This window comes from Lysinibacillus sp. RC79, from assembly GCF_041262405.1.
In the GTDB taxonomy this organism is placed as follows: Bacteria; Bacillota; Bacilli; order Bacillales_A; family Planococcaceae; genus Lysinibacillus.
In genome coordinates, this window is record NZ_JBGCCD010000019.1 from 1 (window position 1) to 57,671 (window position 57,671).

55 protein-coding genes and 1 riboswitch (1 of these 56 running past the window's edge) are annotated in these 57,671 nt (G+C 36.7%); of the genes, 39 read left to right on the plus strand and 16 right to left on the minus strand.

All coding sequences use genetic code 11. The annotated features are described in order from the left end of the window. Positions 1-111 precede the first annotated feature (111 nt). Both ABH968_RS17130 and ABH968_RS17135 read right to left on the minus strand, forming a co-directional pair. Positions 112-525, minus strand: coding sequence for a DUF3888 domain-containing protein (locus ABH968_RS17130; RefSeq protein ID WP_370045852.1), 414 nt, complete (start codon positions 523-525; stop codon positions 112-114). Positions 526-766: 241 nt separating this feature from the next. Further along, positions 767-1,177: a hypothetical protein gene (locus ABH968_RS17135; protein ID WP_370045853.1), complete on the minus strand. Its 411-nt coding sequence runs from the start codon at positions 1,175-1,177 to the stop codon at positions 767-769. Between the two features lie 238 nt (positions 1,178-1,415). Between ABH968_RS17135 and ABH968_RS17140 the strand changes: the two genes are divergently transcribed. Continuing rightward, complete coding sequence (locus tag ABH968_RS17140) at positions 1,416-1,736, plus strand: type II toxin-antitoxin system HicB family antitoxin (protein WP_370045855.1); 321 nt, start codon at positions 1,416-1,418, stop codon at positions 1,734-1,736. Between the two features lie 1,151 nt (positions 1,737-2,887). On the opposite strand, the gene ABH968_RS17145 is transcribed toward ABH968_RS17140, so the two are convergent. Next, complete coding sequence (locus tag ABH968_RS17145; RefSeq protein ID WP_370045857.1) at positions 2,888-4,627, minus strand: B12-binding domain-containing radical SAM protein; 1,740 nt, start codon at positions 4,625-4,627, stop codon at positions 2,888-2,890. A gap of 315 nt (positions 4,628-4,942) precedes the next feature. Here ABH968_RS17145 and ABH968_RS17150 point away from each other — a divergent pair, with 315 nt between their 5' ends. Beyond that, a complete protein-coding gene (locus ABH968_RS17150; protein WP_370046000.1) occupies positions 4,943-6,304 on the plus strand; it encodes an ATP-binding protein in 1,362 nt (453 codons plus the stop codon). A 122-nt stretch (positions 6,305-6,426) separates the two neighbouring features. Next, positions 6,427-6,873: a MarR family winged helix-turn-helix transcriptional regulator gene (locus ABH968_RS17155; protein WP_100544210.1), complete on the plus strand. Its 447-nt coding sequence runs from the start codon at positions 6,427-6,429 to the stop codon at positions 6,871-6,873. Positions 6,874-7,234: 361 nt separating this feature from the next. Here ABH968_RS17155 and ABH968_RS17160 read toward each other — a convergent pair whose 3' ends face one another. The 3 genes from ABH968_RS17160 to ABH968_RS17170 form a co-directional block, all read right to left on the minus strand. Beyond that, positions 7,235-7,930, minus strand: a complete 696-nt coding sequence (locus ABH968_RS17160) for a hypothetical protein (RefSeq protein ID WP_370045859.1) — start codon at positions 7,928-7,930, stop codon at positions 7,235-7,237. 64 nt (positions 7,931-7,994) lie between these two features. Next, on the minus strand, positions 7,995-8,609 hold the full coding sequence (locus ABH968_RS17165) for a CPBP family intramembrane glutamic endopeptidase (RefSeq protein WP_370045861.1): 615 nt from the start codon (positions 8,607-8,609) through the stop codon (positions 7,995-7,997). An 81-nt stretch (positions 8,610-8,690) separates the two neighbouring features. Next, complete coding sequence (locus ABH968_RS17170; protein ID WP_053483503.1) at positions 8,691-8,879, minus strand: YkvS family protein; 189 nt, start codon at positions 8,877-8,879, stop codon at positions 8,691-8,693. A 124-nt stretch (positions 8,880-9,003) separates the two neighbouring features. On the opposite strand from ABH968_RS17170, the gene ABH968_RS17175 reads away from it, so the two are divergent. From ABH968_RS17175 to ABH968_RS17185, 3 genes are all read left to right on the plus strand, one after another. Beyond that, positions 9,004-9,192 carry a hypothetical protein gene (locus ABH968_RS17175; RefSeq protein ID WP_370045862.1) on the plus strand — a complete coding sequence of 63 codons (189 nt, stop codon included), beginning with the start codon at positions 9,004-9,006 and terminating at the stop codon, positions 9,190-9,192. Between the two features lie 91 nt (positions 9,193-9,283). Then, positions 9,284-9,460, plus strand: coding sequence for a Spo0E family sporulation regulatory protein-aspartic acid phosphatase (locus tag ABH968_RS17180; protein WP_370045864.1), 177 nt, complete (start codon positions 9,284-9,286; stop codon positions 9,458-9,460). Between the two features lie 326 nt (positions 9,461-9,786). After that, a complete protein-coding gene (locus ABH968_RS17185; RefSeq protein WP_370045866.1) occupies positions 9,787-10,653 on the plus strand; it encodes an NAD(P)-dependent oxidoreductase in 867 nt (288 codons plus the stop codon). A 135-nt stretch (positions 10,654-10,788) separates the two neighbouring features. Here ABH968_RS17185 and ABH968_RS17190 read toward each other — a convergent pair whose 3' ends face one another. Next, positions 10,789-11,181, minus strand: a complete 393-nt coding sequence (locus tag ABH968_RS17190) for a DoxX family protein (protein ID WP_370045867.1) — start codon at positions 11,179-11,181, stop codon at positions 10,789-10,791. A gap of 158 nt (positions 11,182-11,339) precedes the next feature. Between ABH968_RS17190 and ABH968_RS17195 the strand changes: the two genes are divergently transcribed. The 7 genes from ABH968_RS17195 (at position 11,340) to ABH968_RS17225 (ending at position 21,118) form a co-directional block, all read left to right on the plus strand. Beyond that, positions 11,340-11,657: a winged helix-turn-helix transcriptional regulator gene (locus ABH968_RS17195; RefSeq protein ID WP_370045869.1), complete on the plus strand. Its 318-nt coding sequence runs from the start codon at positions 11,340-11,342 to the stop codon at positions 11,655-11,657. A gap of 222 nt (positions 11,658-11,879) precedes the next feature. Beyond that, positions 11,880-13,208, plus strand: a complete 1,329-nt coding sequence (locus tag ABH968_RS17200; RefSeq protein WP_370045871.1) for an MFS transporter — start codon at positions 11,880-11,882, stop codon at positions 13,206-13,208. Positions 13,209-13,540: 332 nt separating this feature from the next. Then, positions 13,541-14,443 carry a chemotaxis protein gene (locus ABH968_RS17205; protein WP_370045873.1) on the plus strand — a complete coding sequence of 301 codons (903 nt, stop codon included), beginning with the start codon at positions 13,541-13,543 and terminating at the stop codon, positions 14,441-14,443. A 392-nt stretch (positions 14,444-14,835) separates the two neighbouring features. After that, on the plus strand, positions 14,836-16,389 hold the full coding sequence (locus ABH968_RS17210; RefSeq protein ID WP_370045874.1) for a Ppx/GppA phosphatase family protein: 1,554 nt from the start codon (positions 14,836-14,838) through the stop codon (positions 16,387-16,389). Next, complete coding sequence (locus tag ABH968_RS17215; RefSeq protein WP_370045876.1) at positions 16,379-18,535, plus strand: RNA degradosome polyphosphate kinase; 2,157 nt, start codon at positions 16,379-16,381, stop codon at positions 18,533-18,535. The genes ABH968_RS17210 and ABH968_RS17215 overlap by 11 nt, the downstream gene beginning before the upstream one ends. A 29-nt stretch (positions 18,536-18,564) precedes the next feature. After that, positions 18,565-20,568 carry an EAL domain-containing protein gene (locus ABH968_RS17220; protein WP_370045877.1) on the plus strand — a complete coding sequence of 668 codons (2,004 nt, stop codon included), beginning with the start codon at positions 18,565-18,567 and terminating at the stop codon, positions 20,566-20,568. Positions 20,569-20,800: 232 nt separating this feature from the next. Then, entirely contained in the window at positions 20,801-21,118 is a 318-nt protein-coding gene (locus ABH968_RS17225) for a hypothetical protein (RefSeq protein ID WP_370045878.1), read from the plus strand. Positions 21,119-21,445: 327 nt separating this feature from the next. Here the strand turns inward: ABH968_RS17225 and ABH968_RS17230 are convergent, their stop codons facing one another. Continuing rightward, complete coding sequence (locus tag ABH968_RS17230; RefSeq protein WP_370045880.1) at positions 21,446-22,060, minus strand: TetR/AcrR family transcriptional regulator; 615 nt, start codon at positions 22,058-22,060, stop codon at positions 21,446-21,448. A gap of 225 nt (positions 22,061-22,285) precedes the next feature. On the opposite strand from ABH968_RS17230, the gene ABH968_RS17235 reads away from it, so the two are divergent. The 21 genes from ABH968_RS17235 (at position 22,286) to ABH968_RS17335 (ending at position 45,524) form a co-directional block, all read left to right on the plus strand. Then, on the plus strand, positions 22,286-23,179 hold the full coding sequence (locus ABH968_RS17235; RefSeq protein ID WP_370045881.1) for an NAD(P)-dependent oxidoreductase: 894 nt from the start codon (positions 22,286-22,288) through the stop codon (positions 23,177-23,179). 15 nt (positions 23,180-23,194) lie between these two features. Further along, positions 23,195-24,715, plus strand: coding sequence for a CoA-acylating methylmalonate-semialdehyde dehydrogenase (locus ABH968_RS17240; RefSeq protein ID WP_370045883.1), 1,521 nt, complete (start codon positions 23,195-23,197; stop codon positions 24,713-24,715). Between the two features lie 76 nt (positions 24,716-24,791). Further along, positions 24,792-25,553 carry a 3-hydroxybutyrate dehydrogenase gene (locus ABH968_RS17245; RefSeq protein WP_370045884.1) on the plus strand — a complete coding sequence of 254 codons (762 nt, stop codon included), beginning with the start codon at positions 24,792-24,794 and terminating at the stop codon, positions 25,551-25,553. Positions 25,554-25,569: 16 nt separating this feature from the next. Beyond that, positions 25,570-26,754 (plus strand): iron-containing alcohol dehydrogenase, encoded by a 1,185-nt coding sequence (locus tag ABH968_RS17250; RefSeq protein WP_370045886.1) that lies wholly within the window; start codon positions 25,570-25,572, stop codon positions 26,752-26,754. A 142-nt stretch (positions 26,755-26,896) separates the two neighbouring features. After that, entirely contained in the window at positions 26,897-27,349 is a 453-nt protein-coding gene (locus tag ABH968_RS17255; protein ID WP_370045888.1) for an HIT family protein, read from the plus strand. After that, positions 27,342-28,166, plus strand: coding sequence for a PP2C family serine/threonine-protein phosphatase (locus ABH968_RS17260; RefSeq protein ID WP_370045890.1), 825 nt, complete (start codon positions 27,342-27,344; stop codon positions 28,164-28,166). Before ABH968_RS17255 ends, ABH968_RS17260 begins: the two co-directional genes overlap by 8 nt. A gap of 380 nt (positions 28,167-28,546) precedes the next feature. Then, positions 28,547-29,314 (plus strand): 2,4-dienoyl-CoA reductase, encoded by a 768-nt coding sequence (fadH, locus tag ABH968_RS17265; protein ID WP_370045891.1) that lies wholly within the window; start codon positions 28,547-28,549, stop codon positions 29,312-29,314. 68 nt (positions 29,315-29,382) lie between these two features. Continuing rightward, a complete protein-coding gene (locus ABH968_RS17270; protein WP_049668244.1) occupies positions 29,383-29,622 on the plus strand; it encodes a hypothetical protein in 240 nt (79 codons plus the stop codon). 251 nt (positions 29,623-29,873) lie between these two features. After that, positions 29,874-30,314 carry a cyclic-di-AMP-binding protein CbpB gene (cbpB, locus tag ABH968_RS17275; RefSeq protein WP_370045893.1) on the plus strand — a complete coding sequence of 147 codons (441 nt, stop codon included), beginning with the start codon at positions 29,874-29,876 and terminating at the stop codon, positions 30,312-30,314. 68 nt (positions 30,315-30,382) lie between these two features. After that, positions 30,383-31,270 carry a transcriptional regulator CcpC gene (locus ABH968_RS17280; RefSeq protein ID WP_370046002.1) on the plus strand — a complete coding sequence of 296 codons (888 nt, stop codon included), beginning with the start codon at positions 30,383-30,385 and terminating at the stop codon, positions 31,268-31,270. 949 nt (positions 31,271-32,219) lie between these two features. Beyond that, positions 32,220-34,604 carry a DUF7408 domain-containing protein gene (locus ABH968_RS17285; RefSeq protein WP_370045895.1) on the plus strand — a complete coding sequence of 795 codons (2,385 nt, stop codon included), beginning with the start codon at positions 32,220-32,222 and terminating at the stop codon, positions 34,602-34,604. After that, positions 34,604-35,539 carry an ABC transporter ATP-binding protein gene (locus ABH968_RS17290; RefSeq protein ID WP_370045897.1) on the plus strand — a complete coding sequence of 312 codons (936 nt, stop codon included), beginning with the start codon at positions 34,604-34,606 and terminating at the stop codon, positions 35,537-35,539. The genes ABH968_RS17285 and ABH968_RS17290 overlap by 1 nt, the downstream gene beginning before the upstream one ends. After that, entirely contained in the window at positions 35,536-36,381 is an 846-nt protein-coding gene (locus ABH968_RS17295) for an ABC transporter permease (RefSeq protein WP_370045899.1), read from the plus strand. The genes ABH968_RS17290 and ABH968_RS17295 overlap by 4 nt, the downstream gene beginning before the upstream one ends. 12 nt (positions 36,382-36,393) lie before the next feature. Beyond that, a complete protein-coding gene (locus tag ABH968_RS17300; RefSeq protein ID WP_370045901.1) occupies positions 36,394-37,863 on the plus strand; it encodes a hypothetical protein in 1,470 nt (489 codons plus the stop codon). Between the two features lie 11 nt (positions 37,864-37,874). Then, entirely contained in the window at positions 37,875-38,870 is a 996-nt protein-coding gene (locus ABH968_RS17305; RefSeq protein ID WP_370045903.1) for an AAA family ATPase, read from the plus strand. Next, positions 38,867-39,742 (plus strand): DUF58 domain-containing protein, encoded by an 876-nt coding sequence (locus ABH968_RS17310; RefSeq protein ID WP_370045905.1) that lies wholly within the window; start codon positions 38,867-38,869, stop codon positions 39,740-39,742. The genes ABH968_RS17305 and ABH968_RS17310 overlap by 4 nt, the downstream gene beginning before the upstream one ends. An 11-nt stretch (positions 39,743-39,753) precedes the next feature. Further along, on the plus strand, positions 39,754-41,502 hold the full coding sequence (locus ABH968_RS17315; protein WP_370045906.1) for a vWA domain-containing protein: 1,749 nt from the start codon (positions 39,754-39,756) through the stop codon (positions 41,500-41,502). After that, positions 41,486-44,083, plus strand: a complete 2,598-nt coding sequence (locus ABH968_RS17320) for a VWA domain-containing protein (protein ID WP_370045908.1) — start codon at positions 41,486-41,488, stop codon at positions 44,081-44,083. The genes ABH968_RS17315 and ABH968_RS17320 overlap by 17 nt, the downstream gene beginning before the upstream one ends. A gap of 202 nt (positions 44,084-44,285) precedes the next feature. Then, a complete protein-coding gene (locus ABH968_RS17325; protein WP_370045910.1) occupies positions 44,286-44,696 on the plus strand; it encodes a MarR family winged helix-turn-helix transcriptional regulator in 411 nt (136 codons plus the stop codon). 41 nt (positions 44,697-44,737) lie between these two features. Beyond that, entirely contained in the window at positions 44,738-45,061 is a 324-nt protein-coding gene (locus tag ABH968_RS17330; protein WP_370045912.1) for a hypothetical protein, read from the plus strand. 16 nt (positions 45,062-45,077) lie between these two features. After that, entirely contained in the window at positions 45,078-45,524 is a 447-nt protein-coding gene (locus ABH968_RS17335; RefSeq protein ID WP_370045914.1) for an EVE domain-containing protein, read from the plus strand. A 75-nt stretch (positions 45,525-45,599) separates the two neighbouring features. On the opposite strand, the gene thiW is transcribed toward ABH968_RS17335, so the two are convergent. The 7 genes from thiW to ABH968_RS17370 form a co-directional block, all read right to left on the minus strand. Beyond that, entirely contained in the window at positions 45,600-46,100 is a 501-nt protein-coding gene (gene thiW / locus ABH968_RS17340; protein WP_370045916.1) for an energy coupling factor transporter S component ThiW, read from the minus strand. Between the two features lie 169 nt (positions 46,101-46,269). Further along, a riboswitch (TPP riboswitch) is annotated at positions 46,270-46,377 on the minus strand. A gap of 68 nt (positions 46,378-46,445) precedes the next feature. Continuing rightward, positions 46,446-47,642, minus strand: coding sequence for an MFS transporter (locus ABH968_RS17345; RefSeq protein ID WP_370045918.1), 1,197 nt, complete (start codon positions 47,640-47,642; stop codon positions 46,446-46,448). Positions 47,643-47,864: 222 nt separating this feature from the next. Next, positions 47,865-48,938 carry an ABC transporter substrate-binding protein gene (locus ABH968_RS17350; protein WP_370045920.1) on the minus strand — a complete coding sequence of 358 codons (1,074 nt, stop codon included), beginning with the start codon at positions 48,936-48,938 and terminating at the stop codon, positions 47,865-47,867. Continuing rightward, positions 48,935-49,732 carry an ABC transporter permease gene (locus ABH968_RS17355; protein ID WP_370045922.1) on the minus strand — a complete coding sequence of 266 codons (798 nt, stop codon included), beginning with the start codon at positions 49,730-49,732 and terminating at the stop codon, positions 48,935-48,937. Before ABH968_RS17355 ends, ABH968_RS17350 begins: the two co-directional genes overlap by 4 nt. Continuing rightward, the gene (locus tag ABH968_RS17360) at positions 49,729-50,541 is read right to left on the minus strand and encodes an ABC transporter permease (protein ID WP_370045923.1); all 813 of its coding nucleotides are present in this window, start codon (positions 50,539-50,541) and stop codon (positions 49,729-49,731) included. The genes ABH968_RS17355 and ABH968_RS17360 overlap by 4 nt, the downstream gene beginning before the upstream one ends. After that, positions 50,531-51,637 carry an ABC transporter ATP-binding protein gene (locus ABH968_RS17365; protein ID WP_370045925.1) on the minus strand — a complete coding sequence of 369 codons (1,107 nt, stop codon included), beginning with the start codon at positions 51,635-51,637 and terminating at the stop codon, positions 50,531-50,533. Before ABH968_RS17365 ends, ABH968_RS17360 begins: the two co-directional genes overlap by 11 nt. A 17-nt stretch (positions 51,638-51,654) precedes the next feature. Then, positions 51,655-52,197: a helix-turn-helix domain-containing protein gene (locus tag ABH968_RS17370; protein WP_370045927.1), complete on the minus strand. Its 543-nt coding sequence runs from the start codon at positions 52,195-52,197 to the stop codon at positions 51,655-51,657. 406 nt (positions 52,198-52,603) lie between these two features. Between ABH968_RS17370 and ABH968_RS17375 the strand changes: the two genes are divergently transcribed. From ABH968_RS17375 to ABH968_RS17390, 4 genes are all read left to right on the plus strand, one after another. Continuing rightward, complete coding sequence (locus tag ABH968_RS17375; protein WP_370045929.1) at positions 52,604-53,146, plus strand: peroxiredoxin; 543 nt, start codon at positions 52,604-52,606, stop codon at positions 53,144-53,146. Positions 53,147-53,285: 139 nt separating this feature from the next. Next, entirely contained in the window at positions 53,286-53,738 is a 453-nt protein-coding gene (locus tag ABH968_RS17380; RefSeq protein WP_370045930.1) for a TlpA family protein disulfide reductase, read from the plus strand. A 461-nt stretch (positions 53,739-54,199) separates the two neighbouring features. Continuing rightward, a complete protein-coding gene (locus tag ABH968_RS17385) occupies positions 54,200-54,862 on the plus strand; it encodes a potassium channel family protein (protein WP_370046004.1) in 663 nt (220 codons plus the stop codon). Positions 54,863-54,867: 5 nt separating this feature from the next. Then, positions 54,868-55,347: a hypothetical protein gene (locus ABH968_RS17390; protein WP_370045932.1), complete on the plus strand. Its 480-nt coding sequence runs from the start codon at positions 54,868-54,870 to the stop codon at positions 55,345-55,347. A 98-nt stretch (positions 55,348-55,445) separates the two neighbouring features. Here ABH968_RS17390 and ABH968_RS17395 read toward each other — a convergent pair whose 3' ends face one another. After that, positions 55,446-56,708: a dicarboxylate/amino acid:cation symporter gene (locus ABH968_RS17395; RefSeq protein WP_370045934.1), complete on the minus strand. Its 1,263-nt coding sequence runs from the start codon at positions 56,706-56,708 to the stop codon at positions 55,446-55,448. Between the two features lie 436 nt (positions 56,709-57,144). On the opposite strand from ABH968_RS17395, the gene ABH968_RS17400 reads away from it, so the two are divergent. Next, positions 57,145-57,671, plus strand: partial view of an ATP-binding protein gene (locus ABH968_RS17400; protein ID WP_370045936.1) — the beginning only. 1,075 nt of this gene lie beyond the right edge of the window; only the first 527 of its 1,602 coding nucleotides appear in the window; it begins with the start codon at positions 57,145-57,147; its stop codon lies off the right edge, out of view.

A 57,671-nucleotide genomic window follows, 5' to 3' on the forward strand; every position in this document is an offset into this window, starting at 1 on the left:
TTAGTTGGAACGCCGTATGCGGTGAAAGTCGCACGTACGGTGTGGACAGGGGGAAAAGCTGGCGATAATTTCAAAGGCTTACCTATCTGTATGAACAAAGTCAGTATAAAATTATTCTGGTGGATATTTATATGTTTTTAGGTGCGTGTGATTTATTAATTTAACCTCTGGTCCAGAGGAAATTTCATAAGTCATTCGATCCTTCCCAACTGGAATCCACTGTCCTCCATCCTTAGGTTCAATTTCAAATGTAATTTGCAATATAAAACCACGGAAACCATTTACTCTACTCGTTTCAACCACTTCAATTTTCCAGGGTGTAACAGCAGGTGAAAAATCCCTTAAAATCTTTGGATAATAATAGCTATTCAATTCTTTTTCAATATAAGGAGTAAGCATTAACATTAGCATATCCTGTAATCTAAGCTCATCAGAATCCTGAGGTGGTTCAGCTGATGAAGCTGTTGTTTGAAATGAAGTAACAAGTACAAGGGGGAGTATAAAAAAGAGTAACATCTTTTTCATTTTCTTCAATACACCTCTTTACGGTCTTTACCTAATTAATTGTATTGTTACCTTTATTGAATAAAGTATGTATTATTGAAGTAACGGGGTGCTTTAGATAAATTTTCGATTCACGAAATATCAAAAAAAGACAGAATTTATTCTACACGTTTTGTAGGTTAAATCTGCCCTTTTGTTTTAGAGAAAACAGCCTTTGATAAAAATAGGCTTATACACATCAGTCTGATTTACAAGAGAAAGATTATTTTTTGTATACAGGATTCCTGTCTATAAAATCATCTATTTCTTCCTTCAAGAAATAAACCTGAGTGAAGTAAAGATGACCTACCAATATACCCTTAGATTTCCATTTCTCCATTTCGTTATAATGGAATGTTACAAAATATTCATATAATTCTTCCCTTGTAATTCCTTGTTTTTCAGCCATCTCTGCAATAGAAAGGCCTTTTTTCCAATATACGTCATACTCTTTAGCCGTTAACCCCAATAGTTTATAAATTTCATCATATTTATATTGAAATTGGTAAACCACTTTACCTTCACTTGTAGCTATTTCATCTAAATGATTATCTTTTGCTTGAGCAATTTGGGGGAATTTTAAACAAATAGAAATTAAAAACAAGAATAAAACTGTTTTTATAAGGAACTTCAAAATAACACCTCCTTCATTTTTGATTTTAACCTATGTTTTATTTTGTGGGGATTTCAAAATTTTATGCCGTTCACTAAATCTTATAAAAAGAATATATATGAGTGACTCTGCTGTATTAATAAAATAGGCTGTTTTCGAAAAGAATTGTTACTATTCAACTAACGGCGCAGGATAGTTGAACAAGATTACATTTGGATTTCAAAATTTCACTAATATTTAAAGGATAGGTGTAGTTGATATGGCATTTGAGAATGTAGTTTATCCAGCATTTATAAAGCAAGAAGAAGAAAATTTCGGTATTCATTTCCCAACACTACTTCCAGAAAACGGGTGGGATTTTTGCTTAACCTCGGGCCCAACAAAAAAAGAAGCAATTCAAAATGCAAAGAAGGCCTTAGCTTATTTGTTAGCTGGTGAGCTATATGATAATGAAGAGTTACCAAGTCAGGCGCCCATTCCTGCTAATCTTGTAAAGGAAGAGATGGAACTTATTTTTATTAAAACATCTTATAGCGATTATGCGAAGGGAGTTGAGGAGCATTTACCTGGACGTCATTAGCATATTTATTTTAACAGAGATTGGGAAAGTGATTTTCAAGCTGTTGCATATAAGAATAAGCAAGGGTTTTGGGATGTAAAGGTAGATGGTGATTTACCAATTGAAATGGAACAAGAGAAGTTGTTACAACTTTGTCCTACATATCCTGTAATTAGTACTGTACGACGTCGAGTTGAGGCGGAAGAAGCGTTCGATAGTTTTGTACTCAGAGTGAAAGAGATATAAAAGCAATTGTAAATATTAATCATATTGCTTCAAAACAGAAATGTAACAATTAGAGAAGAAAATATGGAGAAAACAAATAGCATTTTGTAATTTAATGAGTAGCCTTGTTTCATTAACTTGCCCCGTTAGCCATCCATGAAGCGCAAAAATCTGCTCTTCACCACAGAAAATGAAAGATGATTAAGTTCTTTCATGGGAGTTGAATAGCCACAATCTTTTAGAAAACAACCTATATCTTTTATTGCTTAGAAGTTTAAGAAATAGGCTTTAATGTACAATTAATAATTGATTGATATAAGCTCCTTTTAAATTACTGCAACATTAGATTGATTTAATTGTTGTAGTAAATAGAGTCATCTGTGGTAAAAAAGAGGATAGATAGAGCGAATTCGTTTTAGCTCTTCTATCCTTTTAATTTTTCTATACATATAATGTGTGACATTAAATAAGAATTCACTATTTAAAATAGTTTCAGCTTATACCTTGATTTTTAATAAAATAATGTAGCTCTTTTTTTATTTCCTTAATATTTTCCGGTTAAAAATGATGAATTTAGAGATTACTTTGGTAAAAAATCTATCCATAAAAACGTTTCTAGATTGTTTAATTGGCTAAAAAATTGGTGTTGCCACAAAATTGTCGAAAAATTTTAAATTGTTTTTCCTGGTTAACATGACTGTTTGGTGGGTAATATTTACAAGTATAGGGTATTGGTGGGTTGAGAATTTCGTACTAAATTTTTTTAGGATAATTGTAATGCCTCTAAGAACATCTGTTAAGCATAATAAAGATATGGTTTTTATTTACAATGGATTCAATTAAAAACGTAATTGTTTGGTTTTATTTTAAGTTATAGGAAATTTAAGAATTCTTTATGAATGAAAAAAACGCTAGTCCTATATTTATTAATGGACTAGCGTTTCTTATTATATAGAGTTGATTGTTGCAAAATATGGTGCTTGACCGTGACGGAAGTAAGTTAATAGATAGCCGTTTTTTTGTACAATTTTGCCTTTTGAGAAATTCTGGAAATCTATGTGGTGTGGAATAATGAGCGTATGTTTAAACAACTCTTTTTCAGATAGATTGAAGCTGGCGAATGCTTCACCTGCAATTGCAGGGTTTTCACGTAAAGTATTATAAAGTGCTTTTTGTTGTTCCTCTGTAGGGCGCTCCTTCCACCATAATTTACGTGGCTGGAACTGTTGAATCATTAAATAATCTAGTTGCATTAGGCTTTGAATGATAGTTAAATCAGCACCCTCTACAGTTTCTAAAAACATTAATAAACGAAGGAATAAATCCTCGAGCTGATGACCAATACGCGACCAACCTTTAGTTTCCCAATAAGTACCGAAGTTTTGGAAGAAATCAAATGGTGTTTCAAAGACTTCCGTTACTAAATATTCAATCGTATGATCCATACGGTGATCGTTCCAGTATTTCTCAAGTACATCCTCAGCATGTTTAATGCGTACAATATCATCAAATGTTAAGACATTGTTTGAGAAGATCTCGTAAGGAGATTGGTCCACATACGTATAGCCGAATTTTTCCGCTTCTAGGCGAAGGCCTGTACCACGCAGAAGCTTAAGGAATCCAAGCTGTAATTCTTCTGGTCGCATTGCGAAAACATCATTAAAGGTTTGACGGAAGCTTGCATAATCCTCCTCTGGTAAACCAGCGATTAAATCTAAATGCTGATCAATCTTTCCACCTTCTTTGACCATCGTCACTGTACGCGTTAGCTTTTCAAAGTTTTGACGGCGCTTCACAAGTGTATTTGTTAAATCATTCGTTGATTGAACACCAATTTCAAAACGGAAAAGACCTTTTGGTGCGTTATCATTTAAAAACTGGATAACCTCAGGACGCATAATATCTGCGGTAATTTCAAATTGGAATACAACCCCTGGCTTATGTTCATCGATTAAAAACTGGAACATTTCCATGGCATAGCTGCGGCTTATATTAAATGTACGATCAACAAATTTGATAGTACGTGCACCGTTGTCCATCAAAAATCGAATATCTTCTTTTATTTTTTCTCGGTTAAAATAACGAACCCCTACTTCAATAGAAGATAAACAAAATTGACAGCTAAATGGACAGCCTCGACTTGTTTCAATATATTGAATTCGTTTGCTTAGATGAGAGAGGTCCTCTTCAAAACGAAATGGACTTGGCAATTCACGTAAATCTATTTTTGGTGCTTGTGCGTGAATTCGTACTTTACCATCCTCTAAGTAGCAAATCCCTGGAACATCGTCTAATGCAATTTCTCCATGCAAATAGCGTAGTAACTGTTTAAAGGAAGTTTCTCCTTCACCCATAACTATGAAATCTACCTCTTCAATTCTACGTAACCAATGGTGGGCATCGTAAGAAACTTCAGGTCCCCCGAGCAAAATTTTAACATTTGGACAAACAGTTTTTAACATCTTGATGACGTGAATAGTTTCTTCAATATTCCAAATATAGCAACTAAATCCTACGATATCAGGTTTTTTTTGAAACAAATCTGATACAATATTAAAAGCAGGATCTTTAATTGTATATTCTGCAATAATTGGATTAAATTCTGGTAAAGCTGCACCTTTTAAATAACGCAATGCTAAATTTGTGTGAATATACTTTGCGTTTAATGTAGTTAAAATAGTATTCATTCAATAATCTTCCTTTCAATTTCTAATTGTAACAGTCAAGTAGCTGTCATACAATATAATCCTTTTTACCTATTTATTTTGTGAACAGTTCGTGAAATAATTTTTATACTTAAATTTACTAAATTTTGTAATAATAGAATCGTGCAGTCATAAAGTATAGTAAAGGCTCAAAATTCGATTAAGAGGTTTTTTACTCTTTTGAAAGGTTCGGTGAGAAAGTTGAAGCAAAATGATATTAATCAATGTTTTGAAAATCTTATGACAAGTACTTCGTCACCAACACTTATTCTTAATAAAGCAGGAAAAATTTTGAACGTGAATGAGGCCGCTATTAAACTTTTTAACCTCCATTCAACGTATATTGGTTATTTAACTATGGACGAGCCATCTAATTTAAATTGGGCGAAGTTCGTCAAACAATTAGAAAGTGATTTGAGATCAGAAGAAATCTTCAATATTCAAACGGCTGGAAATGAGTTTGAAATGATGTCTTTCAAATGTTTTTATGATCCAAACACAGAAGAAATTGTTGCGCAAATTTCAACGTTAAATAATGATATAGCTCATGAATTATATGTTAGTCAAGAGCAGGAGAGATCACAATCTTTCAATGCTTATGATCACTTACCGTACGCCGTTATTGTAAGTGACGCTAGCGGGATAATTCTTGGGCTAAATAAGTATGCTGAAATGTATTTAAAAATAGAAAAATCGCAGCTTCTTCATAAGGCACATCAGCATATATTTGATGCATTTACGTTGAAGAAAGGTCAAATTACTGCATATCTTTCTAAACTGATGGGTGAAAAGCATGCAAGTATTCATGTAGTTGATGAAACTCAAGTTTCTAGCACTTGCTATTATGAAATTTCAAGTATCTTTGACGAATATAACAATATTATTGTCACAGTCATTAATGATGAAACAGAAAAGAAACAACTTCAACATAAAGTTGAACATCAGCAAGCTTTAAATGTTGTCGGTCAAATGGCCGCAAGTATCGCCCATGAAATTCGTAATCCATTAACTTCTTTAAAGGGCTTTACCGAATTGCTAAAGCTAAATGCTGATGAAGAGTCACGCATGTATTTATCTGTCATCGATAGTGAACTCCAACGGATGGAACAGATTTTATCCGAGCTTTTAGTATTGTCCAAGCCAACAAGTATGAAAGTGGAATTATTAGAGTTAGATAACATTGTGAAGCAAGTGATTGAGTTTATGCTTCCAGATGCGCTTATGAAAAATATTATGATTCAATACATTTCTACTTCTACACAAGTATACATTGGTGGCAATGAAAATCGCTTAAAGCAAGTATTCATGAATCTTATTAAAAATGCGATGGAATCCATGAATAACGGTGGAACGATCACGGTCGAAATAAATGTTATTGACTGTGCGATTGTAGAATTACTGATTAAAGACGAAGGTGCCGGCATGGACAGTGCTACCCTTCAAAACTTATTCCAACCTTTTTACACGACGAAATCAACAGGGACAGGACTAGGCCTTGCTTTCGTGAAAAAGGTGATTGAAGAGCATGAAGGTGTAATAGGTGTGAATAGCGAATTACAGAAGGGGACATGCTTCCACTTACAATTCCCGATTTACACATTTAATCAGATGGATACAATGGATGTATCCACGAAAGATTCTGCTTATTTAGTAACATAAGAAGAGTCGAAATGGTAACATAAACCACCGTAAAAGGCTTAAAATCAAATAATGCTTTTGACAATGCTTTTCTAATCTCGCTATAATGGCATGTATAAATAGCGAATTGAGAGGAAAAGGATATGACGTCAGAAGATATAAAGCAATCTTTAAAATTATATATTGTATTATCACGTGCACATAAAGCGATTAATGAGACGACCCATCAATTTTTTCAAGAGAATGGATTAAACCCTACTGAATTTGCTGTATTAGAGCTTCTTTATCATAAAGGAAGACAGCCATTACAGCAAATTGGCAATAAAATTTTGCTAGCTAGTGGGTCTATTACGTACGTCATTGACAAACTTGAAAAAAGAGGGTATTTATTACGTGTCTCTTGTCCATCAGATCGCCGTGTTACCTATGCAGAAATTACGGATAAAGGTGAAGCCTTTATGGGAGAACTATTTCCAAAACATGAACAGCATTTACATGAATTGATGAGTGTGCTATCTGTTGAAGAAAAAGACCAAGCTATCACGTTATTAAAAAAATTAGGACTGTCTATTAAGGATTTGTCTTATTAAAAAAAGTTGTCTCAATGAATTTGAGGCAACTTTTTTTATTTTAGACAAATTATCTCTAAAAAGTGCTTTACAAAGGTTGGGGTGAGGGCAAGGCGAATCTTAAATTGTACTCCAATAAATAATTCTAGAATGCCCCCTTGGAGATTAGTGTCATAGATAAGGGCAGGAACGAGCGTTAGGTATCCTGTCCTGTGTTAGCGCCCTTGTGACCGCTCCTAGCCGCTCATCGGACAAATCGGCCAGTCAGAACGGAAATCAACCTCACGTTATGGTATAAACCCTATTTAACTTCTGCTGAAAGAAGTTAAAATAATAAAAAGACTGTAGGCAAACAAGTTTGTCTACAGTCTTTTTTGTATAATTATTTTTTAGAAATAGTTGCTGCCATTTTAAACATAGCATCTGTTAAATCCAGTTCGTTGTTATCGTGAATTGTTAGTTTTGTAATTAAACCGTCTTTTTCAAAAACAACACCGATTACTTTTTCTGTATCAAAATTTACAACATAACCCTCTATGTTTTTAATATCCTTAAATGCAGCTAGATCTTCAGAAGTTAAAGATGATGTATCACCAACAGCATTCATATAATCTTGCATAGATGTTTTTGCATCTGCGTAGCTTGATTGTGATGCATCAATTGCTTCGATACGCATAAATACTTCAGCATTGTCATTAGAAACTAACATGTCTTTACCTGGTTCTTCTTGAGAAAGTGTAAATCCAGGTAGTTGTTGCATTTTGTAGTCTTGAGTAACGCTTTTTGATTCCTTTGCTTTCTCAGTTTTGTCTACACCTTTTTGTACATAGTTAACTTCTTGTTCTTTTTTAGTTGCATTGTCTGTATTGTCTTTATTTGTTGCATTTGATGTAGGCGTTTCTTGCGATTCATCTACAGTTTTATCCTTAGATGATGGTTGTTGTTGTTGTTCAGTCGATGTATTTGATGGCTCATTTTTTTGAGCGTCAGAATCCTCAGTTTTATCAGAAGTATTACATCCTACGACTAAAACGGCTGTTAATAATAAAGCAGGTACTGAAAGTAATTTTTTTTGCATGAAAAGCCCTCCTTTTCTTAATTAAACGTTGGTAAAGATAAAATGTTTCCAAATTTTAATGTTATCATGTTAAAGGTAACACTAAAAATAATAGTAGTACAAAAACTACATGGGCTACAATAACAAGTGGCATACTTTTACGCCATTCATATAACAAGCCCCAAATAAGGCCGGTTACAAATGCGGCGATCATACCAAGCATAAAACCGCTTAGTGCAATGGAGATTGCGCATAAAATCGCAGTTACAATAACTGCAAAAGTAGGACGCATAAAGCGTTTCAGCTGTTGTTGAACATAGCCACGCCAAAAGATCTCTTCACCGATTGCAACAATGAATACGAGTAAAATATAGTGCCAAATATTTTGTGGTCCATAATTTGCTAAAAATTTTTGTACTGATTGTACTAATGAATTATTAATGTATGGTGCAAGCCAATAGCCAAAGCGAATAATACCGTATGTTATTGTACCGTATCCAATACCGAAAAGTAAAAATTTCCAGGTAGGTAACTGATCTTCAATTTTACCAGCCAAAATAGCAATGGCAATACATACAAGTAAAGTAAATGCATATAGGTACCAAAATACAGCTTGGTTAGCAAAGGTAAAAGCAAGCATGCCATAAACGAATAATAAAGAAAGGATCAATATTATTGTTTGTTTCGAATTTGTAAGCATCATTCGACCTCCATGCTTTTAATATTATCAAAAAAAAAGTCCCTTATCATCTATAAAGACAAATAGGGACTATTCAGAATATTAAGCTTCATTTGTATATAAAATTTTGTAACGTTTATGGTTGACGACCGTTTTTTCTTCAATTTCAAGGGAATCGAAATTTTCCATGTATGTTAAATCAACGATCACCGAATTTTCATTTACTTTTTCAACTATACCTTGTAGGCCATCTTTAAACTCGATAATATTTCCAACTTCGGCTATTTTCACAGACAGTCAGCTCCTTCATCGACTAATAATATACAGTTTGCATGAAAAAATGGGAAACGTAAAGCCTTTTTTGAATAATTCATACTTTATTAAACAAAATGTTAAAAAGAGAGGAATAAAATTAATGGAAAAATACGAAAATATGCTTAAACAATTACAAAATGGGGAATTAAAATGTATAGAGATAGAAAAGGAACAATTTTATGAGTTTCGAGAAGTACTTGTAAAACATCCTTTATTTAAACATTTTAGAGGTGAGGCCAAACAAAATGGACGCCTAATCTATACTTATCAGGAAGTTCCTAGAAGTTAATTTGTCGAACATTGTCGTAAGTTAATGCTGTAAGAAATGAAATATAAATGTATAATAATGGTATGATTATTTGTGTGTGGAGGTTGTATGAATGGTCAATCTACTCTTGAAACAAATGGAACAAACTCGTGAGATGATGATTCGCTCAGGTGTAGAGAACGGGTTGCAAAATGCGAAAACCATTCAACTGAGTCGCAGATTAGATCAGTTAATGAATACTTATTATAGACAGACAGCATTTGAAGAAGAAGAAGATCAAGTTGATTGAAAGAATGTTCCAGTATTCAGAATATAAACTTTTTAAATAATATGTTTAAAAAGCATTTGGTGGGGAATACTTTATTATGAACACAGCAACATTCTCATTTCCCCCTTTAGAGCAGTGATACCCCATCAACTGCTCTCTTTTTTTTGCCCAGGTGAAATTGATTTACTCGTATATATGCAGCACATAATGCTTTTAGTACAAGCTAACAAGAAAAGTTTGAATTATCACACTTATTCAACTACACTGAAAGAGGAAAATAAGTGATAGTGGTCGGTTAATATTGTGAATAATTGATCGATAGCCTTGATACAAAGGAGTATGTACATATGGGAAAAGAAAGTATTGCATTTATCGGCACAGGTGTTATGGGTGCTAGTATTATCAAGCATTTATTAAAAAATGGTCATGAGGTAACAGTTTATACACGCACAAAGGAGAAAGCGGAGCCGCTTTTGGCGTTAGGTGCAACTTGGGCAAGTACACCAGCAGAAGCATTTAAAAATAAGGAAATTGCCTTTACAATGGTTGGATACCCTGCAGATGTAGAGGAAGTTTATTTTGGAGATAACGGATTATTTCATACAGCCGAATCCGGCAATATCGTTATTGATATGACCACTTCCGAGCCAACATTGGCTAAGAAAATTTTTGAGCACGCACAAAAGCTTGGAGTAGAAGCATTAGATGCACCAGTTTCAGGAGGAGATATCGGTGCTCAAAACGGGACATTATCAATTATGGTTGGAGGTAGCCAAGCTACATTCAATATAATTTTATCAGTCATGAAACATTTTGGTGAAAATATTGTTTATCAAGGTGAAGCTGGTGCAGGACAGCATGCTAAAATGTGTAATCAGATCGTTATTGCTTCTGGCATGATTGGTGTGTGTGAATCACTGGCTTACGGTTTAAAGGCTGGACTGGATTTACCAACAGTATTGCAATCTATCTCGTCTGGTGCAGCAGGATCTTGGTCGTTAAGTAATTTAGCACCCCGTATGATAAAAGAAGATTACGCACCAGGTTTTTATATCAAGCATTTTGTAAAGGATATGAAAATTGCATTAGACGAATCTAAAAAAATGGGGATTACTTTACCAGGTCTAGCACTTGCTTATGATATGTATGAAAAGCTAATGGAAGAGGGTTATGGTGAAAACGGTACGCAGGCACTTTTAAAGGCTTATCAATAAAGGTTAAAATAACACAAACTATAGAAAAAATTTTAGGAAGCCCGAAGTATCATCTTATAAAATGATACTTCGGGTTTATTTTTATCTTCATTCAGTTTAATTAACACACTTGAGAAAATAGTAAACTTGGAAGCATCACTCTTTATCAAAAAGTTTTGCGTCTAAAGAAAGACTAGATGCTCCTGCAAGTGCAAAGTATAAAGCCATTGCAGCTAAAGCTAAATCTAATTCATATCCAGCTAAGCCGTTTTCACCGATAAAGCCAACGCTAAGCTTCGCTGTGAAAATGGCAACAATCATTGTCACTGTCAATAAAGCGCCGAAAAGTCTTGTGCCTAAGCCTAAAATAATTGCTACACCACCGACTAGTTCTATAATGGCAACAATATAAGCCATAAAGCCTGGAATACCAATGGCATCAAAATAATCAGCTGTGAAGCCTATACCACCCTGAAACTTTTGAAATCCGTGAGCTGCAAAAATAAAGCCAAGCACCACGCGTAAAATAGTTGAACCGATATTTTGCATAGTTTAATAAACTCCTTTTGTTTTTAACTTACATTTCGTAACTTAGTTTATTTTTAAAAACAACTTTTGTCAAGTAACTAAATTTTATTTTTGAAACTGATTTTTGACAAAAATGATATACTCTTATATAAGAATAAAATCCTTAGGAGGAAGGTAAATTGGATCAAAAAAAAATTTGTCCACGATTTGAAAAGGCGCTAAAAATATTAAATCATAGCTGGAACACCCTGCTTATTTATCAGTTATTAGAAGGTCCACAACGATACTCAACAATTAAAAATCAGGTGGGTATTAGTAGTCGTGTGTTAACGGAGAGATTAAAAGAGTTAGAGATTGAGAACATTGTGAAACGCACAGTTATTCCATCAACACCAGTAGTGATTGAATATGAGCTGACAGAAAAAGGACATGCACTTGCACCGGTCCTTAAAGCAATGGAACAATGGTCTTCTACGTGGGTGAATATAGAAGAATAGTACAAAGGATATCCAAGCGAGGGGGCTTGGATATCTTTTTTTATTATGAAGATGTAATCTTCAGTATTCCTCAGATAAGGCGAAGATTCGTTCATTTAAGATTGTTTGTTAAACTAAAAAGAATGTATATTGTAAATAGTATTAATTTTCTCTAAATAAAGGGTATTTTTTATTACATGAGTGAATTTATTTAATAATATAGAGAATGGAGAGGAGGGTTTTATGAAGCGGAATTCAGTAGTAGACGCACAGCATCGGAGTCAGTTAGCTCTTTATTTATCACTGCCAATTTTATCGTGGGCATTTTATGATTTTGCGAACACAATATTTTCTTCAAATATTAATACTATATTTTTCCCGTTTTATATGGATGAGGTTTTAGGAACGAATGAGGTAATGCAGCAGGTGGCAAGCACGTTTATTTCTTATGCGAATGCCATTGCTAGCTTTTTCCTCGTTGTTTTTTCACCACTTTTTGGTGTATGGATTGATAATACGGGCTATAAAAAGAGATTTATAGTGTGGTTTGCATCTATCTCCATCTTCTTCACCTTTATGATGGGTGTTCTTGCGAATCTACAAACGTCAACAAATTATGCAGGTGTGCCACTTAGTTTATTTTTAGTTGTAGCTAGTTTTATCATCGCAAAATTTTTCTTTAATTCGAGTCTAGTATTCTATGATTCAATGATGGGTGATTTAGGGACAAAAGAGGAAATGCCCCTTATTTCTGGCTATGGGGTAGCGATTGGTTATCTTGGTACAATTTTGGGGCTGCTTGTTTATTTGTATGTAGGAAACAGCGATTTCCATCGAGCATTTATACCAACTGCCATTTTATATTTATTATTTTCTTTACCATTATTTTTTATTAATAAAGATACACCGATTCCAATGTCTCAGCGCAAGCCTATTAAATTTCTAGATGGCTATAAGGAAATTGTTCAAACCTTTAAGGACATGAAGCAATATAAAGCTATTTTCACCTTTATGATTGCTTATTTCTTTTTAAATGATGCCATTGCAACAACCATTGCAATGATGGCTGTATATGCAACAACGATTGTAGGCTTCACTTCGGGTCAATTTATCGTGCTTTATTTAGTGTCTACTGTTTCAACTATTATTGGCTCTTTTGCATTTGGTTATATTACAAAAGCAATTGGAGCCAAACGTGCGATAACTGTGGTGGCGATATTAATGATTGTTGCTTTAGCATTTGCTGTCTTTGCGACAGAGCAATGGATGTTCTGGCTTGCAGGTAGTATGTTTGGTGTATCACTAGGATCGATGTGGGTGACATCTAGAACATATATTATTGAATTGTCTCCAGAAGAAAAACGAGGTCAGTTTTTTGGCTTATTTGCATTTTCGGGTAAAGTATCCTCAATAATTGGGCCAGCAGTTTATGGAACGGTCACATTATGGATGAAAGATTATGGAACGCTAGCAAGTCGTGTTGCATTATCGACATTAATTGTGATGACGATAATTGGCCTATTGGTGCATCTAAAAATCAATGGCTCAAAAGTTGGAGATGACATTCGATAAAATGTATGTAATAAATTTCTAAACACCTACTGAATCAAGATAAAGCATCTGGACGCAATTATGCCAAGGCGAAATTGATTAGAGTTGATTGGAGTGGAGACTGGGCGACTCCTTGGGGATTAGCGTCACAGATGTGACCCTGGAGCGAGCAACGCGAGTGAAGCGGCTCATCGGACGCCCCCAGGAAAGCGCCCAGTCGGAACGGAAATCAACAACACGTTATGGTAGAGCCAAGTTCATGATAAATTTGGAAAAAGCAAGTAGGAGAAATGTATTGCCTATGATACAATTGAATTATTAATAGAAGTTGAATAGAAAGGAGCGGGGTTGCTTTGGAACATAAAGGTATATTATTAGAAAGTGGCACAAATGAGCTAGAAATTGTTGAATTTGAAGTAGCTAACAATAAATTTGGTATTAACGTTATTAAAGTAAAGGAAATTATTCAACCGTTTCCAGTAACATTTATTCCACACGCGCACCCGCATGTAGAAGGGATTATTCAATTACGAGGTGAGGTTTTACCTGTAGTTGATATGCTCCGAGTATTAGGTATTCAAAATGCAGAGCGTAGTCCTCAGCAAAAATATATTGTAGCTGAGTTTAATAAGCAGCGCGTAGTATTCCATGTAGATAATGTAACACAGATTCATCGTATTTCATGGAATCAAATCGAGAAACCTTCTGATATGTATCAGGGAGGAACATCACAAGTAATTGGTGTTATTAAGCAAAATGAGCAAATGATTTTATTGCTTGATTTCGAAAGAATTATGGTAGATATAAATCCAGATTCTGGTATTAGTGTAGAATCTGTTAAAAAGCTTGGTAAACGTGATCGCTCGGAAAAACGAATTTTAATTGCTGAAGATTCACCATTACTACGTAAGCTCTTATTCGATACTATGAATGAAGCAGGTTATGAGAATGTTGAATTCTTTGAAAATGGCCGTGATGCTTATGAATACCTCGAATCCGTCGTCAAAGGTGGTAGCGATGTATCCGAGCATATTCAATTAGTTGTGACGGACATTGAAATGCCACAAATGGATGGGCATCATTTAACGCGTAAAATAAAGGAGCATCCAGACCTCCAAAAGCTTCCTGTCATTATTTTCTCAAGCTTAATTACAGATGATCTTCGTCATAAAGGTGACCAAGTAGGTGCAGAGGATCAAATTAGTAAGCCAGAAATTGCGGAGCTTATTTTACGAATAGACCAACTTATTTTATAAAATAAAGTTTTGAACAATAGAGATAAAGTTGAAAAAGGTACTTCACAATATTAATAATGGGTATCCTGTAAGTATATTAATAAGTTAAAGAAAGTCGGATGCCTCTTTTAGGCTCCGGCTTTTTTGTATAGATAAATGATGCTAGGAACAAAATAATAAGGTTGAGTTATCTATACAATTTTGACATGAAGGTGAGTATCCTAATACTTCTACCCGATAACCTGGCAAGCTAAGGGCTCATAGGTTTGTCTCTAAATCGATGAGGTTAAGCAGTCGGTGACGAAAAGTGAGGGGAATAACCGGAATGTTTGAGTATCTACACATTGTGCCTCACCTCACATTTGATGTAGAACCAATAATAATATGCATGTACGCGCTAAGGAAGTGATTATTTGAATGAATTAAAAACCGCCATCATCGATATTGGCTCAAATACCATTCGATTAGTATTGTATCAATACGATAAAGCAGAGGGACTTCGTGAGATTGGAAATATTAAAACGGTTGCACGTTTACGTACATATATACAGCCCTCTGGTGAAATGTCTGAAGAAGGTATACAAGTATTAACAGAAACATTATTGACTTTTAAAGCAATGCTCGATGATTTTGAAGTGACTGATGTTAAAGCTGCTGCAACAGCTGCAATCCGTCAGGCAACAAATAGAGCAAAAATTATTACCTTAATGAAAGAACAGACAGGCATTCATATAGAGCTTTTATCTGAAGAAGAAGAGGCCTATTATGGCTTTGTTGCTGTAGCGCATTCAATAGGCACGAAGTCCGCTGTAACTATCGATATTGGTGGTGGTAGTACAGAAATAACGCTTTTTGAAAATAAAGAACTACAGAAATCTTATAGTTTTCCTTTTGGTACAGTTTCTTTAAAGCAACGTTTTGTAAAGGGCGAGATTATGAACAGTAGTGAAAAAAAGGAACTCATTGCATTTGTTAAAGAACAGTTCAAATCACTTCCTTGGATGCAGAATATCGGGTTACCGATTATCGCCATTGGTGGTAGTGCTCGAAATATTGCCCAAATTCATCAGCAAAAATATGCATATCCAATTGCAAGTGTACATGGCTACGAAATGACTAAGGAAAATTTAGATGAGCTCAGTATGTTTTTAGGTAATTTAAGTTTTAATGAATTGAAACAGTTAGATGGGCTTTCGGCAGATCGTGCGGACATCATCGCCCCTGCATTAGAGGTTTTCAATGTGTTAATGGAGGTTGTCGGCAGTAAATTGTTCCAGATAACAAAGAAGGGTTTGCGAGAAGGAATCATTATACAGCGTATTTTGCAAACAGATAAAAGTGCGTTTGATAAGTACAATGTGTTTGAAGGAAACGCTAAAAGATTGGTTCGCCAGTATGGTCGTACTGAAGAAGAAGTGGACTATTTGATGCGTTTAACGGATCAATTGTACCGTGAATGTTGCCACTTTGGTTATTTACAACATCATCCAAAAGATTTGCAATTATTGGCGAAAGCGGCGAGGGTTTTTAATATAGGGGAGTATATTGAGTTAAGTTCTGCTAGCCAGCATACCTTTTATTTAATTGCGAACCAATCTATCGATGGGTTAAATCATAAGGAACGTGTAAAATTAGCACTTTTAGCCTCGTATAAAAATAAAGATTATTATCAGCGACTCGCTGCTCCGTTTACAGAATGGATGAGTCGTGAGGAGTATCGTAAAATACGAGACTTTGGTGCTCTTTTAAAATTTGTCTATGCGTTAAATGTGTCTAAAAGAAAAATTGTCAAAGCCATTAAGATGCAAACAAAAGAGGATTATGTACAGCTTACCATCTATGTAAAACACAATGCGGCCGCTGAGAAATACCAAGCAAACCGACAAAAAAAACATCTAGAACGCGCACTAAAGATACCGATAAAAATAAACTTTATGGAAGAAGGGTTGAACCATTATGACAACTGAAGTGACGAAAAATCAGTTAAGTGAAGAGGATTTAACAGAAGCACAAGGCCGTTTACTAGAGGAAATCGCTAAACCGCAATACTATAATAATCGTGAATTAAGCTGGTTAGCCTTTAATGAACGAGTTTTAGAGGAAGCAGAGGATGTCGATAATCCTCTGCTAGAACGATTGAAATTTTTAGCAATATTTAGTTCGAATTTAGATGAATTTTTCATGGTGCGTGTTGCAGGTCTACAGGATCAGGTACGTGCAGGTTTCCATAAGCCCGAAAATAAGTCAGGCTTAACACCAAAAGAGCAATTAGCGAAAATTGCAGAGCGAACTCAGGCATTAGTGCGCCGACAAACCGAAGTTTACAGACACTTAATATATGATTTATTACCACAACATAATGTACATATCGCAGACATGAAAGACTTAAATAGTACTCAGAAAGCATTTGTCAATGAAATGTTTGCAGAAACCATCTTCCCTGTTTTAACACCCGTAGCTGTTGATGCGTATCGTCCTTTCCCAATTTTGCTTGGTAAAACATTAAATTTACTTGTTTTATTAGAGCAAAATGAAGCAGACTTTGAGAATCGTGAAAAGGTAGCCATTGTACAAGTTCCATCTGTCTTAGATCGTTATATTAAAGTACCATCAGCAGACGGAGAGACAGTTATTGTCTTATTAGAAGACGTGATTGTAGCGCATATAGAAAAGCTCTTTTATGGTTACAGTGTCAAATCAGCTCAGGCTTTCCGTTTGACACGTAATGCTGATTTAACAATTCATGAAGAAGGTGCAAGAGATTTACTTGTAGAAATCGAAAAAGAGCTGAAAAAACGTAAATGGGGTGTAGGCAGTCGTCTCGAAGTTCGTGAGGGCGAGATGAGCGCGGAAGTTCTTACATACTTACTAGATGAATTTGAAATTGAAGAAACGGATGTTTTTCATATAGATGGACCACTAGATTTAACATTTATGTTCTCTTTTGTAAAAGGCATATCTGTTGGTCGAGAACATTTAGAATATGAAAGCTTTATCCCACAGCCACCATTAGATTTGCAATCGGATGAAAATATTTTTGAAAAAGCTCTGCAACAAGACATTTTTTTCCATCACCCGTTTGAATCGTTTGCGCCAATTGTAGATTTTATTGCAGAAGCGGCTGTTAATCCGAACGTTTTAGCAATCAAACAAACATTATATCGTGTAAGTGGTAATTCACCCATTATACAAGCCTTAAAGCTTGCGGCAGAAAATGGTAAACAGGTAACAGTTTTAGTTGAATTGAAAGCACGTTTTGATGAAGAAAATAATGTACTTTGGGCAAAGCAACTTGAGCAAGCTGGCTGCCTTGTTATTTACGGTATGAATAACTTAAAAACACACTCGAAAATAACGCTTGTTGTGAGTCGTCGTAATGGAAAAATTGAGCGTTTTGTACATCTTGGAACAGGAAATTATAATGATGCAACTGCAAAAATTTATACAGACATGGGTATAATAACGACAGATAAGGAATTTGGCATTGATGCCACTAACTTCTTTAACTATTTAAGTGGTTATACAGAGAAACCAACTTTTAATCATTTAGTTGTAGCCCCGTTTGATATTCGAGATGAATTTATCCGCTTAATGGATGAGGAAATTGCCTGTCATAAGAAGCATGGTAATGGTTTTATTCGAGCTAAAATGAATTCACTAACGGACAAAGACTTAATGATGAAGCTATATGAGGCGTCTATTGCAGGTGTCAAAGTAGAGCTGATCATTCGTGGTATTTGTTGCATTAGACCAGGCATCCCTGGAATTAGTGAAAACATAACAGTAACGAGTATTGTTGGTCGTTTCCTTGAGCATTCTCGTATTTATTGGTTCCATCATAATGGGGAAAATAAAGTATATTTATCTTCTGCAGATATGATGACTCGTAATATGATTAAACGTGTAGAAATTTTATTCCCTGTATATGCAAGCGAAGCAAAAGCTCGTATTATTAACATCATGAATACACAACTTGAGGATACGGCAAAAGCTCGTATTCAAGACTCCAATGGAAAATATCATTACAAAGAATTTGATCGTGGTGAAGATCCAATTAATAGTCAGGAAATTTTCCTAAAGGATGCACTAAAACCTACGCTAGACGAAGAATAAAGCAAACACGCTACTTAGTGAGGGATATAATGAAAAAATATAAAGAGAGTGTAGCGCAATTTGCAGACTATCATCAATTCATACAACTTAATCCATTTGATGCAGTTGTATGTTTGAGAAAAGTGGATACAAAAGCGTTTGAGGTCGTTCATTTTAACGATAAACTACCGTCATTTATGAAGCTACAAGATGTGAAAGCCACCAACGCAGAACAATTTTTTACAGAGCAATGTTGGCTGCAATTATCGAATATATTACAACAAGAATTGAATATAGACCAAAGTCTAGAGGTACGTACGGAGCACAAAGTAAAAACATTTGTTGTTCGTGTACAGCCCTTAGAAAATTCAGTTGTAGCAGTTATTCTACGTGAGAAACAGAATGAAGTAGAACCGTATTTGCAATTTGTGGAACAGCACGTAAGTCCGGTATTAACAACTGATTTACAAGGTCGCATTATTCATCAAAACGTTGTTGCCACTTCTCTATTGTCAAAAGAACATCAAAGCTTGATAGGACAAAATATTTTTTCATTATTAGAGAATAAGTATATCAACGAATTTAAATTACTATTTGCTAAAACTATTGAGGGCTCAGCATTTGGTATGCCCAAATGCTTGTTTAAACGCCAATTGCTAAGTAAAGAACCATTTTATTTAAGAACGCATCCAACGTACTTTAATGGTGAAATTGTAGGTGTCCATTTATTTGTGAAAGACGCCACTTCATTTATGAATGATCATGAGGCCTTTTATTACCTAGCATTAATGGATGAATTAACGGGTATTTGGAATCGCAAGGCTTTTAAGGAGCATTGGCTTCAGCATTTAAATAATAAAAAGCGTAATAAGCAAGCGGCTATTATTTTAGTGGATATTGATCGCTTTAAAAAGTTCAATGAATCCCTTGGTGAAAGTAAGGGTGATGAACTTATGCGAATGTTTAGTCATAGACTTCGTGAGCTCTGTTACTCCAAATGCTCGCTTTATCGTTATAATAGCGATGAATTTATTTTTGTTCTAAAAGATGCAACCGTCAACAAAATTGAACAGACGGCTAACGCGATTTTAGATGCATTAAAACAGCCATTCATGATTGATGGGCAGGAATATTTTATTAGCGTGTCGATTGGTATCTCACTTAGTCCAGGGGATGGCAAAGATTTAGAAACACTTGTACGTAAAGCAGATAAAGCATTATTTTCTGTAAAAGAGCATGGTCGTTCACACTACCGTTACTATCGTGAAGATACGACAACTATTTTTCCAAATGAAGCGCTAATGGAGGCGCATTTACGTCGTGCTATCGAATTTAATGAACTAAGTATTCATTTACAGCCGCAAATAGATTTAACGAATAACAGTATTAATAGCTTTGAGGCGTTATTACGATGGAATAACCGAAAATTTGGCTTTGTGTCTCCTGCACAGTTTATACCTATTGCAGAGGCATCAGGCTTAATCATTGAAATCGGTGATTGGATTATTGACGAGGTGTGTCGCTATCAACAAGAGTGGCAGATGAATGGTTACCGACCAGTACGAATTGCCATCAATATATCACCAAAACAATTTAGAAAAGAAAACTTTGCTCGGAAAATTAAAACTGCCTTGAAAAAGTATAATGTGCCACCAGAATTATTAGAGGTGGAAATTACCGAAAGCTCCATGACTAATGTCCATGAAACATTTTCAATTTTAACTGAATTGAAGCAGCTAGGGGTTTTTGTTTCAGTTGATGATTTTGGAACAGGCTATTCATCTTTAAGCTATTTAAAGCGCTATCCAATAGATATCATAAAAATTGATCAATCATTTATAGCTGATATTACAAAAGATGATAAAAATGAGGCAATTATTAAGGCCATTATTTCAATGTCCCACAATTTAGGATTAGAGGTCATTGCTGAAGGAATCGAGGAACCATCACAAGTTGATTTTCTAAAGCACCATCGATGCCAAAAAGGCCAAGGCTATTTATATAACAAGCCATTACCTGTAGAAACCATTGTTAATAAATATTTTGTTAGCTAATGAAAACAAATCAAGTAGCACTTCATCATGAATTGGATGAAGTGCTACTTTTTTTTGAGTTTGGGGAAGGGAGGGTATCTAAGCTCAACTCGATCAAAAGAGGGCCTAACCGGATTACTTCTTTCGTCAACTTTAATAATTCTAAATACAGATATGGTAAAATTAAGTAAAATAAAATGTGATTGGTGATGGTGGTTATTGGTAAAATTAAACATTAACTAGGAGGGGCTATATGAAAGGTTTAAAAATAATAAGTGTTTTATTTATTGTCGGATTTGTCTGGATTCTCATGTTACTTAATGCTGGTCCACCTAAACTAATTGTATTGTCAGAAGGTAAAAAGATAACGGTATTACAAGGTTCTTATTGCTGGAACAAATTTACAGATTCGGAATGTGTCGATAAAATCTCTCCATCAGAAATTATTGATGATAATAACATTGTTCCATTTCCTGTATCCCCTCAAAGTGAAATAAAAATCAATTTTAAGAAAAAAACCATTGATGAGATAGAAGTAGAAATGGAAAATCGGGGTGAGAGTAAAAAATAAAAGTAGAAGGTAATGTTTTTTCTGCACCAACAGAAAAAGGCACATATATATATATTGTTTTTAGTAGATGGGACAAAGGAAGTTCTTCTTACATTTTCACTATAGAAGTTAAATAAGCGCTCAAATTTAAAGCCAAAACCTAATCACTTTTCCGGTCAATCCGATCAAAAAGGGAAACCTGATCATATCTCAGGGTAACCCGATCGTATAGTGGCTTTGCCCTGGCAGTTCTCCTGGCAGCTTGAGTGAACGGAGATACAACCGGATCAGAAAAGGGCTATACCCAAACACAAGCAGTTTCACCTGAGCAAACCCTTCTAAATTTAGCTATTTATTTTCTACTTTCAATCCATCTAACACAATAGCTGTAAATTGCGCCATTTCCGCTGATAAATCGAAGTCTTCATTATGAATTAACCAATCATAGACATTTGCACGCATACAACGTTGAATAATTGCTTGAATTTGATTAACCTCTATATCGTGACGAAACTCCCCAAGTTGAATACCTTCTTCGATATAACTGTTCATAATTTGGAAAATCATTCTTTGTGGATTTATTAAATAATGATCTTGTTCCACTTGATTTGTCATCGCAGCAGTATACACAGTTCGTAACAAATCTTTTCCAACTACATTTGTTAAATACTTCATTTGTTCTTGATACAGCAATAAAATTTTTTCACTTGCCGGCAATGTGCGATCAATATTTTTTTCCACAGAGCCATAAAAACTATCTAGCTCTTTAAATTTTTCTAAAATAACATCGTACTTGGATGGGAAATGTGTGTAAAATGTTCCCTTCGATACATTACAGGCTTTAGTAATTTGCTCAACAGATACATGCTCGAATCCATGTTTATTAAATAAATCTAATGATACTTTGAGTAATTTTCTCCGTGTTTCTAATGCCTTTTTTTGACGGCTCGTCAATGAATTCATACTGGACAATCCCTTCGAATTAAAGTATTCTAACATATTTTTTATGAAAAATATTCTGAAAATATAAAATGTTTTGATTGACGTAATGGATTTGATTTGATTATCATTTAATTGACCGTAGTCAATGACTTTGGTCAATTAATAAAACACGTTATTAATGTTACGATAAAAGAGTAGGGTTTGGCTAGTGTTCATTGGATTTTCAAGGAACGGGGGAGGTCAATAATGACGGAGAAATTAGGTTTTATCGGCTTAGGTAATATGGGGTTACCGATGTCAGTAAATTTATTAAAGGCTGGCTATAAGGTTTATGGCTTCGATACTAATTCACAAGCAATGGAGCAATTTAAAAAAGAAGGTGGAGTTGGACTTGCAACAGCAAAGGAAGTTGCTGAGCAAAGTGATATTATCATGACGAGCTTGCCGACACCACAAGTAGTGGAACAAGTATATAGATCTGAACAGGGTATAATGCATCATGCTAAGAAAGGAAGTTTATTAATAGACTTTAGTACGGTAAATCCCGAAATGAATGATTCCTTACATAAGGAAGCACAATCATTGGGATTACGATATCTTGGGGCACCTGTTAGTGGAGGTGTTGTAGGTGCTATTCATGCAACACTGACGATAATGGTTGGTGGTGAAGAGGATGATTATCAAAGTGGCTCTGAAATATTCCGAATAGTAGGGGAAAATATTTATCATCTTGGTACGTCTTCAAGTGTAGGTACACGTATAAAATTACTCAATAATTTAATGATTGGATTTTATACAGAGGCAGTCGCTGAAACAATTGTGCTTGGTGAAAAGATGGGTATCCATGCAGATATGCTATATGAGGTATTAAGTAATAGCTATGGTCAAAGTCGTATTTATGAACGTAATTACTTAGAATACATGAAAAACGACAACTATCAGCCAGGTTTTTCTACAAATCTATTATTAAAAGATTTGAAGCTAGCGAAAAATATGGCAGAAGAAGCAGGGGTACCACTTCGAATCGGGAATAAATTAGTGGATCTTTATAGTGATATTTCACAGCAAGGCTATGGAGAAAATGATATGTCTGCTGCTTATTTAAGTTTAAAAGAAACATGTAAAATTGAACAATTTTAAAGGAGGACTAAAAATATGACAACAGCACAAGAGGTTAAAACTTTAACGCACTTTATTGGTGGGGAACTAATAGAAGGGAAAAGCGGACGTTTTGGTTCGGTATTTAACCCAACGACTGGTGAGGTTATTGCCAAGGTTCCACTTGCAACTGCAGAAGAAACTCGAGAGGCAATCGATAAGGCACAGGCAGCTTTTCCACAATGGAGAGATACATCAGTAGCTAAACGTGCTGAGATTGTATTAAAGTTCCGTAATCTTATTACTGAAAATATGGAGGAGCTTTTACAAATTATTTGTAAAGAAAGCGGTAAAACCATTGAGGATGCGAAAGGTGAAATTACACGTGGTTTGGAGTCTGTTGACTTAGCTATCGGTGCACCTCATTTAATGAAGGGGGAGTATTCAGTTAATGTGGGCGGTCAGATTAATGCCTACTCTGCAAAATATCCATTAGGTGTTGTAGCGGCTATTTCGCCATTTAACTTCCCAATCATGGTACCTTTAGCACAAACAAGTATGGCAGTTGCTGTCGGCAATGCCGTTATTTTAAAAGCTTCCGAGCGTGTTCCTATGACTGCCTTATATGTGAGTGAGCTTTGGAAAAAGGCTGGGTTACCAGATGGTATTTGGACGGTAGTAAATGGGGATAAGGATGCAGTTAATGAACTATTAGAAAACTCGATTGTGGAAGCAATTTCATTTGTAGGATCGACACCAGTTGCCAAATATATTTATGAAACGGGCTCGAAATTTGGTAAACGTGTCACAGCACTTGGTGGAGGGAAAAACAATATGGTTGTGATGCCTGATGCAGATCTTGATCAGGTAGCAAATGCATTTATCGGTGCAGCTTATGGCGCTGCCTCTCAACGTTGTATGGCCATTTCTACGATTATGCCTGTTGGAAAGGATACAGCAGATCGTCTTGTTGAAATCTTAAAGGAAAAAATTGCTAATTTGAAGGTAGGTTCATATACAAATCCAGAGACAGATTTTGGCCCTGTCATTTCACAGCAATCGAAGGAAGCGATTATTGCTGCAATCAATCGAGGCGAGTCTGAAGGCGCAACAGTTGTTTGTGATGGTCGTGAACTTGATATTGTCAAAGAGTCAAAAGGATTCTTTGTAGGGCCAACATTGCTAGATAACGTAAAACCAGGCATGGAAATTTATGAACAAGAAATATTCGGTCCAGCTCGAAATGTTGTACGTGTTGATTCATTGGACGAAGCCATCCAACTTATTAATAAGCATGAGCTTGGAAATGGGGTAACAATCTTTACGAATGACGGTTTTGCAGCTCGTAAATTTACAACAGAAATCGATGTTGGAATGGTTGGCGTAAATGTCCCTATTCCTATCCCAGTAGGCTACCATAACTTTGCTGGATTTAAAGGTTCTCGTTTTGGAGAAGGGCATATGTTTGGTCCCGATCAAGCACGCTTTTTCACAAAAACAAAAACAATATCAGAGCGTTGGATGACAGGTCAAGCATCGACAGCATCTACGTTTGCATTCCCAAGTAATAACGACTAATACAAATGAAGAGCTGTATTCTTTTACAGCTCTTTTTAAATCACTTGCAAACATAATATTCTCAGGAGGGCATTGCGTGAAAGGAAAAACAGTTTTTATTACTGGAGCAGCCCGTGGTATCGGGTTATCCATGGCACTAGCGTTTGCTGAGCAGGGAGCGAATGTCGTTATAACAGATATTAATGAACAGCTTTTAGCGGAGGCTATTCAACACAATCCGCAATTAACTGCATACACATGTGATGTTACGAATGAACAGGCAATATGTGATGCGATTGACTTTACTATTAAAAAGTTTAAGACAATAGATATTTTAATTAACAACGCAGGGTTTCAGCATGTTTCTCTTATAGAGGATTTCGCGACAGAAATCTTCGAATCCATGCAAAAAGTGATGCTTGTTGCACCTTTTATAGCAATGAAATATGTCTTACCATATATGAAGAAAAATAAGTTTGGACGCATTATTAATATGGCATCTATTAATGGCGTTATTGGGTTTGCAGGAAAAGCTGGATACAACGCTGCCAAACATGGACTTGTCGGTTTAACGAAAGTGGCGGCACTAGAGGTTGCAACTGAGGGGATAACCGTGAATGCGATATGTCCAGGGTATGTCGATACAGAATTAGTGCGTAATCAATTTACGGATTTGGCAAAGACAAGGGGAATTCAAGTAGAGGAAGTGCTAGAGCAGGTGCTTTATCCACTCGTTCCTCAAAAACGTTTACTAGATGTCTCAGAAATTACAGGGCTTGCGCTTTATTTAGCTAGTGATATGGCAAAGGGTTTAACAGGTCAAGCAATACTTTTGGATGGCGGTTATACAGCACAATAGCTTAGGAGGGTGAAATATGATTCAAACAAAAACAATCTATACGGTTCATTCGCCAGGAACGATCGTTTATGGACGAGATTCTTTTCAAGAAGTAGGCGAATATGCAAAAAAATTGGGGACTAAAGCTCTTATCATTAGTGATCCGATAATGGATAGCTTAGGCTTTGTTAATCGATGTAGTACTTTATTAAGAGCTAGTGGTTTGGAAGCGGTTTCATATTTAGGCGTAACAACGGAACCAGTAGATACGTATGTAGCAGAGGGGCTTCATATTTTACAATCTGAGGGCTGCGATATTATTATTTCCGTCGGTGGCGGGAGCTGTATCGATACAGGAAAAGCAATTGCAGTAGTTGCAACGAATGATGGCTACATTGGGGATTATATGAAAATGGCAAAAATAGCTGAGCAAGCACCGATCCCACATATTGCGATACCGACAACGGCTGGGACTGGTTCAGAAGCCACGGATGCAACAGTCATTACGAATACGAAAAATGAAGTGAAAATGATGATTAAGCAATCTGCATTTATGCCAAACATAGCAATCGTAGATCCGATTTTAACGGTTACATCTCCACCCTCCATCACTGCGGCGACTGGTATCGATGCATTAAGTCATGCTATAGAAAGTTATTTATCTCGTTTAGCACATCCTTATTCAAATGTACTTGCACTATCAGCCATGGAGTTAATCGTAAATAATATTTTAAAAGTTTATGAGCAAGGTAATGATATTGAAGCTCGGGAAGCAATGTCGCTAGGCTCAATGCAAGCAGGTCTTTCATTCTCAAATGCTTCTGTCGCTTTAGTACATGGCATGTCTCGTCCAATTGGAGCGTTATTCCATGTGCCCCATGGTATTTCAAATGCCATGCTTTTGCCAGCAGTATTAGAATTTTCAAAGGATGCTTGTGTCGATCGGCTGGCGGATTTAGGTAAATTTTTCAATAAAGATAATGAGCAATTATCTCAAGAGGAGCTTGCCGATTTAGCTATTGTTTCGATTAAGGAAATGTGCAAGAAGATGGATATAGGGAATTTGAAACAATGGGGAATTGATGAACAAGCCTTTTACACAGCTATTCCAAAAATGGCAGCCGATGCAATTACCAGCGGTAGCCCTGGAAATAATCCTAAGGTTCCAACACAGGAAGAGCTAATGGAGCTTTATAAGATTGCTTATCATTATGAGTTTTAGGATTATGAAAAGAAACTGTCTAAAATAGAGTTACAAATCATATTTAATTTGTAACTCTATTTTTTATCGAATAGGAAAATTATTCTAATTTATTAATAGCCATGTTATAATTTTAAAAATTTAAACAAGGGAGTGGGGATTAATGGAACAATGTTTTATTTGCAATAAACATGCTGGCAACATTCAAGCTTCAGAGTTAAGGATTTATGAAGACGAATATGTTTATGTTGGACATATAGATCGTGATGGAGCACCCAATTATTTAGGTCATATTATGATTGATTTAAAAAGACATGTTCCTACTCTCGGAGATATGACTATAGAAGAGGCACAAGCATTTGGTGTTATTATGGCTAGAGTTAGTAAGGCAATAATGGAATGTGAAAAGGCAGAGCATATTTATTCATTAGTTTCCGGAAATTCAGTGCCACATTTGCATATGCATTTAGTTCCTCGATATCAGAATACCCCTAAACAGTATTGGGGACCAAATGATGTGTATGATTGGGAAGATGCCCCTATTGGTGACAATATAGAAGTTGTTAAACTTTGTACTCGAATAAAAACATATCTTGAGAATAATGCATATGAGTGAATCTATAGAAGATTTTAGTTGGATAGGTAGCCAAGACAACTTCATAGATCATCCAAATCTTTATCAAATTAAACATGTTATTGTTGGACGATATGGAGGTAACTTCGATGCAGGACAATATAAAAACGAAGATGGTTGTTTAGTATGGCTAGATGAAAAGCAAGATTGGGAGTTTTCTATTTTACTGGATGCTCATAATACATCTGAGAGTGCTCAAATAATTATCGAACAATTTTTTTATCATAAACATGAAATGAAGCATTTATTATCTTTACCGACAAACCATCAAACCTTTAAAAGGATTGAAGAGAAGATTTTAACGATATTTCAATCGGAAGAGTTCTTATCTGTTTGCAGGAATATTACTGGAGAAACTGCGTGTTTAATTGTCGTAAGAAAAGATAAATATGTATGGTGGTTTTCAGTTGGAGACTGTGTTCTTTTTTTATTTCATCAAGAATTGGCTGCATTAGGTCAGTTTCAATTAAATCAAAGGCAATTTTACGAATGGGTAGGACAAGTCAATACTTTTGAACAGGACGTCCCTTGCTACAGCGTTGGAATTAAAGAATTAAGAAAAGGAGAAAATCGTCTTTTTCTAACCACTGATGGCTTACTTGAATGTCCCCATGAACCATACTCTAACCCTATTAACATATATAATTCCTTCTTCAACGCTGAGGATCCAGAGAACATTTGGTCAATGTTAAAGAATATCAAAAAAAATGGTGTCAGAGATAGCACCACCATCGTTTTTTGGAAAGTTAATATTGCAAAGGAAGCCACTAGAGCAAGTAATCAAGAAGCGAGTCCGTAATGGATTCTACCCGCGAAAGAAGAGGAAATACCCGCGCACGGCAGGGAAATACCCGCGAAAGAAGAGGAAATACCCGCGCACGGCAGGGAATACCCGCGAAAGAGAAGAGAATACCCGCGCACGGCAGGGAAACACCCGCGGAAGAGAAGCGGATACCCGCGCGCCAGGAAAATACCCGCGAAAGAGAAGAGAATACCCGCGCACGGCAGGAAAATACCTGCGAAAACGAAGCGAATACCTCACAACTTAAGAATCTTTGCTAGCAGGACCCTTCAAACTGCACCCTTTTCATCGTTTTGCAGAATTAATATGACATATGCGAGAAAATATAGTAATATTTTATATGAATCACCATTCATTTTTGCAGAGGGGGAAATCGTATGTTGCAGGGGAAAACAATTATTATTACTGGTGGATCAAGTGGAATGGGGCTTTACATGGCAAAGCAATTCGTTGCGGAAGGGGCAAATGTTGTCATTACAGGTCGTAACGAGGAGCGATTGGCAGAGGCGAAAGCTTTTATTTTGGAGACTGGAAAAACGATTGAAACGTTCCAAATGGATGTTCGTGTTCCTGAGCATGCGGAGGCAATGCTAGCGTTTGCTGTTGAAAAGTTTGGACAGGTCGATGGGCTTGTGAATAATGCGGCTGGCAATTTTATAGTGCGTGCAGAGGATTTATCACCAAATGGTTGGAAGGCTGTTGTTGATATTGTTTTAAATGGGACATTCTTTTGTTCTTCTGCAGTCGGTAAGTACTGGATTCAAAATAATATTAAAGGATCTATTCTCAATATGGTTGCAACTTACGCATGGAATGCAGGTGCTGGTGTTATTCATTCTGCAGCGGCTAAAGCAGGTGTATTGTCAATAACTCGAACGTTAGCTGTTGAATGGGGAAAACAATATGGAATTCGAGTAAATGCAATTGCTCCAGGTCCAATTGAGCGTACAGGTGGTGCAGAAAAGCTCTGGGAATCAGAGGCTGCAGCTGCTCGTACGCTTGACTCTGTTCCGTTAGGTCGTACAGGTACTCCTGAAGAAATTGCTGATTTAGCTACATTTATAATGTCTAATAAAGCAAGTTATATGAACGGTGAATGTGTGACACTTGATGGCGGGCAATGGCTCAATCAGTATCCGTTCTAAAACAATAATCTTTGCATAATAAAGAGCTGGGTTGACGCATACTAAGGGTAAAGAAAGGAGTTTTGCCTATGGGTATGTGGTTAATACCGGCTCTTATTGCCATTACGATTATTTCTGCCATTTCGCTTGTGTCAACGTTGAAAATTGCCAAAATGACGTCCCAACGGAAATCAGAAAATGATACGCCGATTTCAGAAACTGTTGAAGAGTATGCGACTATGCTCAACCCAGTTGTTTGGGTATATATCATTTTTTTGCTTTTTTTGGGGATCATGATTTTTTATTACTGGAGTAAGGCAGGATATTAAGTAAATAATATCTTCATTCAGTTCATATTTTATAAATATGGCTGAATGAAGATATTTCTCCATTGCCCTCAGGTAAAACCCTCGCTATATATACACTTTCGATACTTAGTTTTGTTCAAAATGCTAAAATAATTCGTTGCTTATAAAAAACTCTTCTCGGCCTTGTCGTGGTCATAAAAGGAATAGTTATGATATGATAAAAGGGAAGCATCCTGTTCTGCAAAACGAGGACAGAAAAGGAGAAGAAGTTCATGATTTCAACTAACAGCAAGGACTTTTTAGCAATGCCAATTAGTGATTTTATTATTTCATCTGAAAAAGTTGCGCATGTACAAAGTGGAAATAGTGCAGAACATGCACTCCTAGTACTTACACGTACAGGGTATTCATCGATACCTGTTTTAGATTTGAAATATCGACTTCAAGGTTTACTAAGCATGAAAATGATTACAGAATCCATTCTTGGACTAGAACATATTGAATATGAAAAGTTACCCGATATTAAAGTGAATACAATAATGGATAAAGAAATCGCTGTATTAAAGTTAACGGATACTTTTCAGCGAGCTCTCGACTTAGTGATTAATCACGCCTTTTTATGTGTTGTGGACGAAGAAGGAACATTTGCGGGAATTTTAACGAGACGTGTAATATTAAAGCAATTGAAAAAATATATTTATCAAAAAGAGTAGTAGTTTAAGAGGGGACTCAGATGAAAATCATAAGGCCCTCTTTGCTTGTATCGGAGGTTTACTGATTGATGGCAACGGAGGCTGAAATTTTAAAAGTACTAGCAGAGGAACGTAATATGCGTAAAGCAGCAGAACGTTTATTTTTATCTCAACCAGCACTTTCTCAACGGCTGCAAACTATTGAAAAGGACTGGGGCGCGCAGTTATTTATTCGTTCACAAAAAGGACTTACGGCGACACCTGCTGGAGAGCTTATTATTGACTATGCAACTGAAATGCTCAGCAAAAAAGAAGAGATTTTTGAAACAATCCAATCATTAACGACGAAAGTAAACGGGACATTGAAAATCGCCTGTGCATCGATTGTCGGCCAAAACTGGCTTCCGATAATATTAAAGGATTTTGTAACGAAATATCCTGAGGCAAAAATCTCTCTTATGACTGGCTGGAGCTCTGAAATTGTAAAAGCGCTTTATGAGGGTGAGGCTCATATAGGGATTGTGCGTGGGCAGGTTGATTGGAAAGGGGAAAAAATTCACCTTTTTCGTGACACCCTTTATTTAGTTGATAAAGAGCTAAATACTATAGAAGATATCCTGACGACAGACCGACCTTTTATTCAATTTAAAAGTGATTCCAATTACTATCAGGAAATTCAACAATGGTGGCAGCAGCATTTCGCTTCAAATCCAAGAAAACAAATTTTAGTTGATCAGATTGAAATTTGTAAGCAAATGGCATTGAACGGCATTGGTTACGCTATTTTACCTTCAATTACTTTAAGTGACCATGATGGTATTAATAAAATAGCATTAACGAATAATGAAAAAGAATTTGGTTTAACACGTGATACTTGGTTAATTGGCTATGAATCCTCATTTGAGTTACGACAAGTAGAGGCTTTTGTAGAGGTAGTGCAAGACCATGCACGATGTTTGTTTGATTATACGAAATAAGAATAATATCAAGGCAGTCTCAAGTGATTCACTCGAGACTGCCTTTTTTTACCAATTCTTAATCGCACCATAGCGTGGGGTTGATTTCCGTTCCGACTGGGGGCGTCGGGGCAACAGGTGTTTTAATGTGCGAAAGCGTAGCGACAGCAACAACAGGGTGTTGGTCTCGAGGCGTTATCACAGGACGTGCTGCTTTTAGCCTTCGTTCCTCTATCGCTGATCCTCAAGGAGTTGCACATAGTCGATAAAAACTGAAATTGTTCCGATAAAAGCTAAAATTGTTCCGATAAAATGAGATTTTGTTCCGATAAATCTTCAAAGTAATAAAGTGGAATGATGGAATGATTTCCTGGGGGCGGCCGATGAGCCGCTTCACTCACGTGGCTCGCTCCAATCAACCTATCCACGTGACATACGTTTTAACATAATGTCATCCAACTTTTAAATTTTATCGATAAATTTTCACGTTTTATCGCCCAACTTTTAACTTCTTTCAGCGGGTGTCCAAACATCCGCTGAAAGAAGTTAAAGCCTCCGGCGGATGTCACGGAATCGGAAAGGAGTTCTTAGGGGATGTTAGCCTAAAACCATCGCATCCATGCGATAACGGCTAACTGACCTGCATCGTGCAGGCCTAAGCACAAAGCCGATTCCGGACGCAATTATGCCGAAGCATAATTGATTTTTTATCGACATCCACCTTTCAAAGAGCAAAAAAGGGTTCATACACAAAACTGTGTATGAATCCTTTTATTTTATTATGTCGCCCAGTCTCTACTCCAATCAACTTATAAATGCATATTTTAACAAGTTTCATCCCTAACTTTGGAAATTAGCTAATTCTTAAGAGTTTATGAATATTCATGAAGATGTCATAAGAAATGGAACAAAGTGCAATTTAAAACGTATAATTATGTAATCAACAATTTACATAAAAGGGGTTGAGTTTTTGAAGAAAAAGAATATAACGGCACTCATACTACTATTCATGCTTGTTATTAGCCTTATTCTACCTATGGAGCAGGCAAAAGCGGCTGCTACGTTAGATGTACAGGCTAAGGTAGGGATTGCGGGTAAAGCTAAATATCAAACAGTTGTGCCACTGAAAGTAACAGTAAAAAATAATGGTGCAGATTTTTCTGGGGATATGGTCATTAATGCATCTAGTTCCTATGAAGCTACATCAGCACAAGTGTTTCCGATAGATATAGCGGCAGGAGAAGAAAAAACATTTGATATTTATATAGATGGTAATTATTCGAATGCCGATGCGTTTGCGTTTTTTGAAGGAAGCATAGAAAAAGGAAAAAAGGTTGCTTATGAAGGAACAAAGCAGCTACAAGCTAACTTTTTAGATCCGTCATCAGTTTTTATTTACACATTAACGGATAAAAGTGATCGTTTATCAGCATTTTTACGTCTATCCCAATTAGCTCCTCAAAATAATGTTGAAGTGTTCAATTTAAATCAGATCAAGGATTATACACTGCCAGAGGATCCACAAGGATTTGCAATGGCGAATGTTATCGTCATCGATGAAATTGCTATTGCTGATTTATCGCAAAAGCAACAAGAATCTTTACTAAAATGGGTACAGAATGGCGGCACTTTATTAGTAGGAGCTGCTAATCAAGTAAATACAACAGCAGGTATTTTTAAGGATTATTTACCACTTGCATTATCCGAGCAAATGACATCCGTTTCTGCAGATAGCCTATCAAAATTATCAGGCGGCGAAACTTTTACACAACCTATTTCTATTTATGGAGCGACTGAAAAGCAAGGAAGTATTCCTGTATTAACAGAAAACAATAAGATTTTAGCTTCTAAGAAAAAAGTGGGCAGTGGGGAAGTTATTCAAACAGCCTTTTCTTTAGGGGATCAACCACTTTCGTCTATGGATGGTTATCCAGCATTAGTGGCAAATTTGCTTAATATTCAAAAGATGTCACAACAAGGGATGGTGGTTCATGGACAGTCACCGGTGGATCAAGTTTCATATGAACTGCGTAATGTAAATGAATTATTCCCATCGTTTGAAGTATCTGTTAGCTATATGCTAATTGTTATTATTTTATATATTTTAATTATCGGACCTATTTTATATTTTATTCTAAAGAAAATAGACAAGCGTGAGCATGCATGGTGGATCATTCCTACGATATCAATTGTGTTATCTATTGCTCTATTTATTTTTGGTGCAAAAGATCGAATTGGGCAACCGCAAATTCAACAATCAGCATTTTTTAAAGTAAATGAAGATAGTAGTTTAAATGGTTACTATGTAGAGTCCATTTTAACAAATCGTAGCGGTGATTTTGTTGTTAATGCAGATAAGGATACAAGTGCATTAGCGCTGCGAAATTCCAATAATTTCGCGGGGACAAGGGAAGATTTACATGAAATATCCTATATTAAGGAAAATGCCAATGGTTCAACGTTAACACTACGTGATTTAAGTTATTGGTCTGTTCAGTCGTTTGCAGGAAAGACGGCAGCACAAAATATTGGCAAGATGGACATCGATATTACGTTAAAAAATGAAAAGTTAACTGGGACAATTAAGAACAATTTCCCGTTTGCTCTAAAGGATATTACTTTAATCTCGGGCATTAAAGAAGTTAAACTTGGCGACATTGAAGAGAACGGTACACTTAAAGTCGACAAGGAGCTAAAATCAACGGTTCTTCAAAAACCATCGGATTTAACTAGTTACAATTATAATAATTTTCCAACGAAGAAGGAGGAAGTGAATCCTTTACGAATCGAGCGTATGAAAGCTTTGGCAATACCACTTGTAGAAAATGATAAAAAACCTGTCATTACAGCATGGGCAGACCAAGCAATTGCTGGTGTTGAGCTAGAAACAAGTGCCAATATGTCTCCGATTTCCTATTTTGTTCAGCCATTTGATGGCAAAGTAGAGCTATCAGGTCCATTTACAATGAAACGTAACAACTTTACGTATTCAGTAAACCCACTTTCTCCTAATTCGTATGCTGAAAAAATGGATGAACAGTTAAATAATTGGCGCTTGTCGGATGGTTTATATGAAGTATCCATTGCCATGCCAGATAATTTTATGAATTCAGTTCAAACATTAAACGAACTGACCGTTTCAAATAAGGATATTGATCGTATGCAGCTATCGATTTGGAATAACGAGACGAAAAATTATGAGCCAATGGTAGATACGAAACAGGTATTTACAGGTAACATAAAAAAATACTTCAATGATAATGATGAATTGCTGATTGAGGTTAAATTCGGGCCAGATCAAACGGGTGAGGAAACAAAATTACCAGATGTAGAGCTGAAAGGAGTGGCGAAATAATGATTGAAATTCGTGATTTAACGAAAAGATACGGCTCCTTTACAGCACTAGATCATTTGAATCTATCTTTGGAGGAAGGGGTTGTCTTTGGTTTTGTAGGTGCCAATGGGGCAGGTAAATCGACTACATTCTCGATTTTAGCAACCTTGCTATCTCCAACTTCAGGTGATGCCATTATTAATGGGAAAAGCGTTATTAAGGAACCAAAGGAAGTTCGAAAACAAATTGGTTATATGCCAGATTTCTTTGGCGTCTATGATCAACTAAAAGTAGACGAATACTTAGACTTTTACGGTGCCAGCTACGGCATTGGGGCAGCTGAACGAAAAGTACTTATTCCACAGCTGCTAGAGCTCGTAAATTTAACGAATAAACGTCATGAATATGTTGATTTACTGTCACGTGGGATGAAGCAGCGTCTATGTTTAGCACGTGCTCTTATCCACGATCCTAAAGTATTAATTTTAGATGAACCTGCATCAGGCTTGGATCCACGTGCACGAGTAGAAATGCGTGATATTTTACGGAATTTGAAATCTATGGGAAAAACGATTTTAATCTCCTCACATATTTTGCCTGAGCTTGCAGAAATGTGCGATGAAATCGGTGTGATTGATAATGGTAAGCTTATCGCTCATGGTAATGTGGCCTCCATTCAAGCACAGTTACAGGGAGAGAAGCGCATCGTAGTAAAAGTAACGGATTGTTTAAACGAGGTACGTGCATTTTTGGAGGAGGATCCACTGATCTCTTCTATTGATGTAATGGATAATCGCTTAGAAATAGCCTTTAATTACCGTGGAACAGATGCTGATCAGGGAGCACTATTGAAAAAAGCAATACTTGCAAATTTACCTATTTATGCATTAAGTGAAGAGGAAAAAGATTTAGAAGATGTCTTTATGGCTATTACGAAGGGAGCGGACAATCAATGATGGAACGATTTTATAATCCGGTGTTCGTAAAAGAATTGAAGTTACGCTTCCGTTCTTTTAAAAGCTTTTCAGGTTTAATGTTTTATTTAGCGGTTATTTGTATTTTTATCGCAGGTTTTTTGCTACTAACAACTGAATTCACAGGCAAAGGATTCTTTAGACCAGATACAAGCTTTATGATGTTTGCGGTCTTAACAATCTTACAAATGGCTCTTGTACTTTTCATTACACCAAGCTTAACTGCCGGTGCAATTAGTAGCGAAAGGGAAAAGCAAACATTAAATATTTTACTAACAACGACACAAAGTTCTACTCAAATCGTCATTGGAAAATTACTTTCCTCGGTAGCATTTTTAGTTTTAATGCTCATCGCAGGGTTACCATTATATAGTTTAGTATTTTTATTTGGTGGCGTATCACCGTCTCAATTAATCTCGATATTTTTATTTTATTTATTAACAGTCGTAGCAATTGGTAGTATTGGTGTTATGTTTTCAACTATTACGAAGCGAACAATTGTTGCGATGATTTCTACGTACGGTTCGATTATCTTTTTAGGTGGCATTACAGCGTTTTTCTTCTTTTTAACAATGTCCTTCCATCATATGGGTAATTCCGTTGGTACTAGTACTTCCTACATGACTTACTTCTGGGCTTCTATTAACCCAGGTGCATTAATGCTTACGCTTATTTCGCCATCTATGGGCGATGCTTTAGTGCAAGTTTCAGGAGTGAAATTACCTGTATGGATTAGTTATTTAGTAGCTTATTCATTGATCATTGTTATTTGTTTAACAATTGCGATTAAAAAATTACGTGCCAATATGAAAAGTAATCGGTAAGGAGGACATCTTATGGAGCGTCGTAAGCAATTACGAAAATATATTCAACGTGCAAAGACGAGTTTAACAGTAGAAAGAAGCATTCCAATTGCACAGTACGGCTTGTTTTTGGCATTGCTTTCGAGTGCTTCCCTCTTTCTCGTTTCAAGGCTCTTTGTTTGGCCGTATTATCGCCAAACAGCTCTTACTACCTTTATTGTTGTCATACTAGCAACAGTGCTGTTTATGTGGGTGAAGCGTGTACAAGAAAAGGAAGCATTGCATACACTGGATGATTATTTTTCGCACAATGAGCTTGTGACAGCCTTATCGTTCGAGGACGATAAGGACCCACTCGTTCGATCTCTACTAACGAAAGCACTAGGAAACGTGGAAAAGGCGTTTTCTGATTTTAAGGCTAGAAAGAAAAATTTAATCCGTCCAAAAGCATTGATTGGATTATTTGGAACAGCTGTCGCACTGGCCATTCTTTATATGTTCCCAGCAGCTACACAAATTGAAGCAATTGAGGTAGAAAAAGAAAAAGCGGTCATTGAGGACGTAAAGAAGGAAGTTGCTAAATTAGAAAAAAGAGCAGAAACAAAAGAAGTGAAAGAGCAATTAAAAGAATTGCAAAATACGTTAAAAGAGGCAGAAAAGGCTGAAGAGGCATTACGCGAAGTCGTGAAAAAGCAAAAGGAGCTTGCTTTAAAGGAACAACAATTAAAGGATAAGCAAACGGCTAGTAAGGATGGCGCTTCTGACGACAAAGGCTTATCGCAGGAAGAAGTGGAGCAATTAAAGGAGCTCGCCCAAATGCAGCAGGAGCTAACGAAAAATGCAAATGCTACTCAGACAGCTATGAGCAAACTTGGAAAACCCGCAAGCAATACTCTACAAAATGCTATTGCGAGTGCCAATAGTGCCAATAACAATCAGCAAAACAATAGTAATACAAATCAAAATTCATCCGCGAATTCACAACCAAGCAATCAGCAAGGTCAAACAGGACAACAAGGCCAACCTAACTCCCAAAACGGTTCTCAACAGGCTAGTGGTAAAGGTCAGGCACAAGGATCGAATCAGAGCAATCAACAAGGTCAAGGAAAAGGACAGGGACAAGGCAAAGGTCAAGGGAACGGACAAGGTCAAGGTCAAGGACAAGGAAACGGACAAGGGCAGGGTCAGGGACAAGGTCAGGGAAATGGCAATGGTTCCGGTCAAGGTGCAGGCATAGGACAGGGCGGCCGCGATTTATTAACGACTCCGAATAGAATTGGTGGCTCTAGTCAGACTTCAGCTGATGGTGGAGCATTAGGAGATGGATCACATGTATCAGAGCAACAAGGAAATGGCCCCATTACGAAAGGTTCTATCCGCCCATATGAGGAAGTTATAGGCTCCTATAAAGATAGCTATTTAGAAAGCTCAGAGCGTTTACAATTACCGAAGGATTTACAAAATGTCGTGCAATCTTATTTCACGTCAATTGAGTCTCAGTAGGAGGAAAAGGAATGGCATTTACAGAGCAACAATATGTTGAAAAGAGTACGAAATTACAACAAGTAAAGGAAGAAATTCATCGCTTTATCGTTGGCCAAGAGGAAGCAATTGATTATACATTATACGCAGTCCTTGCTGATGGACATGCATTATTAGAGGGCCTACCTGGTTTAGGGAAAACGATGTTAATCCGTACAATTTCTGAAGTATTCGATTTATCATTTTCGCGAATTCAATTTACACCAGATTTAATGCCGGCAGATATTACAGGGACAAGTATGATTGAGCGCACACCTGATGGCAAGCAGCAGTTTACGTTCCAGCCAGGGCCGATTTTTAGCCAAATGGTATTAGCGGATGAGATTAACCGAGCAACACCAAAAACACAAAGTGCACTGCTTGAAGCAATGGGTGAAAAAACTGTAACAATCTTGGGAGATACAAAGAAGATGGCAAGACCATTCTTCGTGTTAGCAACACAAAACCCGATTGAGATGGAGGGAACGTACCCTTTACCAGAAGCACAAATGGACCGTTTCCTATGTAAAATTCTTGTGCCGTATCCTGAGAAAAGTGAGCTAATGGAAATTATGAAGCGTACAACAGGCGCTATGGAAATTGGTTTACAAAAGATCATGGATACAGAAGCACTGATTGAAGCGCAGCAAATGGTGAAGGAAGTACTAGTTGCTGATGAAATGCTCGAATTTGCAACGGACCTTGTTGTGGCTACACATCCTGAGAGAGTGGATGCCATTGATGAGGTCAAGCAATATGCGATGTACGGTAGCGGCCCTCGAGGTCTACAAAGTTTAATCAAATTAGCGAAGGCAAGGGCGCTTATGAATGGACGTTTCCACGTTTCTGTAGCGGATATTAAATCTGTAGCTAAGCCAGTGTTACGCCATCGTATGCTGTTGAATTATGAAGGGGAGGCTTCTGGCAAAACAGCAGACGATGTGATTGATGTCATTTTAGAAAAAGTACAGCAAGGTGTTAGCAGGTGACACAAAAATTATTATTGCCCGAGGATTGGTTAGCGAAAATCAGTCGCTTCCAAGTGGCAACGGCCTCCAAATTACGTGGGCAGCACAAGGGCTCGCACCGTTCGCAACGCTTCGGAGCATCGCTCGATTTCTCAGATTTTCGTGAATATCATTTAGGTGATGATGTACGTCAGGTGGATTGGAATGTCTTTGCAAGAACTGATAAATACTTCATTAAACGTTTTTTAGATGAACAAGAGATGCGTGTACACATTTTGCTAGATACAACGAAATCGATGGGCGATCAAGCAAAGTGGACTTTTGCCCGGCAAATTGTTGCCTCACTTGGCCTAATGGTGCTCGGCCGCGATGATCGCTTATCATTTTCTTTTCTACAGGATGAGGTGAAGCCGCCGTTTCGTCGTAAAGGTGCTATGTATCGTCGCGCCTTTTTACAGATGGTCACCGAGATTGAGCAAGCAACTTATACAAATAGCTTCGCACAGGGAGCTTTCAAAGCATTACCTAAAGATAGTACAGTATTATTTATTGTCACAGACGGACTTGAGCCAATCGAGGAATGGGAGCAACTTTTAAAAAGGCTACCACGCTTTGCAGGGGATGTACGTATTTTGCAAATAGTTACGCAAGAAGAAATAGCACCAGAATATACTGGCGATGTACGCTTACTCGATCAGGAAACGGGCAGAGATGTGAATGTTACGATGTCTTCTAAAGTTCTAGACACCTATATGGCTAGACGTTTATTACATGAAGAGGAATTTGAGGCAATTTGTCGGCGCTTCGGTGTTCGACAATTACAGCTTAAGGTAGAGGATGGATTACAGCATGCCATCTTTCAACAATTATTAAAAGCACATTGGATTAGGTGAGGTGAGCCGTATTGGGCTTTAGTCAAATACTTTTTAGCTGGACGGCCATCATCCCGGTCATTGTCCTTCTATATTATTTCTTTCGAAAAAAATATACCGATCAAACTGTATCCTCCACACTTTTCTGGTCGGAAATTATGCAAGAAACACGTGTATCACCATACTTAAAACATTTACAAAAAAATGCACTGCTTTATTTACAGCTGCTAGCTCTTCTTTTACTTGTACTGGCATTAATGAATCCTTATGTTAAAAAGTCAACGATCGTCGGTGCGCAGACGATTTTCATTGTAGACACGTCTGCAACGATGTTAGCAGGGAAAGAGCAGTCAACATTTGACACACATAAAAAAGAAATGCTGTCATTGATCAATGAGCTTGATGGAAGACCCGTGACACTCATTACAACAGGCAATACGCCAAAAGCTATATTACAGCAGGAAACAAATACTAAAGATATTGAAAAAGCCATTCAAAAGTTACAAGTAACATATGAAACAGCTCAAATGAATAAAGCGCTAGATGTGGCACAGGCTTTTGTCGGTAATACACCAACATCTATTTATGTCTTTACAGATTCACTCGATAAAAAGCAATTACCGATGGAAAAAGATACGGTAAAGTGGATCGTAAAAGGATCTGCAAAGGACTTAACAAATATTGCAATTACACGTTTTGCTGCTACTACAGATGGACAATCTGCTATGGCGCTTGTACAGTTACAAAATGATACGGACCAAGAGCAAGATGTAACACTTTCGATAGAAAATGTTACAGGTAAGGAGATCGTTACGGAGAGTGTTGCATTACTTCCAAATGAAGCCGTAACAAAAACATTTAAAGACCTACCATTAGAAGATACTATGACTGCCAAGATAGATGCTAAGGACGATTACGCTGTTGATAATTCACAAACGGTATTGCTACAAACAGCGACTTCAAAAGTAGTTGTCGATCAAAGTATGCATCAACTCATTCAAAAAGGTTTGCAAACGATTAATAGTAGTAGTGTGAAAATTGTTCCATCTTCACAAGTGGCTGACATTCAGGATGCCACAGTGGTGACAAATCAGACGGCGCTACTCGAAAAGATGGACAAGCCAATTGTTTTATTTGGACGGGATGACGTTAAAAAGGTTGAAGCTACTGGGGAAGTCGGAACAACAAGTGATGCATTGTTTGCATTTAGTGAGCTAAAAGATATTTACGTCAGTGCTGTATATCCTGAATTCGACGACTATAAAACGATTGCATCAGTTGGAGACCAGCCATTTATTCAGCGTTCACCTAAAGGAGATATTGTCGTATTAGCTGATATTGCAGATACAGATTGGCCATTACATCCTTCATTCCCATTATTTTTATGGAGTGCTGAACAGGAGCTTTCAGAATCACTTGGTTCACTTGGTATTTTTACACCAAATGAGCAACGTGCAGTTGCTTTAGCACAGGGTGATTGGAGTATATATTCGCAGGAAGATGAGTTTTTATCGTCCATTACAAATGGTCTATTAACTGCACCAATGAAGCCAGGAATTTATACAGCTCGCTCAAATGATGAAGAAAAGCGCTTCATCGTACAGCTTCAAGCGCAAGAGCGTGTGATTGAAAAAGGGACTAGCTATACACTTGGAGAGCTTCCGGACAATGGTAAGGAAGAAATCTCGAAAACCTCGTTCGTACCTTGGCTGATCCTTATGATTTTAGTATTACTTGTTTTAGAGTGGGAGGTGCAACGACGTCGTGGATTTACGAATTGATATGCCATTAGCATTGTTGCTATTACTTCCATTGCTTATGTATTTTGGATGGACCTATTGGCGTGAACGTCAGCGACTAAAAAAAAGTCATATCGTCGTACTAGGTATTCGTATTGTGGCAATAGGTTGTTTGGTTTTTGCACTTGCTGGGCCCTATATTTTATTGCCCGTAAAGGAAGAACAAGTATTATTCTTAGTTGACCGTTCTGCTTCAATGAATGGTACAGATGATGAGATGGCCAATTTTATAGCAGAAAGTTTACAATCGAAAAAAGATGAACAGCTTGCAGGGATTTATTCTTTTTCATCGACATTACAAACGGAAGTCATTTTATCGAATTCTTTAAAGGAAGTGCCGAAGTTTACAGCTATAAAAGCAACAGATCAAACAAATATTGAACAGAGCCTACAGCTCGCTTCAGGTATTGTAGATCCAAAAAAAGCAACACGACTTGTGCTCTTAACGGATGGCAATGAAACAAAAGGAGATGCCTTAGAATTTGCATCGAAGCTTAAAGGGTCAAATATTAGTGTTGATGTAGTGCCATTTAGCCAACCTGTTGCTAAGGATGTATCCATGAAAAGCTTTGTCACACCACAAGTTGCTTATGTAGGTGAGCAGCAGCAGTTAGTCGCTGAAATAAATGCGACCGTAGCAGAACGAGGTGAGCTATTATTATACGAAAACGATAAGCTTATTCATCGTGAGGCAGTGGAGCTTGCAGAAGGGTCAAATATTTTTACATATAAACATTCAGCAACGGCTGAAGGACTTGTAAAATATGAGGCACTCGTGCAGGTTGAACAGGATGCAATTTTTGAAAATAATAAATTAACAAGCGTCACGATGGTGCAAAGTGAACCACATTTACTAATTGTTAATGGCTATAATATGGCATCACCAATTGCAGCAGCGCTTGGCAAACAATCAATTTCCTATGATGTTGTAGATGCTAAAAGTCTACCAAATGAACTTTCTAGTTATTTACAATACAATGCCATCATTTTTGATAATGTGCCAGGGCATTTAGTAGGCGAGGCAAAAATGAATGTCATTGAGCAGGCAGTGAAAAATTTTGGTGTCGGTTTTACAATGGTCGGTGGCGAAAATAGCTTTGGCTTAGGAGGCTATTTTAAAACACCAATCGAAACTTTACTACCTGTTGAAATGGAGATTAAAGGTAAGGAACAATTACCGTCATTAGGGCTTGTTATTGTCCTTGACCGTTCTGGAAGTATGTCTGGAGCTAAGCTAGAGCTCGCTAAGGAGGCAGCCGCTCGTTCAGTTGAAATGCTACGAGATGAGGATACGCTCGGGTTTATTGCCTTTGATGATCGACCTTGGGAAATTATTGAGACAGGACTAATTAGCAATAAGGAAGAAGCTGTAGATACAATTTTATCTGTAACGCCGGGTGGTGGTACCGAAATATATGGATCGCTTGCTAAAGCATATGAAAATCTAGCTGCTTTAAAGCTACAGCGTAAGCATATTATTCTTTTAACTGATGGTCAGTCACAGCCAGGTAACTACGAAGACTTAATTGCACAAGGAAAAGAGAACGGCATTACTCTTTCAACAGTTGCAATTGGTCAGGATGCAGATGCCAATTTACTTGAAGCGCTCAGTGAGATGGGCAGTGGGCGTTTCTACGATGTTATTGATGAGCAGACAATTCCCTCTATTTTATCTCGTGAAACTGCCATGATTTCACGCACATATATTGAGGACAACCCATTCTATCCAACTATATATAATGCATCTGGCTGGAATACGTTATTTGCAAATGGTGTACCTAAAATGAACGCTTATATCGGTACGACAGCAAAGCAGGGAGCTACTGTTATTGCAGAAAGTGGAAAGGAAGATCCAGTACTAGCAGAGTGGCAATATGGCCTTGGCAAAACATTCGCCTTTACTTCTGATTCGACAGGAAAATGGACAGGAGACTGGGCAAGATGGCAAAATTGGGGCACATTTTGGCAAACGCTTATTTCAAAAATGCTACCTAGCTATAATGATGTTGCCTACGATGTACGTCTAGAATCAGACGGCTCATTTGTCATCACTGACCCAACAAATGAAGCGGCGTTCTTAGATATTGTTGCTGTCAATGAAGCGGGTGAAGAACTTGAAACACAGCTTGAAACAATTTCAGCATCACAAGTTCGAGCCGTCGTGCAAGCAGAACCAGGACTCATCTTCTTCCGCATTGCCGATGAACAACAAGCTATTTACCAGGCAGGCTTAAGTGTACCTTATAGTGCTGAGTATGAATTACGCCCAGTAAATGATAAGCTGGGCGAAGAACTAACAAAGCAAACAGGCGGCTCCGTTTTAAAAGAACCGAGCGAAGTATTCCGTGAATTTACTAAAAAAGGTGCGGAACGCCAAAATATTGCAACATGGCTCTTATTAGCAGGAATGCTACTATTCTTCATTGATATTACCATTCGACGCTTTGGTTGGAGTTTCCTAACAAGACCAAAGAAAAAAGAACAGCTTGTAGAGGAAAAACAAATACAGGCAGAGGACACAAATGTTGCCCAGCTATTAAAGGGCATGAAAAAACGATCCTAACAGATAAAACGATGGTTCATTGCTTTATAGTAATGAGTCATCGTTTTTTGTGAAATTAGTGAATTTTTTATGAAAAGCAAAATTAATCTTGCAAACAAATAGATATAAATGTAATAATCGATGATAGTAATAAAATATTACTATCATTTTTTTATATTATTATGTTAAACGGTTTGGAGGAGAAGTTAAAATGACCACTATAATGAATTCATTTGGTTTTCTAAGTTTTAAGCTAGCAGAGGCTTTAGAGGAAAATCTCGAGAAATATATTAGCGAAAAATTTCAAATGAAATCCAGAGAAGTCGGGATCATGATTGCTGTAAAAGAAAAAAAACTTAGTCAAATTCAAATAGGGCAAATTTTAAAGTTGGATAAAAATAGTGTCCGCTTTTTTATCGATGGTCTAGAAGAAAGAAATTATGTTTATAGGGAGAAAAATCCAGAAAATAGAAGAGAGAATCTAATATGCCTTACGGAACAGGGTGAAAATTTGGCAGAAGAATTATTGAAGACCCTTTCAATTTCTGAGAATGATGTTTTGAACGTACTTTCATTGGAAGAAAAAGAGCAATTGAAAAGCATATTGACAAAAGTATATGAAAATCGTGAATAGGGTTTAAAACCTTATCAATAAAAATGAAAGAGTGATGACATATGAAAGCAGTAGAGGTTATGAAGGAGTATTTAAAAAGAGCACAAGAAGAGGGTCAAGATTTATCTGATATGTATGCAGATCATGGGGAATTGAAAAATTTTAAAGGTGAAATTTTAAAAGGAAGAAAAGAGATACAGAAATTTTACACTTCACCTATGCCGAAAGGGTTTAAGTTAACTATCCAAAATATTGAAGGTGATGATACAGAATGTATTGCTACAGTTTCAACTACTTGGGATGGTTTGCCAAACCCAGTGATTTTGGAGGAAAAGTTGATTCTTGAAAATGAAAAAATAAAATCGTTTACGATGATCCCAAAATAAAAGGAGAGCTCTTCCTATGACTGAAAAGGACACGAAATATTGGATTGGCGTGGCATCTCTCAATCATGTGCAAAAAGGGGTTGAGGGAGGATTCAGTCAGCTATGCCACGGCAAAGAAAGACCTTTGAAACGAATGAGAAAAGGAGACTGGATTATATATTATTCTCCTAAAAAAAGTCTAGATGGTAATGAACCTGTAAGAGCGTTTACTGCAATTGGAAGAGTAAAAGACGAGCGAATATACGAGTTCCAAATGGCAGCAAATTTTATTCCTTTTCGAAGAGATATAGACTTTTATAAAGATGCAAAAGCAGTACCAATAAAAAGGATCTTAGATTATTTAGAATTTGTAGAAGACAAATCGAAATATGGCTATAAATTCAGATTCGGTCATTTTGAAATAAGCAAAAAAGACTTTTTATCAATTGCTCATGAAATGGGATTACCATTGAAGTATGGGTGAATTTGGTAGGAACAAAAAACGCTACTTTCTTAATTAATTGTCATTAAGAAAGTAATGTTAAATTGCTATTAATCATTATTTAAGCCAAGTGTTAAGGTTAGTTACAAATACTGTTTTACGCAAATTGCTAGCAATGACAATGCCTAAGACAGCACCAATAGTACTTGAGGTTAAAAAAGCCGGCATGAAAAATAAAGCAGCAACGGATGTCCCCATTAATAAATGTGCGTAAGGTACTGCAATGAGTGAGGCAATAATACCTGTCCCAAACATTTCACCGACACCTGCAAGCCATTGCTTGCCGCTGTATTTATAGGCAAGAGCTGCACACAAAGCGCCAATAACACTGCCAGGTATAGCTAATAGTGAGCCTGTGCCTGTTAAAATACGAATAATGGCTGTGACAAAGGCGACCATAACAGTAGGCACTGGTCCAAGAATGATAGCGCTAATAACATTAATAGCATGTTGTACAGGATAGGCACGTGCAATTCCCGTTGGTATTGAAATAAAGGTAGAACCTGCTACGGCAATTGCTACTAATAAGGCCATGATTGTTAGTTTTCGAATTGACATAATTTCCACTCCTTAGAAATATGAATTTTTATAGTTATCGCCGGTAGACATGGAATTTCCGCCGCAAAAAGCGTGAGAAACGCCGCTAAACATGGGAATACTGCAGCTAGAGCGTGAAAAAGCCGCTTCCTAAAAACAATAGGAAGCGGCCCTGCATTTACATAACAAAAAGCAAGTGTCGCCACTTCCCTCCGCTAGTGTGAACTAGATCAGGTTCAAAGGGTCCGTATATGATAATATACGTCTCAGCCTTTTAAAGACTCCCCTAGTGGTAAAAGGATTAAATTGTTGGTTTTTCACATAATAATGTAGCATACTACTCAAAATAGTCAATAACTTTTCAGACTATTTTGTATCAGGATGCATAAGGTGTGGTGCTTTTTTCATTGTCCAAATAAGGGCAAGGAAGAAACAAGCCATTAAAATAATAGACCCGAAAATATAAGGACTGTTCATATTCCAATCGAATAATATACCTGCTAAAGCTGGACCAATCATATTACCAAGACTCATATAAGCATTGTTCAGACCAGCTGCATAGCCTTGTTCATTCTCAGCAAGCTTTGAAATCAATGTGTTGACAGCTGGACGAATCAATGTCGTAGCTGTAGAGAAGATTGTCGCTACAATTAAAATAAGTGCAAAACCAGATGCGAATAATATTAAGAAAATCGAAACGGCTGCAATAAATAAATTGACTAACACTACTTTCATTTCGCCGAAGCGATTAAACAGCGGTGTAATAACAAATATTTGTACAACAACACCAAAAGCGCCGCCCATAACTAATATAATGGCGATATCAGTAGGTGTGTAATTAAACTTCTCTGTAACAAATAATGATAGTGTTGTTTGGAAGTTAGCAATTCCGAAAGAGAATACAAGCATGATAATTAGCATGACAAAATAAGGCATTCGGACTGAACGGGCCATCTGCTTTACAAGATTATCCTGCTTCTGCGCCTTTTTCGCGGTGTTCGGTTTTGTAGCAGGTAATAAAAAGAACGATAAAATAGCTGCTAAGATAGCTGCACATCCAGCAGTATAAAATGGAAAATGCAAACTAACTTTTGAGAGGAATCCACCGATACCTGGTCCGATCATAAAACCCAAGGACATTGCTGCCCCTAGCATACCCATACCTTTTCCTCGTTCCTCATACGTTGTGACATCTGCCACAAAAGCCATTATAGGAGGAGCCACAAATGCAGAACCAAGACCACCTAAAAAGCGTGCCAAGAAGAGCATCCATACATCTGTAGAAAGCCCGAAACCAATTTGTGCAAGTCCTGTTACGATAAGACCAAAAATAATGAGATTTTTTCGACCGTATTGATCCGAAAGATTCCCAGCGATTGGAGAAAATACGAATTGTGCAAAGGCGAACGTTGCAATCAACATACCAAGTACTTGTCCTGCAGCACCAAATAGTTTTAAATACTCAGGCATGACAGGAATAATAATTCCGATACTCCCCATTGCGATAAACATATTAAACATTAAAATATACAAAGCCGCCTTGTTAGACTTCTGCTGGGTCATCGAATACCCCTTTCTTTAATCAAATATACTACAGTCTACCACAAGGCTTGTACGTTTGCTATTGACTATAAGTCTGAGATTTACAAGTAAATTCATGGGGATTCTTTTATTAACACAAATACGGCCAGCTAGTTTTTTCACAGAAGTGTATCTCCAGCTAAACGAAAAAAGCTGTTCTCAACGTTTGTAACGTGAGAACAGCTATAAGTGGGTTAAAATGGTTTATCGAATACTCATTTTAAATTCTAAAAACAGCTCATTGTATTTGCCTAAGTAATCAGGACCTAGATTTTTATAAACTTCTAATGTTTTACGTTGTTCTTCAGAAGGATAGAAGCGCTTATCAGATACAACTTCTTTATCCATTAATTTCATCGCTGCAATATTAGGGGTAGAATAGCCTACATAATCAGCATTTTTAGCCCCTGATTTAGCTTTCAGCATAAAATTAATGAAGGCATGTGCACCATCTATATTTTTTGATGTTTTTGGGATAACCATATTGTCAAACCATAAATTTGAGCCTTCTTTTGGTACAGCAAAGTCTAATTCTTCATTTTCTGACAACATGTCAGCTGCTTGACCAGACCAAGTGAGTGCCACAGCAGCTTCATTATTAACCATCAGCGGTGTAATTTCATCCCCGATAATGGCTTTAACATTTGGCGCCAATGTGATTAGTTTATCAGTAGCTTTACGTAGCTCCTTGTTATTTAAAGAGTTGAGTGAGTAGCCAAGGCTGTTTAAGCCCATACCAATCACCTCACGTGCACCATCTACTAAAAAGACTTTACGTTTTAACGAAGGGTCCCATAAGTCCTTCCAAGATGAGAAGTCTAAATTTCCAACGAGCTTTGGATTATAGACAATGCCGACTGTTCCCCAGAAATATGGAACAGAATATTTATTGTCGTCATCAAATGGTAAATCTAAAAAATAAGGATCGATATTTTTAAAATTAGGGATTTTCGTTTTATCTAAAGGAATAAGTAAGTTTTCTTCCTTCATTTTTTCAATCATATATTCAGAAGGTACTGCGATATCGTAAGCTGTACCACCTTGTTGAATTTTTGTCATCATTGCTTCATTTGAATCAAACGTTTCATAGATGACGTGAATGCCTGTTTCTTTTTCAAACTGCTTCAGCAAATCTGGGTCAATATATTCTCCCCAGTTAAAGATTGTTAACGTATCTTTACCACTTTTCCCACCGCCGGCACTTAGGGCGTCAGCAGCATAGAACAAAAGGGCGGAAACGACAAGGATTGCGACTGTTGCTTGAATTAATTGCTTCATTGAGTTCCCCCCGTTTTTTTACTAGCGCGGCTTGTAATGAAGTAATAGCCAACTACGACGATAACCGTTACAAAGAATACTAAACCAGAAATAGCGTTAACCGTTAAGGAAATTCCGGCACGTGCCATCGAGTAAATTTCAACAGATAAAGTACTGAAGCCGTTACCTGTCACGAAAAACGTTACAGCAAAATCATCTAGAGAATACGTTAAGGCAAGGAAGAATCCTGCAAAAATACCAGGTTGAATATACGGTAAAATAACACGCATCATGACATCTTTTTTCGTTGCCCCTAAATCTAATGCAGCATCGATTAATGATTTATTCATTTCTAATAGTTTCGGTAAAACCATTAGTACAACAATTGGGACACTGAACGCTACATGTGCTATTAACACAGAAGTAAAGCCTAATTTAATACCAATCATTGTGAATAAAATTAAAAAGCTTGCACCAATAATGACATCCGGGCTAACAATTAACACATTGTTTAAAGAAAGTAATGTATTGCGCATTTTTGAATCTTTTACAGTGACAATACCAATAGCTCCTAGTGTCCCGATGATTGTAGAAATCAATGCAGATAGTAATGCCACAATCACTGTGTTAATTAGAATTACGAGTAGACGTGAATCCTCAAACACGGCTTTATAATGTTCTAACGTAAAGGACTCAAAATTATTCATCGATCCGCCACTATTGAACGAATAGAAGACTAAATAGAAGATAGGTGCATACAAAACGATAAAAACAATCGCTAAATACACTCTTGCTGTAGCAGATAGTTTTTTCATCGTACGCGACCTCCTTTATCCTTTTTCTGTCCTGTAATTAACATAACGATGACCATAAATAAAATTAAGAACACAGCAATTGTTGAACCCATTCCCCAGTTTTGAGTTACAAGGAATTGTTGTTCAATAGCTGTACCAAGTGTAATAACACGGTTTCCTGCAATTAAACGAGTGATCATGAAGAGTGATAATGCAGGAATAAATACAACTTGAATACCTGATTTAACACCGTCCATTGTTAAAGGCAATATAACGCGACGGAATGTAGTAAAGGCAGATGCCCCTAAATCACGTGCTGCATAAATAAGAGCCGGATTTAAACGATCCAATGAGTTGAAAATCGGTAAAATCATAAATGGAATAAAAATATAAACGGAAACGAACACAAAGCTAATGTCAGTAAATAGCATTTGCTTCGGATCAAAACCAAATACTTCGATAAATGCATTTAATGGACCGTATAAGCCGAAAATCCCGATAAAGGCATATGTTTTTAACAAAAGATTAATCCAAGAAGGAATAATAATTAGTAAAAGCCAAAGCTGTTTATGTTTCGTCTTCGTTAAAAAATAGGCTGTTGGATACGAAACAAGTAACGTAAAGAACGTAATTAAAAACGCATACCAGAATGAACTTAATGTCATTTTTAAATAGACAGAAGTAAAGAATGCTTTATAGTTATCGAACGTGAAATTGCCATGTATATCTAGTAGGGAATAGTAAACAACGAGTGCAATCGGCGCGATAACAAAAAGTGCAATCCATAAAACATAAGGAAATAAGGCTGATTTAGAAGTCTTAGTTTGCATCTTCGTCGTCCCCGTACGCCTCTAAACGTTTATCGAATTCTTCTTCTGTTTCATTTAAGCGCATTACATGAATTGCTTCTGGATCAAAGTCTAAGCCAATTTCTGTCCCTACCTCAGCTTTTTTCAATGAATGCACAAGCCATTCATTACCATCTTTGTCGTACGTGGATAATTCATAATGCACCCCGCGGAACAATTGAGTATCAACTTTCACGACAAGTTTGCCTTTATCGATTGTTGTCATTTCTAAATCCTCTGGTCGAATGACAATATCAATTTTTTCGTTTGGTCTCATACCTTGGTCAACACATTCAAAAACTTTACCAGCAAATTCTACTTTGAAATCTTCAATCATTACGCCAGGAACAATATTTGATTCACCAATAAAATCCGCAACGAAGCGGTTAATTGGTTCATCATAAATATCTACCGGTGTTCCAGATTGTTGAATTTCACCTTCACTTAAAACAAATATTTCATCACTCATCGCAAGTGCTTCTTCTTGATCGTGTGTGACAAAGACAAATGTTTTCCCAAGTCGTTGTTGTAATTCTCGTAGCTCATATTGCATCTCTGTACGTAGCTTTAAATCTAAAGCAGAAAGAGGCTCATCCAGTAAAATTACTTCAGGATCGTTCACAATCGCACGAGCAATAGCTACACGTTGGCGTTGACCACCAGACATTTCAGAAATTTCACGATTGCTATAGCCGGATAAGTTAACGAATTTTAATGCTTCAGCAACACGGTTTTTAATTTCACTTTCAGGGAGTTTTTTTATGCGAAGTCCAAATGCGACGTTTTCAAAGACATTTAAATGAGGAAATAACGCATAATCCTGAAAAACAGTATTTACTTGGCGTTCATTTGCTGGCACTGAGTTGATTTTTTTATCATGAAAATAGATATTTCCTGAAGTCGGTTCTGTGAATCCAGCAATCATACGTAAAATAGTTGTTTTACCACAACCAGAAGGACCTAGCAGTGTATAGAATTTTCCCTTTTCTAACTCCAAGTTAATGTTTTTTAAGACGACCGTGCCGTCATTATAGGACTTTGAAACGTTTTCAAAGCGGATAATCGAATTCGTTGTCATAGATGTGCCTCCTTAAGCTATAAATATGAATCCGTTGCGACAAGTAAAATTTTTGTTTCATCAGCATGTGCATTAAAAATTTGATGATGATCTGTCGCGTCAAAATAGAGAGCATTGCCTTTACTCGCTATGTACTGCTCATCTCCTAAAACGAGACGAATACGCCCTTCGACAACATAAATAAATGTTTCCGAGAGTGAGGGCTCAAACTGTTTGAATTCCCCCTCATCAGCAAGTGTTAAGAAAATAGGCTCCATCTCTTTTTCGTTTGATGTAGGAATAAGCCACTGAATTTCATATTTTTTTTCTTCATCTGTATAAGTGGATTGATCTTCCTCTGTATATACAACCTTTTGTTCAGGTGATTCATCATCGAAAAATTCCTTAGGTGTTGACCCTAATACTTCTAATATTGAAAATAAAGATTCAATGGAAGGTGAATTAAGATCACGTTCTAATTGAGAGATATACCCTTTACTTAAATCTGTACGTTCTCCAAGCTCCTCTTGGGTAAGACCTTTTTTTAAACGAAGCGCTTTGATTTTTGCTCCTATTTGCATCTTTTCCCTCCTAGAAGAAGTTTAGCAATCATAAACTTTTGAAATACGAAGTTTACTTTAACGAAACTTTTAGTTTACTAAAACCATTACAATTATACATAATAATAAAGAATTTGCAATCGTTTTTTATGAAAAAAAAGTAGATGAAATTTTTAGAAATTATACATAAATATCGCATAGAAAAATTTCGTTTAAATAAGAATAAAATTGTTAAAAATAGCTAATAAATATGCTGTAGCAGCTATTCCATTTGGGGATTTGACGGAAATTTGTCAGACAATTTAAAATGCGCACTTTTGTGAAGTTTACTTGTTTGAAAAACTACGATTACTCTGTTATCGTAGAAGACGAGTTCGCTGGTGCGAATGGAATATATACACTACATATTTAATCGGAGGGATTTATAATGGCAGAACGCATGGTAGGTAAACAAGCACCTGACTTTACAATGGAAGCAGTACTTCCAGACAAATCATTTGGTAAAGTATCATTAGAAGACATTAAAGCACAAGACAAATGGACAGTTCTTTTCTTCTATCCAATGGACTTCACTTTCGTATGTCCAACAGAAATCACTGCAATGAGCGATCGTTACGATGAGTTCGAAGACTTAGATGCAGAAGTAATCGGTGTTTCTACTGATACAATCCACACTCACTTAGCTTGGATTAACACTGACCGCACTAAAAATGGTCTTGGTGAGTTAAAATATCCATTAGCAGCAGATACAAATCACGAAATTTCAAAAGAATATGGTGTATTAATTGAAGAAGAAGGTATCGCACTACGCGGCTTATTCATCATCAACCCAGAAGGCGAATTAAAATACCAAACAGTATTCGATAACAACATCGGCCGTGATGTAGATGAAACTTTACGTGTACTTCAAGCTTTACAAACTGGTGGTCTTTGCCCAGCAAACTGGCGCCCAGGTCAAGCAACTCTTTAATTTAGAGTTTTATGTCGGGCTTTGAACTGAATTCAAAGCTTAGCGTAATTGGATCATTCAAAAAATAAAGAGTCCCCACAGTAAGTTTGTGGGGATTTTTTTAAACTTGATATAGAAAAAGGAAAAAGGAGAATGTTTTATGAAACTTCGTGAACAAATGCCTGAACTTGTAGGCGCAACGACTTGGTTAAATGGTGAAGTAACAAAAGCGGAATTAGTAGGCGAAAAACCAACGTTAATCCACTTCTGGTCAGTTAGTTGTCATTTATGTAAAGAAGCAATGCCGGATGTGAACAATTTCCGTGATCAATACAAAGATGAGTTAAACGTTATTGCAGTGCATATGCCACGTTCTGAGGAAGATACAAATTTAGAAACAATCAAATCGGTAGCAGCAGAACATGACATTGTGCAACCAATCTTTGTGGATAGCGAATTAAAGCTAACAGATGCATTTGAAAACCAATACGTACCTGCGTATTTTGTGTTCGATAAAGATGGTCAGCTTCGTCACATGCAAGCTGGTGGTAGCGGTATGAAAATGCTAGAAAAACGTGTGAATCGTGTTTTAGATGAAATGCGCAACGCATAAAATTGCAGATTAAGAGGCGAGGATATTTTATTCCTCGTCTTTTTTTATGGAAAAAAGACGGGAGGGGAATCGGAGAGGTATCCTAGTTACCTGAGCGGAAAAATCGGGCGGAACGTTCATAATCCGACCCGAGCAAAAAAAGGAGTAACCTGATCAAATCAAGGCGTGACCCGAGCAAAAAAGGGAGTAACCCGATCAAATCAAGAGGTGACCCGAGCAAAAAAGGAAGCAACCTGATCAAATTAAGACATGATCCGAGCGAAAAAGCCCCAAGCCAAGCGTCCTAAGAAGTACCCTAAACATAGAAGAAAACCGAGTGTTCCTGAATATGATCAGAGGATTCCTACAAAGAATATCTAAGAGATGTCTTTTATTGACGAATAGTCTCTTGTTTTGACGATACATATAGCAGAGAATACGTTACAATAATGGTATAGTAGTTTTCGGAGGGATTTTTAATGATGAAAAAAGAGTTTGCTGTCATTGGACTTGGACGTTTTGGAGGAAGCATCTGCCGCGAACTAATGAGTCAAGGCGCACAAGTTATGGCGATAGATCATTCCTCAGAGCGGGTGGACGAGTTTGCTTCCATTGCCACACAGGCCGTTATCGCAGATTCGACGGATGAGTCGGTATTAATTTCATTAGGTATTCGTAATTTTGAGCATGTTATCGTAGCGATTGGTGAAGATATTCAAGCTAGTATTTTGACGACTATTATTTTAAAAGAAATAGGCGTTCAGCAGATTACTGTAAAGGCACAGAATGATTACCATGAAAAAGTTCTGCGTAAAATTGGTGCAGATTTTGTCGTGCATCCTGAGCGTGATATGGGGATACGTATTGCCAATAATATGCTGTCTAATACAGTGCTTGATTATTTGGAGCTTTCGGATGAACATTCAATTATGGAGCTTAAGGCCAATGATGCGATTGCAGGTTACTCCATTATGGATTTAGATATTCGTGCAAAGTACGGAATTAATATTGTAGGTCTTAAGCGTGGTGCAGATATCATTGTGTCTCCACAGGCGAGTGATAAGATTTTGCTAGGAGATATTATGCTTGTCATTGGGGCGGATGTAGATATTAACCGCTTTGTCAAAAAGGCATTGAATGGGTAATGAAAATGAATAAACGAAGATGGAAACTAGTTATATTTGCTGCAATTATTCTTATCGGCGCTTTTACATTGCAATCTCGCGACAAAAATGAGGAAGAGGCTATTTCTCACGTTTTAGATCACGCAGCAGAAATTGATGCAATCGAGCTATTTAAAGGAAAGCAATCTTTATTTAGAGTAACAGGTCAGGATGCAACTGCCTATAATGAAAACTATCCTCTAAGCCATGTTAAGAAACTAAGCAAAAAAGAGCGATCTATATTTGAAGAAAAACCACTCTATCATATTGTCTACGAAATAAAAGGAGAGCCTTTATATGAGGTGGATATTTTAAAGGTCGCTATTAGCTCTGAGCTAAATGAGGAATTACAGCAGATGGTTTTTAATGTTGGAGATCAGCAATATTTGATCTATTGGGTAAAAGAGAAAAAAGCACTTGAGCAATCAACAAATACGCAACGTTTGCTTGAACAATATGTTAAATAAAAGGGGTAGTGAAACAGCAACTAGCTGTCATCACTACCCTTTCTTGTTAAAGCAATTAATGGATAATCAAGGGCATAGTTTTCGTCTAGGCTAAAGCGCTAGGATACAATAGTAGTTTTTCCTTGAAGTGCACGTTCTTGCATTTCTACATCAAACTCTTTTTCAGATTTTGATACGACTACACAAGCTACACCGTTACCAATTAAATTTGTTACGGCACGTGCCTCAGACATGAAGCGGTCAACACCAATTAATAGCGCAATCCCTTCGACTGGAATCATTGGGAAGGCAGCAAGTGTCGCTGCTAATGTGATAAAACCAGAACCAGTTACACCAGCTGCTCCTTTGGATGTAATCATTAAAATCCCAAGAAGTGTAATAATCTGAATCCACGTCAATTCCATTCCATATGCTTGTGCAATAAATAATGCAGCCATTGATAGGTAGATGGAAGTTCCATCAAGATTGAAGGAATAACCAGTTGGTACTACTAAGCCAACAACCTGTTTAGAGCAGCCAAAGTTTTCTAATTTACGCATCATAGATGGCAAGGCAGATTCAGATGATGAAGTACCAATTACTAAGAAAATCTCGTCTTTAATATAAGCAATAAATTTGAAAATGTTGAAGCCGAAGAATTTTGCAATCGTTCCTAAAACAAAGACTACGAACAAGAACATTGTAATATATACCGCAACCATTAATAGGCCTAAGTTACCTAACGATTTCAAACCAAAATTACCAATCGTATAGGCCATTGCACCAAAAGCACCTATTGGAGATATTTTCATCACCATACTTACGATTTTGAAGAAAATCTCTGCCACTTGTTCAAAAAATGTGATGACAGGTTTTGCAGGTGCTCCAATAGAAGCAGCAGCTAAGCCGAACAAGATTGCGGAGAATAACACAGGAAGTAATTGTCCTGTTGCAAGTGCACCTACTACGTTTTCGGGAATAATGCTAGAGATGAAAGCACCTAAGCCTTGCTCACTTTCTGCAGCAGCGGTTGTATATTTTGAGATGTCAGCTTCGGAAGCACCTGATGTATCTAATCCAGTACCAGGGCTAACGATCATTGCAACAGCAATACCGATTGCTAAAGCAATGGTAGAGACGATTTCGAAATACAGTAACGCCTTTCCTCCGATTTTTCCAACCTTTTTCATATCTCCCATACTACCGATTCCAATTACAACTGTTAAGAAGATAATAGGGGCGATTAACATTTTAATTAGCTTAATGAATAAGTCTGCCAGAATTTTAAGGCTTGCACCAAACTCAGGGAAGATTGCCCCAACAATAACCCCTAGAATGATCGCAGCTATAACCTGAACGGTCAGATTTTTCAGTAATTTCACTGTATGCTACCTCTTTTCTAAATTTTCTCTTTGATATCGTTTTCACTAGATTTATCATAGCGAATCCTTTTAGAAAAAAGAGATTTAGAAAATAAGAAACATATCGTTCATTAAGTACATTCATCCATATTTTAAATAAAACGTAGTGTTTTCAATAACTCAAGCTGTTATGATGCTCTGTGAATAATTTACTATTGTTATAATACAAAAATAATTAATGATAGAAAATTTTGTTTTATGTCAATTTTCGTAATATTGTTCATTAAGTTCATGACTTTCTCCTACTTATGTCAACTAAAAGTGTTGTCAAAAGATTTTTTTGAAGATAATCTTAAAAGCATATCATTGATAGAAGTGACATTCTGAGCCTGAGTAAAATCCGCCCATTAAGCTTTTCTAATAGTGAAATGCAAATTTGGAAAGGAAGGAATTTTAAATGATAAAAATGCCTGTAAACGGCAAAATCTTGTTAGTGACATTTTTAATCATTGCATTCTCCTTTTTACTTGGTGGCATTTTTGTACTTGGAAACCTCTTAACTGAGCAAGAAAAGGAGTTTGGTCAGCGTGCTATGCTCGTTGCGCGGACTGTATCAAATGTGCCAGAAATCAGTATGCATTTGAAAAATAACAATATTAAAGAAGCGGCGAAAAATGTCAATAAAATTGTAGATGGAATTCGTGTTGTTAATAAAGCAGAGTATATTGTTGTAATGAATATGGATCGTATTAAACTATCTCACCCAGTCAGTAAAGAAATAGGGAAGCGTAGTGAATCACAGGATTTAAATGCTTCCTTTAGTGAGCATTATTATGTATCGAAGGCGCAAGGGGAAGCAGGTGAAATGATTCGAGCTTTCGTCCCCATCATTGATGACAAAAAAGAACAAGTAGGTATTGTCGTTGTAGGGTATTCACTGCCAACTTTTATAGAAATGCTGCAAAATTATGAGCATGAAATTTT

Coding starts and splice junctions, on each gene's coding strand:
- ABH968_RS17130 (WP_370045852.1), bottom strand. CDS start 525: ATGAAAAAGATGTTACTCTTTTTTATACTCCCCCTTGTACTTGTTACT.
- ABH968_RS17140 (WP_370045855.1), top strand. CDS start 1,416: ATGGCATTTGAGAATGTAGTTTATCCAGCATTTATAAAGCAAGAAGAA.
- ABH968_RS17145 (WP_370045857.1), bottom strand. CDS start 4,627: ATGAATACTATTTTAACTACATTAAACGCAAAGTATATTCACACAAAT.
- ABH968_RS17155 (WP_100544210.1), top strand. CDS start 6,427: ATGACGTCAGAAGATATAAAGCAATCTTTAAAATTATATATTGTATTA.
- ABH968_RS17160 (WP_370045859.1), bottom strand. CDS start 7,930: ATGCAAAAAAAATTACTTTCAGTACCTGCTTTATTATTAACAGCCGTT.
- ABH968_RS17165 (WP_370045861.1), bottom strand. CDS start 8,609: ATGCTTACAAATTCGAAACAAACAATAATATTGATCCTTTCTTTATTA.
- ABH968_RS17175 (WP_370045862.1), top strand. CDS start 9,004: ATGGAAAAATACGAAAATATGCTTAAACAATTACAAAATGGGGAATTA.
- ABH968_RS17180 (WP_370045864.1), top strand. CDS start 9,284: ATGGTCAATCTACTCTTGAAACAAATGGAACAAACTCGTGAGATGATG.
- ABH968_RS17185 (WP_370045866.1), top strand. CDS start 9,787: ATGGGAAAAGAAAGTATTGCATTTATCGGCACAGGTGTTATGGGTGCT.
- ABH968_RS17190 (WP_370045867.1), bottom strand. CDS start 11,181: ATGCAAAATATCGGTTCAACTATTTTACGCGTGGTGCTTGGCTTTATT.
- ABH968_RS17200 (WP_370045871.1), top strand. CDS start 11,880: ATGAAGCGGAATTCAGTAGTAGACGCACAGCATCGGAGTCAGTTAGCT.
- ABH968_RS17215 (WP_370045876.1), top strand. CDS start 16,379: ATGACAACTGAAGTGACGAAAAATCAGTTAAGTGAAGAGGATTTAACA.
- ABH968_RS17220 (WP_370045877.1), top strand. CDS start 18,565: ATGAAAAAATATAAAGAGAGTGTAGCGCAATTTGCAGACTATCATCAA.
- ABH968_RS17225 (WP_370045878.1), top strand. CDS start 20,801: ATGAAAGGTTTAAAAATAATAAGTGTTTTATTTATTGTCGGATTTGTC.
- ABH968_RS17230 (WP_370045880.1), bottom strand. CDS start 22,060: ATGAATTCATTGACGAGCCGTCAAAAAAAGGCATTAGAAACACGGAGA.
- ABH968_RS17235 (WP_370045881.1), top strand. CDS start 22,286: ATGACGGAGAAATTAGGTTTTATCGGCTTAGGTAATATGGGGTTACCG.
- ABH968_RS17240 (WP_370045883.1), top strand. CDS start 23,195: ATGACAACAGCACAAGAGGTTAAAACTTTAACGCACTTTATTGGTGGG.
- ABH968_RS17250 (WP_370045886.1), top strand. CDS start 25,570: ATGATTCAAACAAAAACAATCTATACGGTTCATTCGCCAGGAACGATC.
- ABH968_RS17255 (WP_370045888.1), top strand. CDS start 26,897: ATGGAACAATGTTTTATTTGCAATAAACATGCTGGCAACATTCAAGCT.
- ABH968_RS17260 (WP_370045890.1), top strand. CDS start 27,342: ATGAGTGAATCTATAGAAGATTTTAGTTGGATAGGTAGCCAAGACAAC.
- fadH (WP_370045891.1), top strand. CDS start 28,547: ATGTTGCAGGGGAAAACAATTATTATTACTGGTGGATCAAGTGGAATG.
- ABH968_RS17270 (WP_049668244.1), top strand. CDS start 29,383: ATGGGTATGTGGTTAATACCGGCTCTTATTGCCATTACGATTATTTCT.
- cbpB (WP_370045893.1), top strand. CDS start 29,874: ATGATTTCAACTAACAGCAAGGACTTTTTAGCAATGCCAATTAGTGAT.
- ABH968_RS17280 (WP_370046002.1), top strand. CDS start 30,383: ATGGCAACGGAGGCTGAAATTTTAAAAGTACTAGCAGAGGAACGTAAT.
- ABH968_RS17290 (WP_370045897.1), top strand. CDS start 34,604: ATGATTGAAATTCGTGATTTAACGAAAAGATACGGCTCCTTTACAGCA.
- ABH968_RS17295 (WP_370045899.1), top strand. CDS start 35,536: ATGATGGAACGATTTTATAATCCGGTGTTCGTAAAAGAATTGAAGTTA.
- ABH968_RS17300 (WP_370045901.1), top strand. CDS start 36,394: ATGGAGCGTCGTAAGCAATTACGAAAATATATTCAACGTGCAAAGACG.
- ABH968_RS17305 (WP_370045903.1), top strand. CDS start 37,875: ATGGCATTTACAGAGCAACAATATGTTGAAAAGAGTACGAAATTACAA.
- ABH968_RS17325 (WP_370045910.1), top strand. CDS start 44,286: ATGAATTCATTTGGTTTTCTAAGTTTTAAGCTAGCAGAGGCTTTAGAG.
- ABH968_RS17330 (WP_370045912.1), top strand. CDS start 44,738: ATGAAAGCAGTAGAGGTTATGAAGGAGTATTTAAAAAGAGCACAAGAA.
- ABH968_RS17335 (WP_370045914.1), top strand. CDS start 45,078: ATGACTGAAAAGGACACGAAATATTGGATTGGCGTGGCATCTCTCAAT.
- thiW (WP_370045916.1), bottom strand. CDS start 46,100: ATGTCAATTCGAAAACTAACAATCATGGCCTTATTAGTAGCAATTGCC.
- ABH968_RS17345 (WP_370045918.1), bottom strand. CDS start 47,642: ATGACCCAGCAGAAGTCTAACAAGGCGGCTTTGTATATTTTAATGTTT.
- ABH968_RS17350 (WP_370045920.1), bottom strand. CDS start 48,938: ATGAAGCAATTAATTCAAGCAACAGTCGCAATCCTTGTCGTTTCCGCC.
- ABH968_RS17355 (WP_370045922.1), bottom strand. CDS start 49,732: ATGAAAAAACTATCTGCTACAGCAAGAGTGTATTTAGCGATTGTTTTT.
- ABH968_RS17360 (WP_370045923.1), bottom strand. CDS start 50,541: ATGCAAACTAAGACTTCTAAATCAGCCTTATTTCCTTATGTTTTATGG.
- ABH968_RS17365 (WP_370045925.1), bottom strand. CDS start 51,637: ATGACAACGAATTCGATTATCCGCTTTGAAAACGTTTCAAAGTCCTAT.
- ABH968_RS17370 (WP_370045927.1), bottom strand. CDS start 52,197: ATGCAAATAGGAGCAAAAATCAAAGCGCTTCGTTTAAAAAAAGGTCTT.
- ABH968_RS17375 (WP_370045929.1), top strand. CDS start 52,604: ATGGCAGAACGCATGGTAGGTAAACAAGCACCTGACTTTACAATGGAA.
- ABH968_RS17380 (WP_370045930.1), top strand. CDS start 53,286: ATGAAACTTCGTGAACAAATGCCTGAACTTGTAGGCGCAACGACTTGG.
- ABH968_RS17385 (WP_370046004.1), top strand. CDS start 54,200: ATGAAAAAAGAGTTTGCTGTCATTGGACTTGGACGTTTTGGAGGAAGC.
- ABH968_RS17390 (WP_370045932.1), top strand. CDS start 54,868: ATGAATAAACGAAGATGGAAACTAGTTATATTTGCTGCAATTATTCTT.